The sequence below is a fragment of the Pseudodesulfovibrio sp. genome (assembly GCF_028692895.1).
Classification (GTDB): Bacteria; Desulfobacterota; Desulfovibrionia; order Desulfovibrionales; family Desulfovibrionaceae; genus Pseudodesulfovibrio.
In genome coordinates this window covers 1-56,195 of sequence record NZ_JAQUWN010000010.1, presented here as the reverse complement: position 1 = coordinate 56,195, position 56,195 = coordinate 1, and the positions used below count along the sequence as shown (strand labels likewise).

General features: G+C 66.6%; 49 protein-coding genes and 1 pseudogene (1 of these 50 running past the window's edge). 19 read left to right on the top strand and 31 right to left on the bottom strand.

Annotation, left to right across the window (positions count from 1 at the left end; all coding sequences use genetic code 11):
- The 3 genes in view from dsrJ to dsrP are tightly spaced (at most 11 nt apart) and all read left to right on the top strand, a layout consistent with a single transcriptional unit that may run on beyond the window.
- Positions 1–177, top strand: the end of a protein-coding gene (gene dsrJ / locus PHP91_RS04245) for a sulfate reduction electron transfer complex DsrMKJOP subunit DsrJ (RefSeq protein ID WP_300137382.1). Its footprint begins 207 nt before the window's first position; only the last 177 of its 384 coding nucleotides appear in the window; the start codon falls outside the window, past its left edge; it ends in the stop codon at positions 175–177.
- The gene (dsrO, locus tag PHP91_RS04240; RefSeq protein WP_300137334.1) at positions 177–947 is read left to right on the top strand and encodes a sulfate reduction electron transfer complex DsrMKJOP subunit DsrO; all 771 of its coding nucleotides are present in this window, start codon (positions 177–179) and stop codon (positions 945–947) included. The genes dsrJ and dsrO overlap by 1 nt, the downstream gene beginning before the upstream one ends.
- Positions 948–958: 11 nt before the next feature.
- Entirely contained in the window at positions 959–2,176 is a 1,218-nt protein-coding gene (dsrP, locus tag PHP91_RS04235; protein ID WP_300137331.1) for a sulfate reduction electron transfer complex DsrMKJOP subunit DsrP, read from the top strand.
- 843 nt (positions 2,177–3,019) lie between these two features.
- Here the strand turns inward: dsrP and PHP91_RS04230 are convergent.
- The 3 genes from PHP91_RS04230 to PHP91_RS04220 form a co-directional block, all read right to left on the bottom strand.
- On the bottom strand, positions 3,020–3,322 hold the full coding sequence (locus tag PHP91_RS04230; RefSeq protein ID WP_300137329.1) for a hypothetical protein: 303 nt from the start codon (positions 3,320–3,322) through the stop codon (positions 3,020–3,022).
- A gap of 61 nt (positions 3,323–3,383) precedes the next feature.
- Entirely contained in the window at positions 3,384–4,199 is an 816-nt protein-coding gene (locus tag PHP91_RS04225; RefSeq protein ID WP_300137326.1) for an RHS repeat-associated core domain-containing protein, read from the bottom strand.
- Positions 4,200–4,294: 95 nt separating this feature from the next.
- Positions 4,295–4,816: an AAA family ATPase gene (locus tag PHP91_RS04220; RefSeq protein ID WP_300137323.1), complete on the bottom strand. Its 522-nt coding sequence runs from the start codon at positions 4,814–4,816 to the stop codon at positions 4,295–4,297.
- A 257-nt stretch (positions 4,817–5,073) separates the two neighbouring features.
- Here PHP91_RS04220 and PHP91_RS04215 point away from each other — a divergent pair, with 257 nt between their 5' ends.
- The 4 genes from PHP91_RS04215 (at position 5,074) to PHP91_RS04200 (ending at position 11,105) form a co-directional block, all read left to right on the top strand.
- The gene (locus PHP91_RS04215) at positions 5,074–6,699 is read left to right on the top strand and encodes an FmdE family protein (RefSeq protein ID WP_300137320.1); all 1,626 of its coding nucleotides are present in this window, start codon (positions 5,074–5,076) and stop codon (positions 6,697–6,699) included.
- Positions 6,700–6,928: 229 nt separating this feature from the next.
- Positions 6,929–7,765, top strand: a complete 837-nt coding sequence (locus tag PHP91_RS04210) for a LytTR family DNA-binding domain-containing protein (protein WP_300137317.1) — start codon at positions 6,929–6,931, stop codon at positions 7,763–7,765.
- A gap of 28 nt (positions 7,766–7,793) precedes the next feature.
- Positions 7,794–9,527: a LytS/YhcK type 5TM receptor domain-containing protein gene (locus PHP91_RS04205; RefSeq protein ID WP_300137314.1), complete on the top strand. Its 1,734-nt coding sequence runs from the start codon at positions 7,794–7,796 to the stop codon at positions 9,525–9,527.
- Between the two features lie 147 nt (positions 9,528–9,674).
- Entirely contained in the window at positions 9,675–11,105 is a 1,431-nt protein-coding gene (locus tag PHP91_RS04200) for a carbon starvation CstA family protein (protein WP_300137311.1), read from the top strand.
- A gap of 91 nt (positions 11,106–11,196) precedes the next feature.
- Here the strand turns inward: PHP91_RS04200 and zupT are convergent, their stop codons facing one another.
- A complete protein-coding gene (gene zupT, locus PHP91_RS04195; RefSeq protein WP_300137308.1) occupies positions 11,197–12,027 on the bottom strand; it encodes a zinc transporter ZupT in 831 nt (276 codons plus the stop codon).
- Between the two features lie 93 nt (positions 12,028–12,120).
- Positions 12,121–12,705: a hypothetical protein gene (locus PHP91_RS04190; RefSeq protein ID WP_300137305.1), complete on the bottom strand. Its 585-nt coding sequence runs from the start codon at positions 12,703–12,705 to the stop codon at positions 12,121–12,123.
- Positions 12,706–12,935: 230 nt separating this feature from the next.
- Between PHP91_RS04190 and PHP91_RS04185 the strand changes: the two genes are divergently transcribed.
- From PHP91_RS04185 to PHP91_RS04165, 5 genes are all read left to right on the top strand, one after another.
- Positions 12,936–13,958, top strand: coding sequence for a tRNA-dihydrouridine synthase family protein (locus PHP91_RS04185; RefSeq protein ID WP_300137379.1), 1,023 nt, complete (start codon positions 12,936–12,938; stop codon positions 13,956–13,958).
- A 62-nt stretch (positions 13,959–14,020) separates the two neighbouring features.
- Positions 14,021–14,653 carry a cyclase family protein gene (locus PHP91_RS04180; protein WP_300137302.1) on the top strand — a complete coding sequence of 211 codons (633 nt, stop codon included), beginning with the start codon at positions 14,021–14,023 and terminating at the stop codon, positions 14,651–14,653.
- A gap of 538 nt (positions 14,654–15,191) precedes the next feature.
- Positions 15,192–16,073: a DMT family transporter gene (locus tag PHP91_RS04175; RefSeq protein WP_300137299.1), complete on the top strand. Its 882-nt coding sequence runs from the start codon at positions 15,192–15,194 to the stop codon at positions 16,071–16,073.
- Between the two features lie 20 nt (positions 16,074–16,093).
- The gene (locus PHP91_RS04170) at positions 16,094–16,309 is read left to right on the top strand and encodes a SlyX family protein (RefSeq protein ID WP_300137297.1); all 216 of its coding nucleotides are present in this window, start codon (positions 16,094–16,096) and stop codon (positions 16,307–16,309) included.
- A 20-nt stretch (positions 16,310–16,329) separates the two neighbouring features.
- A complete protein-coding gene (locus PHP91_RS04165; RefSeq protein WP_300137294.1) occupies positions 16,330–16,839 on the top strand; it encodes a cupin domain-containing protein in 510 nt (169 codons plus the stop codon).
- On the opposite strand, the gene PHP91_RS04160 is transcribed toward PHP91_RS04165, so the two are convergent.
- The 11 genes from PHP91_RS04160 to PHP91_RS04110 all read right to left on the bottom strand — a co-directional run bounded on the left by PHP91_RS04160 (position 16,836) and on the right by PHP91_RS04110 (position 31,842).
- Positions 16,836–17,705, bottom strand: coding sequence for a hypothetical protein (locus PHP91_RS04160; protein ID WP_300137291.1), 870 nt, complete (start codon positions 17,703–17,705; stop codon positions 16,836–16,838). The two genes, PHP91_RS04165 and PHP91_RS04160, sit on opposite strands and share 4 nt — an antisense overlap.
- Positions 17,706–18,083: 378 nt before the next feature.
- Entirely contained in the window at positions 18,084–18,521 is a 438-nt protein-coding gene (locus tag PHP91_RS04155; RefSeq protein WP_300137288.1) for a tail fiber assembly protein, read from the bottom strand.
- Positions 18,522–18,532: 11 nt separating this feature from the next.
- Positions 18,533–20,518: a discoidin domain-containing protein gene (locus PHP91_RS04150; protein WP_300137285.1), complete on the bottom strand. Its 1,986-nt coding sequence runs from the start codon at positions 20,516–20,518 to the stop codon at positions 18,533–18,535.
- Between the two features lie 2 nt (positions 20,519–20,520).
- A complete protein-coding gene (locus PHP91_RS04145; RefSeq protein WP_300137282.1) occupies positions 20,521–21,513 on the bottom strand; it encodes a phage tail fiber protein in 993 nt (330 codons plus the stop codon).
- Positions 21,514–21,515: 2 nt separating this feature from the next.
- On the bottom strand, positions 21,516–21,989 hold the full coding sequence (locus tag PHP91_RS04140) for a hypothetical protein (RefSeq protein ID WP_300137279.1): 474 nt from the start codon (positions 21,987–21,989) through the stop codon (positions 21,516–21,518).
- Between the two features lie 26 nt (positions 21,990–22,015).
- Complete coding sequence (locus PHP91_RS04135) at positions 22,016–24,109, bottom strand: hypothetical protein (protein ID WP_300137276.1); 2,094 nt, start codon at positions 24,107–24,109, stop codon at positions 22,016–22,018.
- A gap of 436 nt (positions 24,110–24,545) precedes the next feature.
- Complete coding sequence (locus tag PHP91_RS04130; protein ID WP_300137273.1) at positions 24,546–24,800, bottom strand: hypothetical protein; 255 nt, start codon at positions 24,798–24,800, stop codon at positions 24,546–24,548.
- Between the two features lie 95 nt (positions 24,801–24,895).
- Positions 24,896–27,409 (bottom strand): EAL domain-containing protein, encoded by a 2,514-nt coding sequence (locus PHP91_RS04125; RefSeq protein ID WP_300137271.1) that lies wholly within the window; start codon positions 27,407–27,409, stop codon positions 24,896–24,898.
- Between the two features lie 89 nt (positions 27,410–27,498).
- Complete coding sequence (locus PHP91_RS04120) at positions 27,499–30,528, bottom strand: PAS domain S-box protein (protein WP_300137269.1); 3,030 nt, start codon at positions 30,526–30,528, stop codon at positions 27,499–27,501.
- A 64-nt stretch (positions 30,529–30,592) separates the two neighbouring features.
- A complete protein-coding gene (locus tag PHP91_RS04115) occupies positions 30,593–31,387 on the bottom strand; it encodes a GGDEF domain-containing protein (RefSeq protein ID WP_300137267.1) in 795 nt (264 codons plus the stop codon).
- Positions 31,384–31,842 carry a hypothetical protein gene (locus PHP91_RS04110; RefSeq protein WP_300137265.1) on the bottom strand — a complete coding sequence of 153 codons (459 nt, stop codon included), beginning with the start codon at positions 31,840–31,842 and terminating at the stop codon, positions 31,384–31,386. The genes PHP91_RS04115 and PHP91_RS04110 overlap by 4 nt, the downstream gene beginning before the upstream one ends.
- Positions 31,843–31,958: 116 nt before the next feature.
- Between PHP91_RS04110 and PHP91_RS04105 the strand changes: the two genes are divergently transcribed.
- Together PHP91_RS04105 and PHP91_RS04100 are read left to right on the top strand one after the other, a co-directional pair.
- Positions 31,959–32,432 carry a hypothetical protein gene (locus PHP91_RS04105; protein ID WP_300137263.1) on the top strand — a complete coding sequence of 158 codons (474 nt, stop codon included), beginning with the start codon at positions 31,959–31,961 and terminating at the stop codon, positions 32,430–32,432.
- A gap of 11 nt (positions 32,433–32,443) precedes the next feature.
- On the top strand, positions 32,444–33,007 hold the full coding sequence (locus PHP91_RS04100) for a hypothetical protein (RefSeq protein WP_300137261.1): 564 nt from the start codon (positions 32,444–32,446) through the stop codon (positions 33,005–33,007).
- A gap of 647 nt (positions 33,008–33,654) precedes the next feature.
- Here the strand turns inward: PHP91_RS04100 and PHP91_RS04095 are convergent.
- The 3 genes from PHP91_RS04095 to PHP91_RS04085 form a co-directional block, all read right to left on the bottom strand.
- Complete coding sequence (locus tag PHP91_RS04095) at positions 33,655–34,542, bottom strand: carbohydrate kinase (protein WP_300137259.1); 888 nt, start codon at positions 34,540–34,542, stop codon at positions 33,655–33,657.
- Between the two features lie 3 nt (positions 34,543–34,545).
- Entirely contained in the window at positions 34,546–35,898 is a 1,353-nt protein-coding gene (locus tag PHP91_RS04090; protein ID WP_300137257.1) for a tetratricopeptide repeat protein, read from the bottom strand.
- Between the two features lie 153 nt (positions 35,899–36,051).
- On the bottom strand, positions 36,052–37,671 hold the full coding sequence (locus tag PHP91_RS04085) for a flagellar hook-basal body complex protein (protein ID WP_300137255.1): 1,620 nt from the start codon (positions 37,669–37,671) through the stop codon (positions 36,052–36,054).
- Positions 37,672–37,974: 303 nt separating this feature from the next.
- Here PHP91_RS04085 and PHP91_RS04080 point away from each other — a divergent pair, with 303 nt between their 5' ends.
- A complete protein-coding gene (locus PHP91_RS04080; RefSeq protein WP_300137253.1) occupies positions 37,975–38,580 on the top strand; it encodes an OmpH family outer membrane protein in 606 nt (201 codons plus the stop codon).
- Between the two features lie 91 nt (positions 38,581–38,671).
- Here the strand turns inward: PHP91_RS04080 and PHP91_RS04075 are convergent, their stop codons facing one another.
- The 3 genes from PHP91_RS04075 to PHP91_RS04065 form a co-directional block, all read right to left on the bottom strand.
- The gene (locus PHP91_RS04075; protein ID WP_300137251.1) at positions 38,672–39,019 is read right to left on the bottom strand and encodes an Hpt domain-containing protein; all 348 of its coding nucleotides are present in this window, start codon (positions 39,017–39,019) and stop codon (positions 38,672–38,674) included.
- Between the two features lie 69 nt (positions 39,020–39,088).
- The gene (locus PHP91_RS04070) at positions 39,089–40,231 is read right to left on the bottom strand and encodes a glycosyltransferase (RefSeq protein ID WP_300137249.1); all 1,143 of its coding nucleotides are present in this window, start codon (positions 40,229–40,231) and stop codon (positions 39,089–39,091) included.
- A gap of 59 nt (positions 40,232–40,290) precedes the next feature.
- Positions 40,291–41,544 carry a hypothetical protein gene (locus PHP91_RS04065; protein ID WP_300137247.1) on the bottom strand — a complete coding sequence of 418 codons (1,254 nt, stop codon included), beginning with the start codon at positions 41,542–41,544 and terminating at the stop codon, positions 40,291–40,293.
- Between the two features lie 297 nt (positions 41,545–41,841).
- Between PHP91_RS04065 and PHP91_RS04060 the strand changes: the two genes are divergently transcribed.
- Entirely contained in the window at positions 41,842–42,336 is a 495-nt protein-coding gene (locus PHP91_RS04060) for a hypothetical protein (RefSeq protein WP_300137245.1), read from the top strand.
- Between the two features lie 130 nt (positions 42,337–42,466).
- Here PHP91_RS04060 and PHP91_RS04055 read toward each other — a convergent pair whose 3' ends face one another.
- The 3 genes from PHP91_RS04055 to PHP91_RS04045 form a co-directional block, all read right to left on the bottom strand.
- A complete protein-coding gene (locus tag PHP91_RS04055) occupies positions 42,467–43,273 on the bottom strand; it encodes a nitroreductase family protein (protein ID WP_300137242.1) in 807 nt (268 codons plus the stop codon).
- A 68-nt stretch (positions 43,274–43,341) separates the two neighbouring features.
- Complete coding sequence (locus tag PHP91_RS04050) at positions 43,342–45,270, bottom strand: ATP-binding protein (RefSeq protein ID WP_300137237.1); 1,929 nt, start codon at positions 45,268–45,270, stop codon at positions 43,342–43,344.
- Between the two features lie 97 nt (positions 45,271–45,367).
- On the bottom strand, positions 45,368–46,075 hold the full coding sequence (locus PHP91_RS04045) for a transporter substrate-binding domain-containing protein (protein WP_300137234.1): 708 nt from the start codon (positions 46,073–46,075) through the stop codon (positions 45,368–45,370).
- A 120-nt stretch (positions 46,076–46,195) separates the two neighbouring features.
- Here PHP91_RS04045 and PHP91_RS04040 point away from each other — a divergent pair, with 120 nt between their 5' ends.
- On the top strand, positions 46,196–47,650 hold the full coding sequence (locus tag PHP91_RS04040) for a DUF1007 family protein (protein WP_300137230.1): 1,455 nt from the start codon (positions 46,196–46,198) through the stop codon (positions 47,648–47,650).
- A 178-nt stretch (positions 47,651–47,828) separates the two neighbouring features.
- On the opposite strand, the gene PHP91_RS04035 is transcribed toward PHP91_RS04040, so the two are convergent.
- The 3 genes and pseudogenes from PHP91_RS04035 to PHP91_RS04025 form a co-directional block, all read right to left on the bottom strand.
- The gene (locus PHP91_RS04035; RefSeq protein ID WP_300137227.1) at positions 47,829–48,197 is read right to left on the bottom strand and encodes a response regulator; all 369 of its coding nucleotides are present in this window, start codon (positions 48,195–48,197) and stop codon (positions 47,829–47,831) included.
- A 31-nt stretch (positions 48,198–48,228) separates the two neighbouring features.
- Positions 48,229–50,622, bottom strand: coding sequence for a PAS domain-containing hybrid sensor histidine kinase/response regulator (locus PHP91_RS04030; RefSeq protein ID WP_300137224.1), 2,394 nt, complete (start codon positions 50,620–50,622; stop codon positions 48,229–48,231).
- Between the two features lie 73 nt (positions 50,623–50,695).
- Positions 50,696–50,878 (bottom strand): annotated as a pseudogene (locus tag PHP91_RS04025) (methyl-accepting chemotaxis protein); the annotation flags it as partial.
- Positions 50,879–51,098: 220 nt separating this feature from the next.
- Between PHP91_RS04025 and PHP91_RS04020 the strand changes: the two are divergent.
- Complete coding sequence (locus PHP91_RS04020; RefSeq protein ID WP_300137221.1) at positions 51,099–51,968, top strand: radical SAM protein; 870 nt, start codon at positions 51,099–51,101, stop codon at positions 51,966–51,968.
- Between the two features lie 21 nt (positions 51,969–51,989).
- On the opposite strand, the gene PHP91_RS04015 is transcribed toward PHP91_RS04020, so the two are convergent.
- Positions 51,990–53,189, bottom strand: a complete 1,200-nt coding sequence (locus PHP91_RS04015; protein ID WP_300137218.1) for an amidohydrolase family protein — start codon at positions 53,187–53,189, stop codon at positions 51,990–51,992.
- Between the two features lie 59 nt (positions 53,190–53,248).
- Complete coding sequence (locus PHP91_RS04010) at positions 53,249–54,514, bottom strand: HDOD domain-containing protein (RefSeq protein ID WP_300137215.1); 1,266 nt, start codon at positions 54,512–54,514, stop codon at positions 53,249–53,251.
- A gap of 213 nt (positions 54,515–54,727) precedes the next feature.
- Here PHP91_RS04010 and PHP91_RS04005 point away from each other — a divergent pair, with 213 nt between their 5' ends.
- A complete protein-coding gene (locus PHP91_RS04005; RefSeq protein ID WP_300137212.1) occupies positions 54,728–55,531 on the top strand; it encodes a 2-amino-3,7-dideoxy-D-threo-hept-6-ulosonate synthase in 804 nt (267 codons plus the stop codon).
- A 263-nt stretch (positions 55,532–55,794) separates the two neighbouring features.
- On the opposite strand, the gene PHP91_RS04000 is transcribed toward PHP91_RS04005, so the two are convergent.
- The coding region (locus PHP91_RS04000) for an IS110 family transposase (RefSeq protein WP_300137209.1) at positions 55,795–56,195 on the bottom strand (401 nt) is incomplete at its 5' end.

The following is a 56,195-nucleotide window of genomic DNA, read 5'->3' as shown; positions in this document are numbered from 1 at the left end:
CGCGACGGCAAGCGCATCTATACGAACCACGCTGGCAAGCAGTTCACCATCAGCCTGCAGAACACCTGCATGAAGTGTCACACCAACAAGGCTGAATTCTGCGACAAGTGCCACAACGACGCCGGTGTCAGTCCCTATTGCTGGGATTGCCACGTCCAGCCGGAGGGTTTGAAATAATGAAGAACAGCAGAAGAACCTTCATCAAGCTTGCCAGCCTCGCCGCCGCCACCCTCGCCGTCGCCCCCAAAGCCATGGCGTCCAGCGGCGGGCACGAGCCGGTCTCCGTCAACCCCAAGGCCGTCCACGCCAAGCAGTGGGCCATGGTCATCGACACCACCAAGCTGCACACGGCCGAAGCCATCGAAAAGCTGGCCGCCCTCTGCCATGCCGATCACAACGTGCCCACGGTCCAGAGCAAGAAGGAAATCAAGTGGCTGTGGAACGACACCTACGCCCACACCTTCCCGGAGCAGGAAAACCCGCACCTGGCGGAGGAAGTGCACCACCGCGCCTACGCGCTGCTGTGCAACCACTGCGAGAACCCGTCCTGCGTGCGCGTCTGCCCGACCAAGGCCACCTTCAAGCGGCCCGACGGCATCGTCGCCATGGACTATCACCGCTGCATCGGCTGCCGGTACTGCATGGCCGCCTGCCCCTTCGGCTCCCGGTCCTTCAACTGGGAAGAGCCGCGCAAGAACCTGGACCTGACCAAGCTGAACCCCGAGTTCCCCACCCGGATGCGCGGCGTGGTCGAGAAGTGCAACTTCTGCGTGGAGCGCCTTGCCGTCGGCAAGATGCCCATCTGCGCGGAAGCCTCGGAAGGCGCCATCGTCTTCGGCGATCTCTATGATCCCGAGTCCCCGGTGCGGAAGGTCCTTCGCGAGAAGTTCACCATCCGCAGGAAGCCGTCCGTCGGCACCGAGCCCTGCGTCTACTACGTCATTTAGGAGGAATCAGAATGCTTGAATTAGCTCTCAAAGGTTCCAAGAGATACTACGGCTGGATCGCATTCCTCCTGGTCCTGATCGGCATCGGGTCCATGGCGTGGATCGACCAGCTGCGGAACGGCCTGGTCATCACCGGCATGAGCCGCGACGTGTCCTGGGGCTTTTACATCTCCCAGTTCACCTACCTGGTCGGTCTGGCCGCCTCCGGCGTCATGATCGTGCTGCCCAACTACTTCCACTCCTACAAGACCAACAAGCACATGGTCATCTTCGGCGAGTTCATGGCCATCGCGGCCTGCATCATGTGCCTGTTCTTCATCGTGGTGGACATTGGTCAGCCGCAGCGGATGATGAACATGATCTTCCATCCCACGCCGAACTCCATTCTGTTCTGGGATATGATCGTGCTCAACGGCTACCTGTTCCTCAACCTGATCGTGGGCTGGAACTGCCTCCAGGCGGACCGCGTGCGCCTGCCGCACCCGCACTGGCTCAAGCCGTTCATCTACGTGTCCATCATCTGGGCGTTCTCCATCCACACCGTGACCGCGTTCCTGTACCAGGGACTGCCCGGCCGCCACTACTGGCTCACCGCCATCCTGGCCGCCCGCTTCCTGGCCAGCGCGTTCTGTTCCGGACCGGCCATCCTGGTGCTGGTGCTCCTCGTCACCGAGAAGTTCACCACCTTCAAGATGCCCAGGAACGCCCTGAAGACCCTGGTGAAGATCATCGCGTACGCCATGTGCATCAACATGTTCTTCTTCGCCTTGGAGATCTTCACCTCCTTCTATTCCAACATCCCGGGTCACATGCACCCGATCACGTACCTGTTCGAGCACGCCAGCGCCGGGCTGGTCACCCTGATGTGGACCTTCATCGCCTTTGCGGCGATCGCCATCACCCTGCTGGTGACGCCGAAGTTCCGCAACAACCTGAAGCTGCTGCCCTGGACCCTGGCCATCCTGGTCATCGCGACCTGGATCGACAAGGGCCTCGGCCTGCTCATCGGCGGTTTCAACCCGACCCCGTTCGAGACCATCACCCCGTACTGGCCCACCGGCAAGGAGCTCCTGGTCTCCATGATGATCTACGCCACCGGCGCCCTGGTCGTGACGATCCTCTTCAAGATCGCCACCGACGTGAAGAAGGAGATGGGCCATTCCCAGGCCCTGCCCTGCGGCTGCTCCACCGAGGACCACTGCGACTGCGCCCCGGCCGAAGCCGAGTAGCGCGCCGCATACAAGACAGCCTGGCCACAACGTCACCTCGCTAGGTAAAGGCTGATACAGGGCCGCTCCCGCATGGGGGCGGCCCTTTTTCATGGTCGGGCGAACGGCCGGGCCAGGCTTGGCGAAAGGACGGGGCGGGGGAGGCGCGGGATACGGGGAAGCGTTTGGGGTTGCGACACTTGGGAGTCGCCGGGGGGTAGTGTGTTCAATGATAGCCTCCCGCCATTGTAAGGCCAGCGGCTTGCTCCTTTCCCTCAGTCTTTCCTGCGTCGCGCTTTCCCGACTCCATGAATGAAAGACATGCCGCCGACCAGTAGCATAAGGCTGCCCACAACCCTCGGGTATGGAACAGGGACTCCGTGATGGTACAATTCCCCATCGATCACTACGAGGAGACCTATGGTGATGAAAAGAAGTCCGAAGGCGATGGGTTGTAGACTGTCCAGCTTCATTTGTCTCACTCAAGTTTTGTTGCAGAGCTTCCGGGCCGAATCCGCCTTGTGCCCAAGGATTCGTTGAGCGGGCCTTGAAACCTGCGGTTCCCCCAATGTCAGGCTTGGGGAACCGCGTTTTGTCATTTCAACGAGTCCGCCAGGAAGCCCGCAAGGACAATCGCCGCCTGCGACGCCAGGTCGCCGACAAGACAGGATATCCCTCCCATCCGTCGGACTATTTGTCCGATTGTCATCTCGATTTGTATCTTTGAGAATCCTTCTGCCCTGATTTTACAGCTTCTGCGGCCTTGCCGACCTCTGTTTGAGCGGTGCGCCCGCTTTTCATGCCGGATAGACCCTGGAAGGACCAGGGCGAGCACCCATGAGTCCCTTTCTCAGGTTAGCCGCATTACAGGAAATGGGAGATAATCCATCCAAGATAAATCAAAATCGATGCGCCAAACAACCATGGGCCGAGCGCCCATTTGCGGATATGCATCGAAAGTATTCCGAAAGACAAAAAGGGAATCAGGTTGAGGGCCCCTACGGCCAGGTCTGCCCCGAACCAATTCGCACCGGACGCCTCGAAATCGAAATAGTACACGATAAACGGATTGAAGACATAGGCCAATGGCAGATTCACATGCAACAGGGCGTAAGACAAACAACTGGATATGACTCCAAAAAGCAAGGCTATTGCAATGTGTCTCATGTCGTTCCTCGAGTCCGGGAATTGGCAGGAGAGGACCTGGCCCTCTCCTGCCGATACGGTGTTACTTGTGCATTTCCCCGAGGCGTTTGAAATAAACCTTTGGACTCACCCAGTCTGTATCCTTTGGGGTTTTAACACCGCCCACCTCAAGGATAGTGTCTGCGGCATTCACGCAGTCGTCATCGCCCCGGTCATACTTGACACTCGTGCTTTTCTTGGCAAGCCGCTGATACTCTTTCATGAATGCTTCTTGCTCCGGGGTTGTGTCAATCCGCATTGAAGCTGAGGGTGTATCCTCTTCTTCCCGATATTCGCCTTCCCCATTGAAGGCATCGTTTTTCCCGTTCTTTGGGTACTTGCCAACGGCTTTGCCTCCTCCAGGGGCAACGGAGACATGCCCAAGATTGCCGTCATAATAGTAAACATCTGTAAATAACCCTAGCGGGTCCGCGCCGTTGACCGGATCATCGAAGCAGTAACCATACCAATCCGGGTCCCCGCCCTTGTCGCCGAGCGGGTCCGGCGCGGTCCACCTGTCGGTGAAGGTGTCGTAGTCCCGCCAGCCGAAGCGGACGAAGCCCAGGTCCCGGTCGTGCAACCCTCCGGCGAAGCCGATGGGGATGCGGAAGCCGGGGTTGCTGTCCTCAATGACCCCGCCGAAGGGGTCGTACAGGACCTCCTTTATCACGTCGCCGTCACGGTCGGCAACCACCCGCAGGGAGCCTACCTGGTCGTAGAAGAGGAAGGCCACGGCTCCATCGTCGCGCTGCATGGCGTAGGGCGTGCGCTCGCCGTCGCGGTAGGCGAAGCGGTAGCCGGACTCGCCGTCGTGGAAACAGTCCAGGCGCAGGAGGTCCAGCCAGCGGTAGGCTTCCACGGGCTGGCCGTTGCGGTACTTTATCGCGCGTATTGACAGGGTGCCGTGGCGCGGAGGGAAGCGGCGGGGGAGGGGGACGCTGGCGGCGGGCCCTCTCAGGACTCCCGCAGCCCAAGGGCGGCGAGCAGTTCCGCGAAGCTCTGGTCCGCGCTCCGGGAGGCCGTGTCGATGCGCACGGCCTGGCCGTCGGCCCAGGGAGCGTACTCGCGCCGGAGCACGTCCTCCCAGGTGGGCGGGACCAGGCCTGGCACGTCGGCATGCCTTGATTCGAGCCGGGCGCGGTGCTCGGCCGGGTCCGAGCAGCGGATTTCGATGTTGACCCGGTCGGCCCCGGCGCGGTCGGCCACCTCGTTCCACTCCGCGCGGGTGAGCGGGATGGGGTTGCAGGAGTCGGCCACCACGCCGACGCCGTTGGCGAGGTTGTCGGCGGCGATCCGGTAGGCGAGGCGGTATCCCTCGCCCTCGACCTTGCAGCCGCACAGGTCGCGCAGGGCCTGCTCGATGGTGTCGATGCGCAGGTGGCAGGCCCCGACATGGGCGCAGAGCCGCCGGGCCAGGGTGGTCTTGCCCGATCCGGGGAGGCCGGAGAAGATGTGGAGGACGGGTCGGTTCGGCATGGGGCTCCTTGCCCGGCGCGTGTGCGGGCGGCGTCGGCGGGTTCGGCCCCAGTCTATGGAAGGCGGGGCGGAAAGGGAAGGCGCGGTCCGGCCTGCGGATAGACTGTATTGTCGCGGCCCCGCTCCGGCCGACACCTTTGTGCCAAAACCGGAATAATTCGCTTTGCATTGCCTAAACGTCACGCGCGTGGCATAAACCGTGACTCCGGCGCGGCGGTGCGCTCCTCTGATCTCCACTTTTTCGACGCGAGGCGGATATGAACATCGGGAAATACACGTTCGAGGAATTCAAGGCCATCGCCAAGGCCTTTCACGGCTATCCGGCCCCCGGCCTGCTCATCGGCGGCTACATGGTGGAGGCGGCCAAGGCGCGCATCCCCGAGGGCACCCTGTTCGAGGCCCTGGTGGAGTCGGGCAAGTGCCTGCCGGACGCGGTGCAGCTCCTGACCCTGTGCTCCACGGGCAACAACTGGATGAAGGTCAAGCTGCTGGGCCGCTACGCGGTGTCGCTCTACGACAAGTTCACGGGCAAGGGCGTGCGCGTGGCCGTCGACGCCAAGAAGCTCGACGCCTGGCCCGAGATCCGGGGCTGGTTCCTCAAGGAGAAGCCCAAGGCCGAGCAGGACACGGACAAGCTCTTCGACGAGATCGAACGGGCGGGGGACACCATCTGCTCCATCCGCGCCATCGTGGTGGACAGGAAATACCTGGGCCACGGCCACATGACCTCCATCGACATCTGCCCAATATGCGGCGAGGCGTATCCCGGCTCGGACGGCTCCATCTGCCGCGGCTGCCAGGGCGAGGACCCCTTTGTCTCCATGGAGGGCGCGACCTGCCTGGACGACGCGCCGCCGTTGCACGCCGTGCCCGTGGAGATGGCCGTGGGCCGCAAGGCGGCCCACGACATGACCGGCATCGTGCCCGGCGAGTCCAAGGGCCCGGTCACCAAGGCGGGCGACACCCTGGACGTGGGCGACGTCTGCCGCTTGCAGCGCATCGGCAAGTTCCACGTCTACACCGAGGACCAACTGCCCGGTGACGAGTGGGTGCACGAGAACGACGCGGTCAAGGCGTTCGCCAAGCGCATGGCGGGCGAGGGCATCAGCTACGACCCGAACCCCGGCGAGGGCAAGATCAATTTCTTCGCGTCCCGTCCCGGCCTCCTGACCATCGACCTGGAGGCCCTGGCGCGCTTCAATCTCTCGCCCGACGTCATGCTGGCCACCCGGCACGACGCCTCGGTCATGCCCGAGGGCAAGGGCGTGGGCGGCACCCGCGCCATTCCGCTCTACATCTCGCGCGACCGGTTCAGCCGGGCCCTGGCGGCCCTGGGCGACGGTCCGGTCCTGGAGGTCCTGCCCATGCGCAAGGCCAGGGTGGGCATCCTGGCCACGGGCACCGAGGTGTTCCAGGGCATCATCGACGACAAGTTCATCCCGATCATCTCGTCCAAGGTGCTGAACCTGGGCTGCGAGGTGGGCAAAACCGACATCGCGCCCGACGACCGCGCGGTCATCACCAAGGCCGTGACCGGCATGCTGGACGCGGGCTGCGACCTGATCGTGACCACGGCGGGCATGTCCGTGGACCCGGACGACGTGACCCGCGCGGGCCTGGTGGACGCGGGCCTGCGGGACGACCTGTTCGGCGTGCCCATGCTGCCCGGCACCATGACCCTGGTGGGCCGCATCGGCAAGGCCCAGATCATCGGCGTCCCGGCCTGCGCCCTGTTCTACAAGACCACGTCCTTCGACGTGCTGCTGCCCCGGCTTCTGGCCGGGCGCAGGATCACGCGCGGGGAGATCGCCCGCCTGGGCGAGGGCGGTTTCTGCATGACCTGCAAGGCCTGCTCGTTCCCCAAGTGTCCGTTCGGGAAGTAACCCGCCGGGATATATGGAAGCCAAAGGCCCCGGAGCGCGAGTTCCGGGGCCTTTTCGCTCCCGGCGCACCCGGCCGGGGCTTGACGCGCACGGCGCGGGAGTGCCATGCAGAAGCCGTCCGGCGTGCGCGGGGGTGCTGGTTGACATTCCCGAAGCCGGGCATACGTTTGCTCATCCCTGACCGGCCGATCGGTCAATAACCGGCAACCAGCGAGGACCGAACCGTCCCATGACCGCTTTTCCCCAAGGCGATCCAGCCGCTTTCGGCGACGGCGCGCCGCGCATGATCCGCACCGTCATCGTGGACGACGAGCCGCCCGCCCTGGACGAGCTGGCCTGGCTGCTCTCCCGGTTTCCGGACATCGAGGTGGTGGCCAAGGCCGAGAGCGGGGACGAGGCCGTGGAGCTCATCGGCCGGATGCGGCCGGACCTGGTCTTCCTGGACATCGAGATGCCGGACAAGAACGGGTTCCAGGTTCTGCGCGAGCTCATGGTCCGGGGCCGGCCGCCCCTGGTGGTCTTCGCCACGGCCTTTGACGAGCACGCCATCCGCGCCTTCGAGCAGAACACCGTGGATTACATCCTCAAGCCCATCTCGCTGGAGCGCATCGGCAAGACCATCGAGCGGGTGCGCGACCTGCTGGCCCGGCCTTCGGGCCGGGAGGCGAGCGAGCGGCTGGAGAGCCTGCTGGCCAAGGTCGGGCTGGTGCCCGAGGGCGGGGCCGGAATCGTGCGCATCCCGGTGGAGGACACGGGCCGCAACGTGCTGCTCTCGCCCAAGGAAATTCTGCTCTTCAGCCATCAGGACCGGCGTGTTGTGGCCCACACCGCGGAGTCCGTGTACCCGTGCAGCCCGGAATTGTCCCTGGACCGGCTGGAGGAGCGGCTTGCGGGCTTCAACTTTTTCCGGGCCAACCGGGCCGAGCTGATAAACCTCAAGTTCGTGCGCAGCTACGCCCCATGGCACAGCGGCAAATACGTCGTCACCATGCGCCACCGCGAGGCCATGGAGATCGCCCTGAGCAAGAGCCGGGTGCGGGATTTCAAGGCCGCCCTGGGCATCTGACCCCGGACTGCGGAGGGAGCGGGAAACCGTGCATACCGAATACATCATCCTCGTTCTGGCCGAGCGCCTCGGCCTGATCATCGCGGCGGTCTTCCTGCTGCTGACCTTCACGCCGGTGGAGCGGATGGGAATCGAGCCCTCGTTCAGCAAGTACCGGACCCCGCTTTTGACCCTGTTCTTCGGCCTGTTCGGCATCCTCGGGACCTACACCGGCAACTCGGTCTTCCAGTCCGTGGCCAACCTGCGGGCCATGGCGGTCATTACCGGCGGCCTGTTCGGCGGGCCGGTGGTGGGCATCGGGGCCGGGCTCATCGCAGGCGGCCACCGCATCCTCTTCGACCTGCACGGGTTCAGCGCCTACCCCTGCGGCCTGGCGACCTTCACCGAAGGGCTGGCGGCCGGGCTGATCGCCTGGCGCTACGGCCGCCGGGCCCTGAGCTGGAAGGTGGCCGCGCCTCTGGCCCTGGTGGGCGAGTCCCTGCACATGGGGCTGGTCCTCCTGCTCTCCCGGCCGTTTCCCGAGGCCGTTGAGCTGGTCAAGCTCATCGCCCCGCCCATGATCTCGGTCAACACCCTCGCCGTGGTCATCATGGTCGAGCTCATCAACGTCTTCTTCCAGAGCCGGGAAAGGCGCGACTCCCTCCAGGCGCAGCAGATCCTGGACATCGCCAACCTGACCGTCAGCCACCTGCGCGCCGGGCTGGACCAGAACTCGGCCCAGCAGACAGCGCTCATCATCCACGAGCGGGTCCACATGGCCGCCGTGGCCGTCACCGACACGCGCAACGTCCTGGCCCACGTGGGCGCGGGCAGCGACCACCACCTGCCCGGCCTGCCCATCCACACCCAGGCTACGCGCCAGGTTCTGGAGACCGGCAAGCCCCGGTTCATCACCAAGCGCTCGTCCATCGGCTGCGACGTGCCCGACTGCCCCAACACCAGCGCCATCATCGTGCCCCTGACCAAGGCCGGGCAGATCGTGGGCACCCTCAAGTTTTACGGCAGCAACGACTCCCCGCTCAATGCGACCCTCTTCGAGCTGTGCAAGGGGCTGGGCAAGCTCTTCTCCACCCAGCTCGAGCTGGAGGACCTGCGCATCAAGGAGCGGATGCTGGCCCATGCGGAGATCCGCCGCCTTCAGGCCCAGATCAATCCCCACTTCCTGTTCAACTCCCTGAACACCATCGGCTCGTTCTGCCGCACCAATGCGGAAAAGGCGCGCGAGCTGCTCCTCGACCTCTCGTTCTACATGCGCAAGAGTCTCGACTCCAGCCGGGGGTTCATCCCCCTGTCCGACGAGCTGGAGCAGGTCCGCTCCTACCTGGCCATCGAGCAGGCGCGGTTCGGCCACCGCATCGACGTGCACCTGGACATCGAGGGCGGCTGCGCGGACTGGCCCATCCCGCCGCTGATCATCCAGCCGCTGGTGGAGAACAGCATCAAGCACGGCATCCTGGGCAGCAAGTCCGGCGGTTCGGTGGAGGTCCGCGCCACCCTGGCGGGCGACCGGCTCCACATCCGCGTCACGGACAACGGCCGGGGCATGGACAAGGCCCAGGTCCACGCCCTGCTGGACAAGAACGGCCCGACCGGCCGGCCCGGGCTGGACACCTGCCGGGCGGGCATCGGCATCCGCAACTGCGCCTCCCGCCTGGAGCAGATCTATGGGCCCGACTGCCAGCTCGACATCGACAGCACCCCCGGCAAGGGCACGCGCATCAGCTTCAGCATCCCCCGAACTCCCCTGAGCGCGGCGGCCTAACTCCCTCTCCCTTTTTCATCCGCCCATCCGGTCAACTCAGCCGGGAAAACGGGCAGTTCGGACCGGGCCGGTTGTTCGCGCCGGCCCGGCGGGCGTATGCACGCATCAAAGATACAGCGGTTATCTAATCTTTGGAGGTTGTCGCATATGCTGCTATTTCTGTCCTGTGTAGCCCTGCTCATCGCGGGGTACGTGATTTACGGAACCATCGTGGAAAAGATCTTCGGCATCCAGCCGGAGCGTCAGACCCCTGCCTACGCCCTGGAGGACGGAGTCGACTACACCCCGATGCCCAAGTGGAAGCTCATCTTCATCCAGGTGCTCGACATCGCGGGCATCGGCCCCATCTTCGGCCCCATCCTGGGCGCGCTCTACGGCCCCCAGGCCCTGATCTGGATCGTGATCGGCTGCATCTTCGCCGGCGCGGTCCACGACTACTTTTCCGGCATGCTCTCCGTGCGCAACAACGGCGCCAGCATCCCCGAGGTCGTGGGCGAGTACATGGGCATGTCCGCCCGCCAGGTCATGCGAATCTTCTCCTTCGTGCTGCTCATGCTGGTGGGCGTGGTCTTCGTCCTCAGCCCGGCCAAGCTGCTGCACGGCCTGACCCCGGGCATCGCCACCGGCTGGTACGTGGCGGCCATCTTCGCCTACTACTTCCTGGCCACCATCCTGCCCATCGACAAGATCATCGGCCGGTTCTACCCCCTGCTCGGCGCGCTCCTGCTGGCTATGACCACGGCCCTGTTCGTGGCCCTGTTCGTCAGCCCGCACGCCGTGCTGCCCAACCTGGACTTCGCGGTCAACACCCATCCGGCGGGCAAGCCCATCTGGCCCCTGCTCTTCATCACCATCTCCTGCTCGGCCCTGTCCGGCTTCCACTCCACCCAGTCCCCGCTGATGGCCCGCTGCGTCAAGAACGAGCGTGAGGGCCGCTCCGTGTTCTACGGCGCCATGATCATCGAGGGCGTCATCGGCCTGATCTGGTGCACCCTGGGCATGTCCTTCTACGAGAACCCCGCCGCGCTCCAGGCCGTGATCTCCGCCGGTTCCCCGGCCGCCGTGGTCGCGGAAGTGTCCAACGGCCTGCTCGGGCCCATCGGCGGCGCCCTGGCCATCCTGGCCGTCATCGTCCTGCCCATCACCAGCGGCGACACCGCCTTCCGGTCCACCCGCCTGATCGTGGCCGAAACCTTCAAGATGAAGCAGACCAAGAGCTCCTCCCGCCTGCTCATCGCCATCCCGCTGTTCGCGTTGGGCTACGTGATCTCCACGCAGAACTTCTCCACGATCTGGCGGTACTTCGGATTCTCCAACCAGGCCCTGGCGGCCCTGGTCCTGTGGACCTCGGCCGTGTATCTGGCCCAGCGCGCCAAGCTGCACTGGATCGCCACCATCCCGGCCACCTTCATGACCGCCGTGTGCGCGACCTTCATCCTGAACGCCAAGATCGGCTTCAACCTGGACTACGAGGTCTCCGTCATCGGGGGCCTGGTCTTCGCCGCCGCCGCCTTCGCCATCTTCATGGTGAAGTACGGCCTGCGCAAGGCCGCCAGCCCGGTCACTGACAACGCCTAGACAACACCCTGCAATCCGCAGCCCACCCCATGCCGAGAGGCCCGGAAGGTTTTCCTTCCGGGCCTCTCCGTCTTTTGGCGTCGGCCGTGCTCTACAGGAAAAACAGGAGCGACAGGGCCATGACGGCCATGCCCGAGATCAGCCCGTAGATGGAGAGGTGGTGCTCGCCGTACTCCTCGGCCGCCGGCAGCAGCTCGTCGAAGGAGATGAAGACCATGATCCCGGCCACGCCCGCGAAGAGCACTCCGAAGAGGGTGGGCGAGAAGAAGGGCATCAGCACGAGGTAGCCGATGAGCGCGCCCAGCGGCTCGGCCAGGCCGGAGAGGAAGGAGTAGGTGAAGGCCTTTTTGCGGTCCCCGGTGGCGTAGAAGAGCGGGATGGACACGGCGATGCCCTCGGGGATGTTGTGGATGGCGATGGCCACGGCGATGGCCACGCCCAGCGCCGGGTCGGTCAGGGCGGCGGTGAAGGTGGCGAGGCCCTCGGGGAAATTGTGGATGGCGATGGCCAGGGCCGCGAGCACGCCTGTCCGCCTGAGCTTGTCGAAGTCGTGGGTCTCGTCTCTGGGCAGGTTTTCCTTCCCCGCGTCGATCTCCTCGATGGAGTGCATCTCGTGGGGGTTCTCGTAGCTCGGCACCAGCTTGTCGATGATCGCGATGAGGGCGATGCCGCCGAAGAAAGAGAGCACCGCCGTCCATTGGCCCGCGACCTTGCCCAGGGCTTCGGTCAGGACCTCGTTCGACTTGACCATGATCTCCATGAACGAGACGTAGATCATCACCCCGGCGGAGAAGCCCAGCGCCAGGGAAAGGAAGCGGGTGTTGGTCCGCTTGGTGAAGAAGGCCAGGGCCGAGCCGATGCCGGTGGAGAGCCCGGCCAGCAGGGTCAGGCCGAAGGCTGTGAGCAGGGTGGAGGTGTCCATATGGGGGATATACCGCGATTCCGGGCCTTGCGCCAGAGGCGCGCGGCCCGGAATCGCGGAGCCGGGGAGCCGGGCGGAATGCGTCGCCCGCCGTCAGTTGCCGGAGGTCCGGGCCCGGAGCCAGTTGGTCGGGGTCACGGACTCGGGCACGCCCTCGCGGGCGTCCACCCCGCGCGCCTCGGCCAGCTTCTTCTGGTACAGCTCCCAGTACGCCTGGGCCAGAGAGGTGGACCCGGACAGGGGATAGGCCAGGGTGGCGGCCAGCCGCGCGGACAGGGCCTCGCCCAGCAGGGCGTCGTATCTGGCGGGGTCGGTCTCCCGCCGGACGTAGGAGATGAAGATGGGCGCGTCCTCGTCGCACAGGATGACGCCGCCCTGGATTTCCCAGTCCTCGATCAGGGTCCCGTCCGGGGCCACGATGCGGATGATGCGCAGGAAGTCCGTGGGCAGGGCGTACTGGAACTCCCACTTCCAGAGCGGCGCGGCCGCGGCGGCGGCCAGCTCTGCCTGGGCCATGGCGCAGTTCCAGGGGTGGGCGCGCAGCACCGCGTCGCGCACGGCGGGCCAGCGGTGGTTGCACAGCCCGGCCGCCTTGCCGCCGTCGGTGAGCGACATGATGGCGTCCTCGCCCAGGTCGAGCAGGGCGTTGTTGCAGATTTCGATGATGCTTGATGCCATGGTGATACCTCGTCTGTCGGTTGTCCCGGCGTGAACCGGGCGACCATAGCACGGGTTTTCGGCTGCGGGGAAAACGGTCGCGCGAGGGGGCAAAACGGGTAAAAAAAGCGCAACTCGGCGGCTTGACAGGGGGGCGCGGACAGGGTTGAACTGCGCCCATGCAAACGCCCGACTCCATGCCGTCCGCCCCCTCCGCCGCGACTTCGGCCTTGGCCGCCGTCACGGACCCGATGGCGCGCCTGGCCGGGCTCCTGGCCCGCCCCGTGGCCGTGGGCGGCCGGACCGTGGCCAACCGGCTCTGGCTCGCGCCCATGGCCGGGCTGAGCCATGTGGCCTTTCGCGAGGTCCTGGACGGGTTCGGCGGCTGCGGCCTGCTCTTCACCGAGATGTGCGGGGCCCGGGCCGTGCCCACGGAAAACCCGCGCATGTCCGCCCTGTTCACCTGGCGCGAGGAGGAGCTGCCCCGCCTGGTCTGCCAGATCGCGGGGGCCGACCCGCGAGAGATGGCCCTGGCCGCCCGCCGGGTGGAGGACGAGGGGTTCTTCGGCGTGGACATAAACATGGGCTGCTCGGTCTCCGGCATCGTCAAGAAGGGCGCGGGCGCGGCCCTGCTGCGGGACCCGGACGCGGCCCTGGCCGTGGTCCAGGCCGTGCGCGCCGAGGTGGACGTCCCGCTCTTCGTCAAGTTCCGCACGGGCTGGACGCCCGAGGTGGACCCGGCCGTGGCCCTGGCCCGACGGCTGGAGGACGCAGGGGCGGACTGCCTTGTCTTCCATCCCCGCGTGGCCCCGGACAGGCGGACTCGCCCGCCGGTCCGGGCGCACATCCGGGCCGTGGCCGAGGCCGTGTCCATCCCGGTCCTGGGCAACGGCGACGTGGTCCTGCCCCAGGACTGCCTGGACATGCTCGACGAGACCGGGTGCGACGGCGTGTCCGTGGGCCGCATGGCCATCGCACGGCCCTGGCTCTTCGCCGAGTGGACGGCAGGGTTCCGGCCCGGCGAGACCGTGTTCCGGGACTACGCCCTGGCCCTGGCCGATGCTCTGGAGCGGCGATTCGACCCCATCCGCGCCCTCAAGCGGTTCAAGTCCTTCACCATCTACTTCGCGGCAAACTTCACCTTCGGCCACGACCTCCAGTCCAAGTTCCTGGCCTGCCATTCCATGGACGCCGTGCGCGAGGCGGCCCGGACCCACCTGCGCCCCGGCCTGCCCCTGGTCCGGCGGCCCAACCTGGCCATGTACAACACATGATTTAATCAATACGATGATATTTCAAATAGATGTAGAGACTGAAAAATAATCGTGAGGAACCAATGCGCGTCATAGACCTGACCCACGTCATCCGCACCGGCATGCACGTCTATCCGGGCGACGAGCCCGTGACCGTGCGCCGCGACCGGTTCGTCCACCGGGACGGCTACGCCTGCACCACCCTGCATCTGGGCGCCCACAGCGGCACACACCTGGACCTTCCGGCCCACCTGGACGCGGACGCGCCCGGCCTGGACTGGTTGGGCCCGGACAACTTCGTGGGCTGGGGCGCGGTGGCGGACTGCTCGGGCGTGGCCGGGCGACCCATCGACCAGGCGGATCTGGCCGGGCTCTCCGCCATGGAGGGATTGGATTTCGTCCTGATCCGCACCGGCTGGGAGACGCGCTGGGGCACGGAGGGATATTTCGCGGGCCATCCGGCGCTCTCGGAACTGGCCTGCCGCTATCTCGGCGGCCTGGGGCTCAAGGGGGTCGGCCTGGACGCGCCCTCGCCCGACGGTCCGGGCCCGGACCTGCCGTGCCACCGGACCCTCTTCGCCCACGACCTGGTCATCGTGGAAAACCTGTGCAACCTGTCCGAGCTCCCGGAGCGGGATTTCCTGTTCTCCTGCCTGCCCCTGCGCATCGCGGACGGCGAGGGCTGTCCGGTCCGCGCCGTGGGCATCGCCTTCTAGCGGGCCGTCGGCAAGCGGCCGCCCGACGCGCCGGATGAAGGGCGGACGGACCTTCGGCGGCGCGCGTTCCAGTTGTCGGCGGCGCGAGGCGGGCGAACCGTGGGGAAGGGATTGCGGTTGCGGGCCCTCTCGCGGATCACGAGAGCCCGCAACGCGCGAAAAGCGGGGGTACGCCCACCATATGAAGCGTGCGGAAGGATCGCCGCAGGTGGTGAAGCCGTCGCCGGGCTTTCTGCGCACGGCGTCCAGCTCCTCAACGGTGAAATGGCATTCCCCTTTTGGGGACATGACGGTCCTCCTCGTCGGCAACGGCGGGGTATGGCCTTGCAGCAGGAGCACCGACGCGCCCGGAGCCGGGCTCGGACAATAGCCGATTTTTCAGTTTGGGATTGAGCAGGCAATCAAGTATTCGCCTCGGCAGGAGCCGGCGGCGACGTGGGGGGCGAGCCATCGCCTCGGCCGTTCGCCTCCATCGGAAAATCAGGGTGGCGCAAAGCCCGGTTCGCGATTATACCTGCCGTTCAAGCGGAGGTTGTCCATGCAGCAAAAGACCGGCATCTATCTTCTCCTGATCGTCTCCATGGCCCTGTGGGGCGGCACCTGGGTGGCGGGCCGTGTCGTCGCCCAGTCCATGCACCCCATGTCGGCCGCGACCCTGCGTTTCATCGTGGCCTCGCTGGGCCTGTCGCTCATGGTCTGGCGGTCCGAGGGGCGGCTGCCGCGCCTGCGGCGCGACCAGGTCCTGCCTGCCCTCTTCCTCGGGTTCACCGGGGTCTTCGCCTACAGCTTTTTCTTCTTCACCGGGCTTCAGACCACGCCCGCCGGGCGGGCCGCGCTCATCGTGGCCTGCATCCCTGTCTGCATCGCCATCATCGCCGCCGTGTTCCTGGGCGAGCGGTTCGGGCCGGTGCGTGCGGTGGGGGCGCTGCTGTCCCTGGCCGGGGTCTCCGTGGTCATCGCCGGGGGCAACCCCCTGGCCCTGCTGGCGGGCGGGATGCACCGGGGCGACCTGATGATCCTGGGCTGCGTGGCCAGTTGGACGGCCTACACCCTGGGCGGCCGGGCGGCCATGCGCCGGATGCCCCCGCTCACGGCCGTGACCTGGTCGTGCATCACCGGCACGGTCATGCTCCTGCCCGTGTCCCTGACCCACGGGCTGGCGGCCGACGTGGCCAACGCCCGGCTCCTGGACTGGGGGTGCATTTTCTTCCTCGGCGCACTGGCGACAAGCCTGGCCTACTTCTGGTACTATGAGGCCATCGCGATCATCGGCGCGTCCCGTGCGGGCATCTTCATCAACACGGTGCCGGTCTTCGCGGTGCTCATGGGATTTTTTCTGCTGGGCGAGCCCATCCACCTGTCGCTCCTGACGGGCGGGACCATGGTCGTCCTCGGCGTGTACCTGACCAACCGGCCCTGAACGGGCCAGGGGGAAGCGAGATGAATGTGGAGGAACGCGTGGAGCGGCTGGAGAGCCTGGTTACGCTCCAGGACCGGACCATCGAGCGGCTGAGCGACGCCATCTTCGAGCAGCAGCAACAGCTCCAGGACATGGAGAAAAAGCTGGAGCGGATGGCGGGCAAGGTCCGGGAGATGGACGAGTTGGTGGGACAGAACAGCGGGCCGGACGCGCCGCCGCCCCATTACGGTCGTTAGGTCGACCGAACGGAGGGATCATGAAGATCACGGCACGCGAGATCATCGACATCCTGGGGCTGACGCCCCATCCCGAGGAGGGCGGCTTCTTTTCGGAGACGCACCGCTCGGCGGAGATCCTGGAGGCCAACGTCCTGCCGCTGCGCTACGGCTCGCCGCGCCGTCACTCCACGGCCATTTATTACCTGCTCACGCCCGAGACATACTCGCACCTGCACCGGCTCGAAACCGATGAGGTGTTTCATTTCTACCTGGGCGACCCGTGCGAGATGCTCCGTCTGCACCCGGACGGCCGGGGCGAGACCGTGCCGCTCGGCCAGGACCTGGCCTCGGGCCAGCGGCCGCAGGTGGTGGTTCCGCGCGGGGTCTGGCAAGGTATGCGCCTGGTCCCGGGCGGGACGTTCGCGCTCATGGGCTGCACCGTGGCCCCGGGTTTCGAGTACGAGGACTACGCCCACGGCTCGCGGGCCGAACTGCTTGAGCGCTACCCCGACTTCGCGGAGCTCATCCGCCTGTTGACCAGGGGTTAATCGGCAGGTCCTGCGGGGGCGGTCCACAGAGGCAGTGTGATCGGATCGGCTCGTTGGTACCGGAATGAAACAGTGCCTTCATCGAGGTCGACGGCGCCCATCCGTCTGCTGTTCCACATCCGGACCCATCGCCGGTAATGGTGCATGTATAGGCCGTTCCCGTCCATCTGCTTGAAGTAGGCGAAGCAGGGGGCATCGGCGACGTGCTGGTCGGGCGGGTATTGTTGCACCCACACGCAATCGCTTACGAAGAGCGCTTTCCAGAAAGGGGCCTCCTGGTACATCTTGATTCGAATGCACGCGGCCGCGAAGTGCTGATCGCGAAGGTAGGCGAGCGTCTTGTGGATTTCTTCTCGGTAGGCGTCGGGAGTTGTGTTCAACTGCTCGGCCCTGCGCGCAACCCCTTCGCTGAACGGATAGGCGAGAATGACGCGAACCGTTCCCTTGCACGAGCGCACCGAGTCGTGAAGCGGAGAATCCTTGGCGACGAAAGTGTTGTAGCCCGTGGCGCCCACAATGATGATGTCGGTTGACTCCATCCCCTTGTTGCGCAGCAACTGGTTGCTTTGTTCACGTGAGCTCTCGTCCGCGTGCATGTTGCAATAGAAAAGTCCGATGGCCTCGGCATTGCGGCCGTTTCTGTGCAGTAGCCTAGCGTGCTGGATGAAGCGCAGCAAGATGGGGGCCGAGATGGAGATGATTATGGAGTAGACATCATAATGCGTGTAGAATTCTTGGCCAAAAGCCAGGATCAGATCGCCCAGTGATGTGACGGAGGTGAAGAGGACCTGAAGCCCCTTGAGAATGGCCCACGCCAGGAAGGCCGCGAAGATATCATTGAACAGGCTGTGAGATCGTTTTTGCATATAGATAATACGATTTATTCGGATATAAGAAAAGCCAACGCAACGTCGTTGGCTTTCCCTTTGGTTACATATTGCTCGGGTAGGTGAAGGTTTTCCTCTCCCGCCGTTTTGTCATGATTCGTGGGGCGACAAGGGTGTCCCACACGTATGCCACTGCAACCGCGCCTGAGATGACCAAGCCGGCTTCAGCCACGTATGCCATGGAGTCCTCCTGTAGATTTCATGCTGCTTTCATGCCTGACGTCTGGGCTCGCGCCCGGTGCAAGCATGGTTTTCCACATTTGGGAGGCTTAGTTTTAGCTATTCCCATATGCGTTGTCAACAATCATCGATAAAATATCCATCCATTGATATGCTGGAATTGCCCGTGCGGCCCCCTTATTCCGTCTCCGGCCGCGTCGGCCACTCCACGGCCGTCGGGAATCCCGCCTGCTGCGGCACGTCGCGCAGGGCCTGGCGATAGGACTGCCACAGGACCTGGGCCGTCTCGTCGAGCACCGAGTCCGCGAGCTGGGTCCAGTCGGACGCGGCCAGGAGCCGGTCGCGCCCGGCGCGGGCCGCATCGGCCAGGGCCGTAGTCCGGGCCTCCTCGTCCACAACCGCAGTGACGACCGTCTCGCGGTAGATCAGATCCTCGCCCTTGGCCCACGCCGTTTCGTAGGTGGTGTAAGGCTCGCGCACGGCCGGGACGGCCTCGTTGTAGCCGAGCCCGTCCCACTGCTCGCGGGTCAGGTCGGCGAAGGTGCGCCAGCAGCCGTCCAGGACGGCCTTGGCCGGGGGATTGGTCTTGAACGTTTCATCAGGGTATCTGAACATGATGTCCTCCTTTAATATGCGTTGGTGTATTTGGTCGCGGCCTCGATGACGGCCAGGCCGACGATGCGATTGCCGGACGCGCCATTGGCCGGGGCGTTGTCTGTCGCCACCTTGAATCCGGTCGACGTGAACATGAGCGGGGCCCCGGTCCCGGTGTGTTCGCTGGCGTTGATGTTCGGATACAGCCAGTTATACACGGGGTTGCTGGGATTTGTGGCTGCCGCCTTGAACCCCCAATAGGCAGACGCGCTTCCGGAGTCCTTCAGGAACGGAATGACAAGCGGCTTGCCGCCCAGGTCCACGGTGGGGCCATTACTTGAGGCGTTGCCAATGTAGCTGAACGCGCGGAACACGTCGGAGTCCGTGAAGAGGTAGGCGACATAATCCCCGCTCGCGAAGTGCGGCCCGCCCACGGTGAAGGTTGTCGAGGTGGTCGCCCAGATGCCTGACGCGGAACCAGCCGCGTTGGTGCTGTTGAGGAGCAGGTAGGCGCCCCCGCCCAGTGCGGAGTGGAACACCGCCCAATTGCCGGAGTCGTCCAGGCGCTTGATGAGGGCGAATGTCACGGCCTTGCCAAGCCCGTGGTCGAGCACTGAGTCCACCCCGACGACGTGGGTGAACGTGTGGATGGCGAAACCCTGGCCTGACCCGGCCTTGAGGCAAAGGTCTATGTAGCTAAAACCGGAGGCGTTTACGCTAGTGCTTTGTCCGACGTCGTATCCGTCGGTATTGAATGCAGTCAGTATATACGGAGAGGTTCCTTGTGCAGCGGGCCAATTGGTGTAAATCTGTTTATTGACTCCACGCACAGCGTCAGTGACGAACCAATCAATCGACTGACCGCGACTTTTCATGTCCACAAAGTCCGGCTGGAAATCCAGACTGGTGACGCTCGCCCCTGCACCTGTTCCCTGTCGCAGCACGATGTCGGCAACGGTGGACGACCGCCATACTGTCGGGTTGGGCAACGCAGTCCATGTGGATACGCCGCCGTTGTGAGTGGGGGTATCGTCCGTCTGCGTGCCGGTGACGGTCCAGTCGTTGCCGTTTCCGCTTGCGTCAGCGCCCAGGTCGGCGGCGTTGGAAAAGTCCAATAAGCAGCCGCCGAATCCGTAGGTCTGCGAGGATGCTGCATACCCGCTGAATTCCGCCAAAGATACTACGGGCCCCGAGTATACGGCGGTGGCTACCAGGCGGTATTGGGCATAGTCGGCTGGAGAGGACAGTGTAAAGTTTCTCTTTTGTCCTGCGGAACTCCAGTCGATCCCGGTGCGAGTGTCGATAACGTCCCATGTCGAGCCGTCGTTGGAACCCTGAATCGTGAAGTCCCTGGGCGTTTCATATTGCGCATACGTATCGTTGTCGTTGCGCGCGGTGATGGAGTACCCGTCGATGGTTTTGGCCGCCGGGAGAAGATAGCCGATCACACCGGAGCTGTCCGACGCCCAGCGCGTGGAGGCGTTCATGTCAAACGCGTTCCCGGCGGAGAAGTCACCCATGTTCGCACCGAACGCCGTGCCGCCGGTGAACTGCGGTGTCTCGACCTGGGTGAACGATGCAAGCGCGGGCTTCCTGGGAACCCACAAGCCCGTCACGCGCTCGGACAGCTCCATGAAATCAGCGTAGGTGTACCCGCCGTTCCCGTCGACCACGACCAGCCGCGAGAAGTAGCCGTAATAGCTTCCGGCATAGTAGGTCAGCACGTTCTGAATGAACTCGGCATAGGTGGCCCCGACGCTGCCGCCGTACGCCGCGAGCTGGGTACCCTGCTTCCAGACAGTAACGGTCGACCCAACCTTGCGGATGGTGATGAGGTAGTGGCCCGTCATGTCGTTGAGCGGCGCGATGGTCGCCGCCGTGGGCTTCCAGCCGAAATGGACCGTGCAGTCGGTCGCTGCGGTCCCGGTCGAGGCCATGGCCGATTCGACGAGCGCCGACCAGCCGATGGGCGCCGGCCAGACCCGAGCCGAGCCGCTTCCTTCCTTTGGCGTCAGCATGGCTAGGCCTCCATGTTCTGCAAGGCCACGATGGTCTTGCGGGCGTTGAACCGCTCGACGACGATCCGGATTTCCCCGGCCGCGGAGTCCGGGTCGGCCAGGTTGCCGTCGGTCTTGTAGGACGCGGCCAGGGACAGCCCGTTCCCGCCGGGATAGACGTGGAACACGTAGGTCCCGTCATAGGGCAGGGTCACGTCGCTGAAGATGCTGGCGGCGGTCAGGGACCAGGACACATGATTGCGGTTCACGGCGAGGGCGGACAGGTCAGCGCCGGTGTGGGCCTGGGCCTGGTCGCCGAACACGGCCATGAGCAGCGCGGCCTCCTCGGCCTTGAGGATGGCGGTGTCGGCCGGTTCCGCGCCCATGGCGGCGCGCGCCTCCCCGGGCGTGGCGGCTCCGGCCACCAGGCGGCCGGTGGTCCCGAAGCCCAGGTTGGCCAGGGCCTGGGCCGATTCGGTCGCGCCGGTGCCGCCCTGGCTCACGGCCAGGGGCAGGGCGATCTCGCCCAGGGCGGCCAGGTCGAGGTTGGACAGGTCGTCGCCGCCGCCGTTCCAGCCGAGGACCCTGCCCGGCGCGGGATCGGGCAACTGCACGCCAGAGACGGCGGACGAGACGCGGAAGGTGATGGTCCGGTCCAGCCGCTCGGCCAGGGCCTGGCAGATCATGGTCAGCTTGTCCAGGGCCCCCTCGTGGGTGCTGGCCGGAAAGGCGTCGTTCTCCACGTAGTCCACCTCCTGGACCGGGGCCGGGTCGCGCCGGATGACCAGGGTCTCGCCCGTGGCCGGGGGGGTGGTCAGGGTGCAGGTCCCGCCGCCTGACTCGCCCGCGCCGGAGAGTTGGTAGTCGGTGCCGAGGGTGAGCACGCGCTCCCCGTCCGCGCCCGAGAGCACGACCTCCAGGTCCTGGTTGGCGATGAAGGGGAAGGGGATGGCGAAGGCCGTGGTGGAGCCGTTGCCCGCGTATAGCGTCTTGCTGATGGTCGATGCGATGGTCATGATTATCCTCCGTATTTGTAGAGCTTGGAGCCCAGGGACAGGGTGGAGCGGTTGGCCGAAGCGCCGTTGCCGATACGCGTCAGGTTGGCCCGGTTGCGGCCCTGGTTCAGGGCTCCCTGGGCCTCCCGGTCGCCTCGGAAGAGGATGTCGTCCTCCTCCTGTCCGTCCTTGAGCCGTTCGCTCTGGTTGATGATCCGCTTGGAGCCGCTCATGGCCAGGCCGCTCGCGCCCCAGGACGCGTGGTTGGCGGCGCGGCGGTGCTCGGCCTTGTCGCGGTAGTCGGCGGCGGCTTCCTGGGCCTGTCTCCGCCGGGCGGCGGCTTCGCCCAGGGCGTCCTGTTCGGTGAGCCCGGCCTGGGCTTCCGCCAGGTCCGAGCCGTCGGAGCCGCCGCTCCCGTCGTTGACCATGTCCATGAAGTCCCTGGTCAGGTTGAGGCCCTGCTTGAGCGCGGCGGCCCCCTGTTGGTCCATTCCCATGATGTTCCTCCGTGGGAGTTGAAAGGTTATTCGTTGATGACGAGGGTGGGGACGATGAGCAGCACGGTCATGGGCAGAGGTTGGTCCTGCACCACGGTGAGAATGCCGTCCCGGTCCCATCCCCGGGGAAAGTTGACGATCTTGTCGCCGGTCCAGGCCCCGGCCGAACGGCCCATGGGCGTGGCCGACGAGCGGAAGCAGACGGTCTCCAGGGTGTCCGCGTCCGGGCCTACCTTGCCGCCCAGGGTGTCGTGAAAGCGCACGGCCACCTTGGTGATCCGCTTCTGCTTGGTCTGGGCAGTGCCGCGCGCGCTGCCCGCCTCCAGCCGCATGGGCTGGAGCCGGGAGACGTAGGGCAGCCCGGCGTGGACCACGGACGCGGGCCGGTCCAGGGTGATGGAGCCGTCCTCGGCCACCACCCTGTCGGTCTGGACCGCGCCGTCGGCCAGCACGGCCACGGTGCGCCCGGCCAGGTGGACCAGGCCGTGGATCGTGGACGACGGGGCGCCTCGGTAGGTCAGGCCGCTGTCCACGAAGAAGGCCTCGTCGATGTCGCCGTCGAAGTTGGCCTCCAGGTATTCGATGTAGCGGCGCTCCTCGCCCATGACCTCGCGCCGGACCACGGTCCACAGCTCGTCGCGCATGGACTGGGCCGAGAAGACCGAGGCCACGCCCTCCACCACGCCGTCCGTGACCACGCGCGACCACGCGGCCACTTCCTGGTCCGGTTCGTAGGTCAGGGTCGCCACCGCGCCGTCGGAGCGCAGGCAGTAGAGGATGGCGTCCGGCTCCTGGACCCAGGCCAACTGGACCAGCCCGGGCGCGGTGATGTGCTCGGAGAGGATGGTCAGGTCGCGGGAGACGTAGGCGTCGGACTCCAGGCGGTAGGACATTTCGCGGACTTTGCGCCCGGCCCGCTGGATGTAGAGGGTGGCGAAGCCCACGGCCTCGGGCCGGGTGGTGGACGCCCCGCAGGTGCCTTCCTGGTTGGCCTTGATGGAAGCCGGGGTCACGGCGTCGCCCAGCGAGCCGCAGATGGTCCACTCGCCGCCCGCCGTGCCCACCCACAGCTTGGTGCGCGGCTCCAGGAACTCGATGCCGTTGGCCTGGCGGCCGGACAGCGTGACCTCGATGGCGTCGTCGTCCAGGGGGTCCTCCCCGGCCGGTCCGTCGGTGCGGTCGCCGGGCTCGAAGCACTCCCAGCAGTCCTCGTTGAGCGCGCCCTCGCCGTCCCAGATGGCCTCGATGCCTGCGGCCCCCGGCGAGGTCTCGAAGGTGAGGGTCAGGTCCGCGCCCGAGGCCGAATAGTTCTTGTCGCCCTTGTAGCGGTAGTAGCGGGTCGTGCCGTCCGGATGCTGGCCGCGCAGGCCGTCCGCGGCCTCGAACCCGTCGCCGTCCAGGATGACCAGGGTGTCGCCCGCCGCGCCGTCGCGCATCTCCCCGGAGCCGTTGACGATCTCGCGGTCGCGCCAGCCGTCGAACGGCACCTCGCGGGTGCGCAGGCGAAAGTCGGTCATCTCCCCGGTGCGCGAGAACCAGAGCGTCCCCGGTCGGTCCGGCGTGGCCGCCAGCACCAGCCGCTGCTCGAAGAAGCAGACCGCCGACGGGTAGTTGCCCTCGGTCCAGGCCTCGGGCGGGCTGACGAATTCCATCTCCTCCAGGGTCCAGTCGTCGTGGTCCACGCGCGTCAGCTTGCGCACCGGGTGGTCCGGGTGGACCAGGATCAGCACCTCGGCCGACTGGGCGTAGCGCAGCTTTTCGAACTGGTCGGCCGTGTAGGGGATGTCCCGCCGGTATTCCTCGCCGTCCGAGAGGACCACGCCGTGGTTCGTGAACACGCGCATCCGGCCCTGGCCCGTCCCGTCCTCGCCCAGCTCCAGCACGTAGGTCTGGCTGGCGTTGAACTCGAAGGGGATCAGCAGCACCGGCCGGGCCGGGTTCATGGCCTCGGCCACGAAACGCAGTCCGGAGCGGCGGATGGCCCCGCCGTGCGGATGGACCAGGAAGTTCTCCAGCACGCGGCAGCCGTTGAAGTACTTGGACAGGTCGGTCCTGCCCTCCAGGCGGGGACTGATTTCCCCGGCGGTGAAGTTGGTGAGCGATGGGGTGGCGATGCTCATGGCGCCTCCTTGCGAATCCGGGCTCGCCCGGGCATGTGGCGCAGTGTAGACCCGGTTTTTGGCCCGGGATGAAAACGGGTAAAATCGGGGCCCCAGCGGGTAAAAAAAGCATAACTTTACGTGTTGACAGGGTCCCGGAAAGGGCTCGGCCCCGCCCGTCCGGCAGAGGGACGGGGCGGGGCCTGGAAAATCAGCGGGTTGGGAGATATCCCGCCCCGGCTATCCGGCGTGGGAAAAGCGGCTCCGGGCAAGATCGGAAACGAAAGGGGGCAAAACGGGTAAAATCGGCATGACTCGGCAGGGAGGGGCGGAGGCGCGGGGCGGGATGCCTCTCCTCACGGGCGCGACGGGCGGGGCCGAAAAAGCGCGAACGCCCGCATCCCCGCCTGTGGGGCGGGATGCGGGCGTTCGGGCGCGTCCGTTTGGCCGGGCCGGGTCAGTTGGCTGCGGCGTGTCGTGCGGAGGCGTCGCTTTTTTCTTTGCCCAGCCGGATGACCTGCGTGGTGAAGGAGGTCTCGCCCGGTTTGCAGGCGGGGCAGCCCTCGGACATGATCACGCAACGTTCGTCCAGGGTGGTGGGGTCGATTCCGGCCATCTTGAGAAGTTTCGACGTCAGACCGCGCCGCCAGATGATGGGCTGGCCGCACAGGCTGCATTCCACGTACAGGAGTTCGGGATCGAAGTTCTTCATGAATCAAAGTGTAAGCATCCACGGGGAGGATGACAAGGGCCGGGAGTTATAAGTTCCCGGCCCGGGGTTATCGTTGCGGCCCCGGAGGGGGGGCGCTAGGCGTCTTTCGCGTCTTCGGCCTTGCCGGCGGCCGCAGCCTCGCTGCAGTCCCGGCGGACGCGGGCCATGCGCTCCTTGGGCGTCTCGCCGTCGTCCGCCAGGCGGGACCGCATGAGGCGCAGGGCCTCGTCCTTGCCCAGGGGCCGGTGGAAGTAGAAGCCCTGGACGCTCTCGCACTGGAGGTCGATGAGGGAGCAGACCTGGTCCGGCTCCTCCACGCCCTCGGCCACCACCTCCAGGTCCAGGGAGTGGGCCAGGGCTATGACCGCCTTGACGATTTCCATGTTTTCCGGGTCGGTCTTCATGCGCGAGATGAAGGAGCGGTCCACCTTGAGGGTGTCCACGGGCAGTTGCTGGAGCTGGGACAGGGAGGAGTAGCCCGTGCCGAAGTCGTCGATGGAGAAGCGGATGCCGAGCTTGCGCAGCCGGTTGAGGATGCGCACCGCCGACTCGGGGTGGTCCATGATGGCGGACTCGGTGATTTCGAGCTTGAGGGCTTCGGGGGGCAGTCCGTGGCGCTTCAGGGTGTCGAGGACGACGCGGTCCAGCTCCATGCGGGCGAACTGCTTGCTCGACAGGTTGACCGACATGTAGACGTCCTCGGCCCCGGAGGTCTCCCGTCGCCATTCGGCCAGGGTCTTGAGGGCGTTGTCGAGGACCCATTCGCCCAGTTGGATGATGAGGCCGGACTCCTCGGCCAGGGGGATGAACTCGGTGGGCGGCACGGTCCCGCGCACGGGGTGCGACCAGCGCGCCAGGGCCTCGAAGCCCATCAGGTCCTCGCCCGCGAGGTCCATGATGGGCTGGTATTCGATGAAGAAGTGGCCGTTGTCCAGGCCGGAGCGCATGTCGTTTTCCAGCGAGAGCTGGGCCACGGCGTTTTCCAGCATCCGTTCGGTGAAGACCTTGAACCGGTTGCGGCCCGCCTCCTTGGCCTGGTGCATGGCGATGTTGGCGTTCTGGAGCACGTCGGCCGGGCGGACGTCGCCCAGGGGAGAGAGGACGATGCCGAAGCTGGCCGAGGTCTGGACCTCGTTGACCCCGAAGGCGAAGGGCTTGGTCAGGGCCAGGCGGATGCGCTTGATGATGCGGATGGCCTCGCCGGGGGTGCCCAGCTCGTCCAGGAGCAGGACGAACTCGTCGCCGCCGAAGCGGGACACGGTGTCCAGGCTGCGGACGTGTTCGGTCAGCCGGCGGGCCGTCTCGCAGAGGACCATGTCGCCGAAGCGGTGGCCCAGGGAGTCGTTGATGACCTTGAACCGGTCGAGGTCCAGGAAGATGACGGCGAAGAAGTAGCGCGGGCGGCGGGCGGCCCGGTGCATGGCCTGGCCGATGCGGTCCAGGCACAGGGTGCGGTTGGCCAGGCCGGTCAGGGGATCGTGCAGGGCCTGGTGACGGAGCTGCTCCTCCATCTTTTTGCGGCCGGTGATGTCGCGCATGCTGCATCGGATGCCCAGGGGCTTCATGCCGATGCCTGAGACCGAGCGGCCGACCACGTTGATCCAGCGGACCTCGCCGTCGCGGTTGCGGATGCGGAAGTCGAGGAAGTCGCCTTTTTCACAATTGGCGTCCTGCATGAAGCGGTCCCAGGCGGGCTGGTCGTCGGCGATGATGATGTCGCGCGCCAGCGCCGGATTCTCGAAGAAGGCTTCGGGCGGCCGGCCGGTAAGCCGTTCGCAGGAGGGCGAGCAGTAGAGCACGCCGCCGCTCACGCCGATCCAGAGCTCCCAGTCGTAGGCGAAGTCCGCGATGGTCCGGTATCGCTCCTCGCCCTCGCGCAGGGCCAGGACGAGCTTTTCGCGCTGGGACTGGACCCTGACCCGCCGCTCTTCGGTCAGGGCGGTCTGGCGCAGGACGTAGAACTGCAGGGCGGAGATGACCAGGAGGACGACCATGAAGATGGCGGCCAGCTTGTAGCGGTAGCCGTCGATTTCCTTGACCACGTCGTCCACGTAGATGCCGGTGCCCACGATCCAGCCCCAGGGCTTGAACTCGCGCACGTAGGACATCTTGTGGGAGATGCGTTCGGGGTGGTCCTTCCACTGCCAGTAGTAGTTCACGAACCCGCCGCCCTTTTCGGCAGCGATCTGCACGAATTCCTTGAAGATCTCCTTGCCAGACTGGTCGCGGTAGCTTGAGAGGTCCTTGCCCTCCAGGTCGGCCCGGTAGGGGTGCATGATCATGCGCGGGGAGGTGTCGTTGATCCAGAAATAGTCCTTGCCTTCCGGGCCGTAGCGCAGGGAGCGGATCATCTCCCTGGCCGAGCGACGGGCCTCCTGCGGGGCGAGGGCCCCGGACCGGACCTCGCGGTCGAGGTGCTCCAGGGACCGGATGACCGCGCCGGTCAGCTCGAAGATCGTCTGCTTCTTGTAGTTCATGAAGGCCGACTGCAGGGAGGGCAGCAGGTACAGGAAGATGGACCCGGCCAGCAGCAGGATCATGAGCGTGGTCGGCAGCAGGATCCGAAACGGCGTGTGCCGGAGCAGGGATTTGAGACGGCGCGTGGTCATGGCGTAAGCGTCGGCCCGCAACGGCGGGTCGATTCCCCCTTTGATGGCACGTTATCCTGCAATGTTAAAAAAGTGAAGAGTGTAGGCGGTCAGGAGGTGAATACGCGGTTGCGCCCGTTTTCCTTGGCCTGGTAAAGGGCCACGTCGGCCTCCTTGAGCAGGCCGTCCACCGAAGAGGTGGTCCCGCCCATGACGGCCACGCCGAGGGATACGGTGATGCGCAGCTCGCCCGCGTTGGTGCGCAGGATGGCGTTCTCCACGGCCGCGCGCAGCCGTTCGGCCACGTCCAGCGCGGACTGGCGGGAGGTCTCGGGCAGGAGGACGCCGAACTCCTCGCCGCCCAGCCGCCCCAGGATGTCGGCCTCGCGCAGGGCTCCCACCGCGATCCCGGCCAGGGAGCTCAGGACCTGGTCGCCCACGTCGTGGCCGTAGGTGTCGTTGACGCGCTTGAAGTGGTCGATGTCCATCATGAACATGGCCAGGGCGCGGTTGTAGCGGCGGCTGCGGGCGAATTCGGCCGTGGCCAGCTCCATGAACCAGCGCCGGTTGTTCAGGCCGGTCAGGGCGTCGGTGGTGGCCAGCTCGCGGAGCTTGGTCTCGGTGGCCTTGCGCTCGGTGATGTCGCGGATGGTGGCCACGGCGAACCAGCGGTCGTTCAGCCGGAACCCGGCCACGGAGAGCTCCAGCGGGATGCGCCGTCCCGCCTTGTTCATGCCCTCCACCTCGCTGATGTCGCCCACGGCCGAGCGCTTGCCGGACATGGACAGGGGCGGCAGCCCGGTGCCGCCCTCCATCGTGCGGTCGAGCGGGGAGATGAGCGAGTGGACCTCCCGGCCCAGCGCTTCGTCCTCGCGGTAGCCGAAGAGTTTTTCCGCCGCATGGTTCCAGAAGGATATCCGGCCCAGGTTGTCGGTCATGACGATGGCGTCGTAGGCGGACTCGGCCAGGGCGCGCAGCTTGCGTTCGCTGGCCTTGATGTCCTCCTGCTGCTGCTTGCTCTCGGTGATGTTCATGGCCGCGCCCCGGTAGCCCCTGAACGCCCCCTCGTCGAAGTAGGGCACGCCGCTGATGCGCAGCCAGATCAGGGAGCCGTCCTTGGTCTGGGTCTGCATCTCCACGTTGCAGAACTGCCGGTGGCCGCCCATGACCTGGGCCTGCCAGATGCGGAAGTCGGACTGGAACGCCGCAGGCAGGATCATCTCCATGGGCCGCCCCAGCAGCTCCTCGGGCGTGTAGCCCAGGACAAAGGCCGAGTCGTCGGTGACGAAGGTGAAGTTCATGTCGGCGTCGGTCTCCCAGATGAACTCGCCCACCGCCTCGCTGATGTCGCGGAAACGCTGCTCCGACTGGCGCAGGGCGGCCTGGGCCTGGTATTGCTCCGTCACGTCGCGGGCGAAGATGGCGATGTTCTCCACCCCCCGGAGCTCGCCCAGGACGGGATAGGCGTTGACCAGGATGCGCCGCTCGCGGCTCAGGATCTCGAACTCCGTGGACTCCCCGGTGGAGACCACCCAGTTGATGGCGTTGCGGTAGAGGTCGCCCGCCCCTTCGTCGATCAGCTTGAACAGGGGCTGGCCCACGGCGCGCGCGCCTTCGCCGCACAGCCGCTTGGAGCCGATCTCGTTGATGGCCAGGATGGTCCCGGCGCGGTCGATGAGCAGGGCGCTTTCCGTGGGGGCGTTGAGCAGGGCGCGGGCCGTCTCCTCGCTGCGCTTGAGGGCGGTCTCCCGCTGCTTGCGGCGGGTGATGTCGCGCATGAATCCCACGGTGTAGGTTTGGCCGAGGTGCTTGAACCGCGAAGTGGAGAGCTCCACCGGCAGGGGAGCGCCCTCCTTGTTGTGCGCCTCGAACTCCGTGACCCTGGGGCCGGATTCCGACGTCGCGTCGGCCATGGTCGACAGGGGCGCGGGCGTGAGGAATTCGCTGAGCGGCCGGTTGAGCGCCTCCCTGGAGTCGTAGCCGAACAGGGTCTTGCCCGCCGGGTTCCAATAGGTGACCCGGTCCTTTTCGTCGACCAGGACGATGGCGTCCCGCGAGGAGCGGGTGATGGCCAGCGTCCGTTCCTCGCTCTCGCGAATCCGCGCCTCGGCCTCGAACTCGCGCATCCGGAAATTGATGAAGTGCCACAGCCCCAGGCCAAGGGCCACCATGCCCACGGCGGTCAGCAGGAGGAACAGGTTGCGCCAGGGCAGGGCCAGTTCCTCCGGGGACACCAGGGTGATGATCCGCCACCCCTTGTCGCCGGGGTCGGATATCTCCACGCCGCGCGGGACGATGGAGTTGGGCGTGATCCTGACCGTGTCGTAGGTGAACAGCCCGTTTCGCGTCCGGACCTGTCCCTGGGAGCTGCCCAAGATCTGCGCCCAGGCCTCGGGAAACCGCTTCTCCATGGTCGCGTTGATGTGTTCGAGCAGGTGGCCCCAGGCGTCCTCGGCCGCGGGAGCGATGAACCAGTGGCCGGTGGTGTTGCAGAACATGGTCGAGGCCTCGGGCGTGGAGGCGAGCTGCGTCACCTGGGCGAGGAGGGTGGAGGCGTCGAGGTTGAGCACCACCACGCCGAGCCGGTCGCCGTCGTGGCCGATGACCGGGCTGGCGATGCGCAGGGTGGGCCGCAGGGGCGTCTCCAGCTTGCCGTGCTCCACGTTGAGGTCGAGCTCCGAGATGTAGACATCGTCGGGAGCGCCCCGCATGGCCTCCTTGAAATAGTAGCGGTCCGACTTGTCCTGCAGGGCCTGGTCGGGCGTCAGCTCCGGGCCGTTCTGGTACTGGTCCACCCGGATGATCTCCATGCCCGCGCCGTTCAGGTAGCGGGCCTGAAAATAGGAGGGGCGGCTGGCCGAAAAGTCGGCAAAGACGTTCTTCAGTTCGGCAAAGTCAACTCCGCCCCGGCGCTCCAGGGCGTGCGCCGTGGCCCGGGCGAGGAAGCGGGTGTCCGCCAGCCGGGTGACCACGCTGTCGGTCACGAAGCGGGACGCCTGGCCGACCATGGCGATCTGGCGCTGGGATATCTCCTCCACGTGCGACTGCGTCCGGCTGAGGATGAACCACGCCGCGATGAGGACTATCCCCAGGGACAGCGGTCCGAAAACTTTGATGAATTCCTTGGTTGTATTCGTCATGCGTCACCGGCCGCCAGGGGCGGAGGTTCGATTGTCCGCTCGGGCCGACGCCCTTTGGCAAACGTCAGTTGCGGGAGACCATCACCCGGTTCTTGCCCTGGGCCTTGGCCCCGGTGAGGGCCGACTGGATGCGGTGGACGAACGTCTCCGTCGAGTCGTCCTCGCGGCCCTGGACCACGCCCAGGGAGAGCGTCATGCGAATCTTGCCGCCGAAAAGCTTGTGGCCCACGATCCTGCGCAGCTTCTCGGCCACGATGGCCGCCTTGTCCAGGTCGGTGTGCGGGGCCAGGATGATGAACTTGCCGCCGCGCCAGCGGAACACGTAGTCCGTGCTCCTGAGCTTGGCGCTCACGAACTGGGCCAGGCTGGCCAGCAGCCGGTCGCCCGTGCGGTATCCGTGGGCTTCGTTCAGGGCCTTGAAGTCGTCGATGTCGAACATGATGCCCGACAGGGTGGAGTGGTAGCGGCGGACGTTCTCCAGCTCGCGCTCGGCCACGGCCTCGAACTTGTGGCGGTTGTAGACCTTGGTCAGGTCGTCGAGGATGGTCAGCTTGTCCAGTTGCTGGTTCATCTCCTCCATGGTCGCGTCCTCGCGCCCGAGCATGGCCACAAACCGGGTGAAGACCAAAAGCGCCTGGGCCGCCAGGATGAAAAAACCGGCCACCATGAGGAGGTAGACGAACTTCATCATGGCCCCCGGCTCCTCGGGCGGGGTGATCAGCAGGGTGTAGATGACCCCGAAATTGGCGCAGAACAGGGCGGCGAGGGCGGCCAGGCTGAGGACGTAGAACAGCTTGTACTTCGTCCTGAGCCGCTGCGCGGGCCGCTTGCCGTGATCCGCCTGCGCCGCGCCGCTCACTCGAAGGCCCCTTCATAGGTGTAGTACAGGGCCCCGCTCCCGGCGTCGTCGTCATAGTCCAACTCCACCGAGAACTCGGGCCACATCCAGCCGTAACGCTGGCCCACGCCTCGGCCGGGACCGTACATGGCCATCAGCCGCTCCTTGATGAGGAAGTGGTTGGCCCGGCCGGAAAAGGAGACGCCCACCCTGTACAGCCGGTCCTTGCGGAAATAATAGGCCACGGAGTTGATCTCCGCGTCCCCGAAGGCTCGGCGCTCGTCCTTGCGAAAATAGGTGTCGTCAAAGCCCGCCTTGTTCACGGCCAGTAGGCCGGGAATCTTCTCAAGGGGCGTGCCCCACTTGAGTCCCCGGAAGCCGTCAGGCGCGGGAGCGGTCGTATAGTCCCCTGCCGAAGCGGCCGCGACGAGCAGCAGCATAACGGTCAGGGACAGGAGGATTCGAAGCGTTGCCATGTGTGGTGTCCCTTGTGCGAACGGTACGATATTCAACTCCGATATTGTACGGAATTGCGCCGTAAAATCAAGACGCGGATTGTCAGGCCGGGGCGGTCCGTGCTAAAGAGGGCATCATGCAACGAAAATCCCCCCGCACCCTCGTCGCGGGCGTCCTGCTCGCCGCCGCGCTCCTCGCCGCCGGATGCTCCCAGGCTCCGTCCGACGCCGAAAAAAGGCTGGCCGCCCTGGAAGCCGAAGTCAAGGCCCTGCGCGACGAGGCCCGGACGCGTGAAAAGGCCATGCGCGAGGAAATGGCCATGGTCCGCACCAACCTGGCCTCCATCCGCACCATCCTGGAACTGGACAGGGGCCGCGCCGCCGCCCCCGACAAACCCGGCGACACGCCCAAGCCCGACACCGCCAGCCCCGACGCCTCCGGGCCGTCCGATGAGCTGGACCGCGAACTCGACGCCAAAGCCAAAGGCTTCGTCAAGGAGAACCTCGACCGCCTGCTCGTCATCACCCGCAAACTCCTCGACAAAATGGAACGCGAACTCGATAAACAGGAAGAAACCGCGCCGCCCAAACCCAAAGGCGACGAAATCTGACGGAAAACATCATGCAGAACATGCCCAAATATCTCACTCCCCTGCTTCCCCTCCTGCTCCTTCTCGGACTGCTCCCCGCCTGCGCCGGCGGCAATGCGGTCAAACTCACCTACGCCTTGGGGCCAACCCCCGCTCCCTGCCGCTCCAAAGCCGTCATCTACAAGTTCGAAGACCAACGGCCCGGCTCCCGCCTCGGCCGCGACTCCTCGGGCCGTACCATCGAATCCCTCTCCAACGTGCCCGACTGGGTAGGCTGGGCCCTCTTCGATGAACTCCGGTCCGCTGGCTGCGACGTCAAATACCGCACCTCCACCCTGCCCGAAGACAATACCCCCGTCGTCACCGGCGAAGTGCTCGAACTCGGCCTCAACCAGACCGGCGCCACCACCTGGAAAGGCAACATCACCGTCCGCATCCTCGTCAAACGCGACGGCAAAATCGTCCACTCCGAAAAACTCGCCAGCGAAGTCGAGAACGTCGTCCTCCCCGGCTACGGCACCCAGTCCGACCTCCTCGCCGAAACATTGCGCACCCTCATGACCGAAGTCGTCCCCGCTGTCTGCAAGCAACTGTAGAAGGGGAAGAATGCCTCCGGCGGCCCTTCCGGGGGACCACTTCGTGGAGACCAGGGCGCTGCCCTGGACCCGCCAAAGGCCACGCCTTTGGAATCCATTCTCCGCTTTCGCGGGGGCATAGCTTGGCAGAGCGACTCATGCGCGGGGGCGGACTGCCCGCTCGCCCCCGCCGTGCCGGTTAACGGCTGGGGCCGAAGGGAACGGGCGGAGCGACGTGCTGCTTACCGGGACACTCCCCGCCGTCCCCTTCGGCCCCAGCCGGGGTGTTTTTTGAAGACAAAGAAAAGGCCATTCTTCAAATCAAGAAATTTGCCTCTCTCAATGTTCCAAACGCCGTAACGACAAGCTTTTCACGTCTGCACCGAGCGGTTCACACGGCGTGGGCTGGTGTCCGCGAAGATTCGAACGGCCCGTTTTCGTCCCGGAGGGCGAAAGCGGGCCGTTCGAGTCTTCGCGGACGTCGCACAGCCGCGCCCGCCGGTCTCCCCGCCAACAACTCCCAAACTCCCAAGCTACTCGCCCGCGCAGCGGAGATGGGGGTGCAGGGGCTTCGTCCCTGCCGGGTCCAGGGCGGCGCCCTGGTCGCGCCGAAGGCGGCCCCCGCCGGATAGGCGGCCGCCGGAGGCATCTCCCGCCCGAGCCGCCGCCTATCCCTGCGCGTCGATGCGCAGTTCGCGCGGCATGTCGGGCATGGCGCCGGGCATGGCGCAGACGTTGGCGGCGACGTTGGCGGCGTAGCGGTTGATCTGGTCGGTGGATTGGCCGTGCAGGTAGGCGAGGGCCATGGCGGCGGTGAAGGCGTCGCCCGCGCCGATGGTGTCGGCGACGGGGGTGGGTTGTCCGGGCAGGTCGGAGGCGTTTTGGGGGGAGAGGACGAGGCTGCCGTGGGGGCCCCGGGTGAGGACGGCGAGTTTGAGGTCATAGCGGTGGAGGAGGGTTTCCATGGCGGCGCGGGGGTTTTGGGGCAGGCAGAAGAGGGTGGTGAGGGTGTCGAGTTCGGCGTCGTTGAGTTTGAGGACGTCGGCGAGGGCGAGGGAGGTGCGGAGGGTGGCGCTGTCCCAGAAGTGCTGGCGCAGGTTGGCGTCGAAGATTTTGAGGGCCTGGGGGGCGTGCCGGAGCACGGTGCGGACGGCCTGTCGGGAGGCGGGGGAGCGTTGGGCGAGGGTGCCGAAGCAGATGATGTCGGCCCGTGCGGCGAGGAGGAGGTCGTCGGGGGTGGGGGCGAGGAAGTCCCAGGCCACGTTGTCGGGGAAGGTGTAGGTGGCCACGCCTTCGGGGTCGAGTTTGGCCAGGACGGTGCCGGTGGGGTGGTCCGGATCGAGGGAGAGGTGTCGGGTGGAGACGTTTTTGGCCAGGAGGGCGTCGAGGGTCTGTCGGCCGAGTTTGTCGTCGCCGATGCGTGAGAGGGGGACGCCGGTTCCGCCGAGGGCGTTGACGTGGTAGGCGAAGTTGGCGGGCGCGCCGCCCAGGGTGGAGCGGTCGGGCAGGACGTCCCAGAGGATTTCGCCGAGGCCGATGGCGGTGAGGTCGGGCATGGGTTAGTCGGCTCGCTGGACGATGCGTTGCAGCCGGGCTTCGGCCATGGCGCGGAGGTGGTCGTTTTCGGGCCTGCCGCCGGTGGTTTCGAGCAGGTGGAGGTAGTTGTCGAGGGCGGCTTCCATGAGCGGGTGGGTGGGGCCGAGGGCGGCGTCGTATATGCCCAGGCCGCGTTCGTAGAGGGGGGCGGCCTGGTGCGGGCGGCCCGCGCGGTCCAGGAGCAGGGCGAGGTTGCAGAGGGACTGGGCGGTTTCCGGGTGGTCGGGGCCGAAGATTTTTTCGCGGATGGCGAGGCTTTCGCGGAAGCGGGCTTCGGCGGTTTCGGGGTCGCCGGTGCGTTCGAGGAGCAGGGCCACGGTATTCAGGTCGGCGGCGGTTTCCGGGTGATCGTCGCCGTAGAGGGCCCGGTTGATTTCCAGGGCGCGTTCGGCCAGGCGCAGGGCTTCGTCCGGGCGGTCGGCGGCCTCGCAGAGCAGGGCGTAGTTGGCCAGGCAGGAGGCGATGGCCGGGTGTCCCTCGCCGTGGGCCAGGGCGAGGACGCGCAGGCAGTCCTTGAAGGCGGCCTCGGCGTCGGCCAGGCGGCCCAGGGTCTGGCGGATGACGCCCAGGCTGTTCAGGACGGGCGCGGTGACGTGGTTGTCCTCGGTGAAGATGCGCTGTTGCAGGGCGAGACAGGAGGCGAAGGCGCGTTCGGCGCGTTCGGGCTCTCCGGCGGCCCAGAGCACGGTGCCGAGGCCTTCGAGGTCGGCGCAGACGTCGGGGTGTTCGGCCCCTTTGAGGTCCACGTCCACGGCCAGGGCGGCGTCGAGGAGGGCGGCGGCCTCGCGGTGGCGGCCCTGGTAGTGCAGGGCGAACCCGGTCTGGTGCAGGACGCGGCCCGCTGCCTCGGAGCGCAGCCCGGCGGTTTCCACCAGGTCGCGGCAGGCCAGGACGTGCGGCAGAAGCCACTCGTAGACGGGCCATTGCCCGGCGTCGACGTCGGGCAGGACCAGGTTGAGGGCGTAGGCGGCGCGTCCGGCCCAGGTGGCGCGGTCGTCGTCGGCGAGGGTGTCGAGCACGGCCCGGCGGACGTCGTCGGGCAGGGTGAAGGACTGGGCGTCGGCGTCGGACTCGGCCAGGCCCCGGGTGATGAGCGGCTCCATGACGGCGGTGGCCGCGAAGAAGGCGGCGGCCGGGTTGGCCAGGGACGGGTTGTGCAGGGTGCCTTCCATGCCCAGGGCGAAGTCGTAGGGCAGGGGGGCGGAGGCGAGCATGGCGGCCATGAAGAGGGCTTCGGCCCCTCCGGCGGCCTCGGCCTCCACCTCGCGGACGGCGGCCAGGATGTCCTGGGCATTGCGGTGTTCGGTGCCGGTCACGGGCGTTCTCCTTGTTCGGCGGGCATATTCAGTGTTTCCTAGCCGTTTTGGCCGGGCAATTCAAGGCGGCCGAGCGGGCCGGGGCGGACGGCGGGCGTAAAAAAGCCGCCGCCGGGCGGGCCCGGCGGCGGCGAGGGTGCGTTGTCGGCGCGGCTAGCGCTTGACGTTGATGGTGGTGTTGAGCAGGGAGTCGGCCGTGGTGATGAGCTTGGAGTTGGCCTGGAATCCGCGTTGGGTGATAATCATGTTGGCGAACTCCTCGGCCATGTCCACGTTGCTTTCCTCCAGGGTGTTCTGCTGGATGGTGCCACGGCCGCTTTCTCCGGCCCGGCCGTCCACGGCCGCGCCCGAGGCGTCGGTGGCCAGGAAGTTGTTGCTGCCGTCCCGCCTCAGCCCCCAGTCGCTGTTGAAGGTGTACAGCGAGATGTAATAGAGGTCCTCGGTCTGGCCGTTGGAGAAGTGGCCCGCGAGCACGCCCTCGCGGCTGACGCTCAGGGATTCCATGTAACCCCAGGAGTAGCCGTCCTGGTTCTGGTAGATGGTGGCCGAGCCCGAGTCGTAGCTGGTGGTCAGGTTCACGTCCCGGTTGATGTCGTTCATGGCCTGCAGGTTGCCCGGATTGATGCCGACGGTCGCGGCCGAACCCGCGCCGGACTTCCAGGAGGACGAGCCGGAGTCGAGGCCGAAGTCGTAGCTGATGGTCCGGGTATCGCCGATGGCGGAGCCGTTGCTTCCGTATGTGTAGGAGAATTCGGGCAGGCCGTCGGTGCTGAACGGGGACGGTTCCCAGGAACCCAGACTCTTGCCCGACGCGCCGCTGGTGGTGTTCAGGCTGAAGGCGGACACGTTCACCAACTGGCCCAGGCCGTCGAAGGTCATGACGCCCAGTCCGGCCAGCCCGGCTGCGGAGGTGCCGAAGGCGGCCGATCCGTCCGAGCCCGGGGGCATGGCCACGAGGTATTCCCAGTAGGTGTATCCCGGCGTGGCGTTGGACATGGCCGTGGAGGCCACGGGGTCGAAATACACGGTCAGGTCGTGGGGGTTGCCGTCCTCGTCGTAGACCTCCAGGCTGGAGGAATAGGCGGGCAGCGAGCCGCCGAAGACGGCGCTCGCGTTGCTCTGCGTGCCGTCGTAGGCCGAGAGCATGGCGAAGAACGGGTTGTCCGTGCTGGTGAAGTGGTCCGCGGCCAGGGCGTCGAGGTTGGTGATCATTTCGAGGCCGCTGGTGGGCAGGGGGTCGGACCGGACCACGCGCACTTCCTCGCCGTCCACGACGATGTCGTCGTATGGGAGTTGGATGTCGGACACGGTGGTGTCGATGTCGCCGGTCTCGCGGTCCACTTTGTAGCCCTGGAGCCGGTAGTCGCTGGGGTCCACCAGGTAGGCGTCGTTGTTGAAGTGGAAGGCCCCGGCCCGGGTGTAGTGGGAGGCTCCGGCGGACACGGTGGAGTTGACGTTGCGCACGCCGTAGAACCCGTTGCCGGTGATGGCGATGTCGGTGACCGTGTCGGTCTCGCTGAGCCCGCCCTCCAGGAAGATGTTGCGGATCTGCGAGATGCCCACGCCTTTGCCGATCTGGCTGATGCTGGTGGCCCCGCCCTGGTAGCGCGACCCGCCGGTCGCCATGGTCGTGCTCATGAGGTCGCCGAATTGGACGTCGGCCTTCTTGAACCCGATGGTGCTGACGTTGGCGAGGTTGTTGCCCACAACCTGCATGCAGTCCCCATGGGCTATGAGCCCGGTGGCTCCGGTGTAAAGCGTGCTGAAACTCATACTTCCTCCGATCCGGCCTCGGCCGGATTCGTGCGGGAATCGCCGGGGGACCCATTCCCCGGAAAAAACTTCCCGAATCCTTCTCGTCCTCGACGGAAGCAAAGGACATGCCAATTGTTAAGAAACATAAATTCAACGTGTTGGAACATAAGTATCGGGGAAATGGCTGCCGCCTCGGCCGGAGCGCGGGCGCGCGGGCCTGTGCAGACCTTGTATTTCCTTGCCATGGCGATTCCGTGAGGATAATGTGGCCCGACTCAATGTTCGGAAAACCAACCGAAAACCATTAACGGAGATCGTGACATGAAACGGACCTTTGCCCTGTTGGGCGGCGCCCTCCTGGCCCTTACGCTGCTTGTCGGCTGCAACCAGTCGTCCACCGGCGTGACCATCGGCGTGGTGGATGAAGCGGCCGCCTTCAAGGACAACAAGGCCGCGGCCAAGGCCATGAAGTACCTTCAGGACCTGGGTGCTCCCCTGCAGAAGAAGGCGGAGGAGGCCTACAAGGCCATGCAGCAGGAACAGAACGAGGCCAACGTGGCCGCCTACAAGAAGGCCATGGGCGAACTGCAGATGGTCATGAACGGCGAACAGCAGCGCGTGGTCGCCCTGATTGACGCCAAGTTCAACCAGGTGCTGGAGACCTACCGCAAGGAGAAGGGCCTGACCCTGATCCTGAGCAAGCAGGGCGTCATCGCGGCCGACAAGACCGTGGACATCACGGCCGACATCGTGGCCGCCATGGACAAGGCCGACATCGACCTGACCCCGCCCCAGGCTCCCGCCGCCCCGGCCGCCGAGGCCGCTCCGGCTGCGCCCGCACCCGAGCAGGCGGCTGCGCCCGCCGCGCCCGCCCCCGAGCAGGAGGCCGCGCCCGCCGCTCCCGCCGAGACCAAGAAGGCCGAATAGCCCGCCGAAACCGGCAATGCAAAGGGCCCGCCCATTCGGACGGGCCCTTTTTTTGCGTCTGGCCTCTGGCGTCATGCGCCGGGCCGGGCGCCTAGTCCTGGTTCATGAATTCACGAATCTCCGCATGTGCGGCGGCCAGCAGGTCGGTGAACCGGCCATATTGATCCCTGGCCAGGCTCAGGTTGCCCTCCCTGGCGGAGTGCTCCATGCCGAGGGCGAGCTCCACCAGAGGCTCGGCGCGGACGACTCCGCACATGCCCTTGAGGGAGTGGGCGCGGGAAGAGGCGGTTGCGCCGTCCCCTTCCGCCAGGGCCCGCCCCAGTTGCTCGTATCGCTCCGGGCTGTCCTCCATGAAGGCGGCCAGCAGCTCCAGGCCAAGTTCCCGGTCGTCGGCCAGGCTGTGCAGAAATGCCTGGGAATTGAAAATGGATAGCGTCATTTTCCCCCCTATTCCAATGGGACATGTCCCCTTAGCCGTATCAGGAGCCCGCCTGTGAGGAAAGGATTATCACGGCCTTATACGAAGGGATTCATAAAAAACCGCAAATTTTGCGACGATTGCGGGGAGGGAATAGTCTTTTTTGATACGTTCGCGCGCGTAGCGGCCGAGTTCGCGAATCGACGGCCCGTCGGCGAGCATACCGGCCAGGGCCTCGGCCAGGGCGGCGGGGTCCTCGGGCGGGGCCACCCGGCCCGTCCCGTCCACCAGGACGGCGCTGTCGCCCACGTCGGTCACCACATTGGGCACGCCGCAGGCCATGGACTCGCCCACCGCGTTGGGGAACGACTCGCCCAGGGACGAGGAGACGTGGACGTCCATGGTGGCCATGAGCCGGGGTACGTCGTTTCGTTCGCCCAGCAGGTGCACCCGGTCGCCGTCCAGGCCCGAGCGGCTCAGCCAGCGGGCCAGGGCCGCGTTGGCGTCGTCCACCCCCCGGCCCACGAGCACGAAATGGGCCCCTGCGAGCCGGGAGTCGGCCAGGGCCGCCGCCTCGACGAAGGTGTCGTGCCCCTTCATGGGATCGAACCGGGCCACGTGGCCGACCACGGGAGCGTCCTGCGGGATGCCCAGCTCCCCGCGCACGGCCCGCCGGGCCTCCGGGTCGGGCCGGAAGCGGGCGGTGTCGAACCCGTTGGGGATGACCTCGAACCGCCGGGCGCGATAGCCCAGTCCCTCGTGGAAGCGGCGGGCCTCCGACGAATTGGTCAGCACCGCGTCGGGCAGGCGCGACAGGGCGGCGCAGGCCTTGAGCGTCAGGGCCGTCATCCGGGGATACTGGTCCAAGGCCATGTATGAGCAGCGCAGGTTCCAGGCCAGGGCCGGGCGCGGGCCGAAGGGAAAGGCCAGGCGCAGGGCCGCCAGGCCGATCAGATCCGCATGATAGAGCCATGTCTGCACCACATCGGGCCGGAAGGCGCGCAGGAGTCGCGCAAGCCGCCACAGGCCGAGGGGAGAGGGCCTGCCCCGGCGCATGCCCAGGGCGTCCACCCCGATGCCCGCCTCGCGCAGCCGCTCGCCCACCGGGCCGGGCTCGATCAGCGAGACCACCCGGCAGGGAAACCGGGCCGGGTCCATGCCCGTGGCCAGGCGCAGGAGCATGGTCTCCGCGCCGCCCACGTCGAGGTCCGTGATAACGTGCAGTATCTTCATGGCGTTGGTCGAGGAACTAGCATCATCCCCGCAAAAAGACCATAGCGCCGGGCTCGCGGTCAGGCGCAGCCGCAGGCGTCCTCGGCCTGCCGCCATCCGCCGTCGGCGAACTGGAGCAGAATCTCGCGCAGCACGCCCGTGCGGCAGTTCTGGAGGCACAGGGTGTTGGGCTGGCGGGTGAAGGCGGCGGCCACCTTGCGGGAACGGGGCAGCCGCGCCCGGACCCATACGTTGTCCGACGGGCGTACGGATTCGATGCGGGCATAGGCCGCCTCCTGATGGCAGGAGCCCTGGCCCGGCGCGGTGACCACCGTGGGCCGGTCCAGGCGCAGGGTTTCGCCCTTGCCCAAAAACTGGAGTCGGGAATCGCTCAGGAACAGCGCGCCGCCCCCCGCGTCCCCATACTGGAAGACCAGCCCGCGCCCGGTCTGGCCCAGCTCCATGGCCTGGCTGAATATGCTCTCGGGCCCCACCGTGTGCTCCAGGCCGGTCAAAGGCTCGCACTCCAGGCCGTTCATGCAGCGCAGGGGGTGGCGGGCCACCAGGTTGCCGGTCAGGCGGTTCACGGGACGGAAATAGCGTCGCCGCGCTTCGCTCCGCTCGGCCAAGGCCCGGGTCATGCCCGTCAGGATCATGGCCTGGAGCGCGCAGGCCGAGCCGCCCGCCTCCTCCTGGCCGGAGTCGAAACGCGCCAGGAGCAGCCTGCCGCACAATACCGCCAGGTCCACATCGTCCAGCGTCCCGAACAGCGTGTCGGACAGGGCCGGCGCCCGTTCCCCCAACTCCGGATCGCTCTTCAGCAGCAGGCCGATGAGCCGCAGAAAATACCGGCCGGGCCCCTGCCCGTATTTCTCGGGAAAAACATCGACCCACGTTCCACGGCTGGCGGCCATGACCAGGGCGAACAGGGCCGCCACGCTGAGCATCCGGCGGTTGACCGCGCTGTCTATGGTGGGCCAGACAGCCCCCCGCCGCCCGGAGTGCAATACCCGCCGCGTCGCGGCCACGTCCAGCCAGCCCGAAAGGTCGCCGTTGAAACGCAAGGCCAGGTCCGGCAGCACGGCCAGCCCCTCGGGCAACCATATCTCGCCCGCCGGCGGCCCGGACTGGATGGCGTCCATCAACCCGCCCATGGCCAGCGGGGCCGCCGACGTGCAGACCATGGCCCGCAACTTGCGCACCCCGCGTTCCTGCAACATCTCCGGCAGGCCGCAGCCGAAACCGCCGCCGTCCACCAGATACACCCCGCGCGGGCTCCTGAGCAGGTAGGACTCGCCCTCACGAACCGGCATCACCCTGAATTCCGTCATCATTCTTGCCGCCCGCGCCTCCCCAGGCCTGGCCTGACCGACCCGCCGCAACCAAATGATCGTTTGCCGCCGCGAACCGAATTTGAATAAATATCGCCTATGGGAAATGTACCGGAAAATCGGTGGGGTGGGGATAGCCCAGCCTGACATCCGCGTTGCGAGCATAGCGCAATAATCATGTCAAATCAACTCGTTGTGCTCGCTTTTCGACCCCGGTTCCGGCGGCTGTGCAAGGCGTTGACAAGATCATTTCACCCCATTATATGCGACCGACCAAACGTCACAGGAGATGTGAGAACCATGAAAAGTGTCCTCAGCTACACCCTGACGCCTGTGCTTAGCGCGCTTCTTGTCATTCTGGCTGTAGTTGTTATCGTCAAGCAGCAGGAGATCGACTCCCTGCACCACAAACTGGTACTGACCGAGCAGACCGCCGAGGCCCGCAAGGGCATGATCGAGGAAGTCCGGCTGCTCCAGAAGGCCCTGACCAATTCGCCCGTGCGGACGGTCACGGTCACCGCATACAACCCCACCACCGACCAGTGCGACGACGACCCGCTCATCGCGGCGTCCAATCGCCGGGTCCGCCAGGGCACCATCGCCGTGTCCCGCGACCTCTTCGACCAGGGCTGGGTCTTCGGCCGCAAAGTCCGCATCGAAGGGCTCGGCATCTTCGAGATCAATGACCTCATGAACAAACGCTTCACCAAGCGCATCGACATCTTCATGTGGGATGAGGCCAAGGCCCGCGAGTTCGGCAAAAAGAACATCCGCGCCGCCCTCCTCGCCATCTGATCCCGAATCGACAACAACCCCAGCGGGCGCGACTCCTCGGAGCCGCGCCCGTTGCCGTTTGACGGCGAAGCTGCGGCCGGGCGTGCGTGTGAATGCCTCCGGCGGCCCCCGCCGGCATTCCCTGGCCCGGCTAATCCAGCCAGCGGACGGTGACGTCTCTGCGGCGGGGGATGCGGGCGTAGCGGAATTTGGGGTAGCCGAGCATGAGTGCCGCGTAGACGCCGTGACCTTCGGGGATGCCGAGTCGTTCGCGCAGGGCCTGGCAGCCTTCGGCGGCTTCCATGAGGAATCCGGCCCAGCAGGCGCCGATGCCGCGCGCGTGGGCGGCGAGTTCGAGGTAGGCGGCGGCGAGGGCGCAGTCTTCGGCGGGGTTGAAGCCGTCTTCGGCGGCGTAGGCCACGGCGACGTGGGGGGCGTTGTGGCAGACCTTGTCGACGCCTTTTTTCCAGTTTTTGATGACGCCGGGGAAGACGTTGTTGATGGACATGTAGTGGACGACGTGGCTGACGAGTTCCTGGGTGGTTTCGGCCGAGCGGGTGACGATCCAGCGGGCGGGCTGGCCGTTTTTGGCGCTGGGTGCGAAGGCGGCGACGCCGAGGAGTTCGAGCAGGATTTGCTCGGGGATGGTCTTGTCGCGGTAGGTGCGGATGGAGCGCCTGGAGCGCAGGAACTGGTCGGCCTGTTCGGGTGTGACGTGCTGGTCGCGGATCATGGCCCGGCACTGTTCGGGCGAAAGGGCGTCGGTGACGGGCGGCATGTCGGGCAGGGCGAGGGCGCCGGTGGGGCAGACGGCCACGCAGTGTCCGCAGGCGATGCAGGTTTTTTTGGCGGCGGGCCGAAGCTTGGGGAAGCCTTCGGGGTCGTCCACGATGAGGTCGTAGGGGCATTCGGCGGCGCAGGCGCCGCACCGTTTGCATTTTTCCTTGTCGGCGAACATGGGTGTTTTTCTCCGCTACGGTTGCGCCCCGTCGGCGGGGCGGTTTTCCGTGGCCGGACGGGACCGGCCTAGTTGGCGGCGGGCAGGGTGAAGATGAAGGTGGAGCCCTCGCCCAGTTGGGATTCGACCCAGATGCGGCCGCCGTAGTGCTCGATGATTTCGCGGCAGATGGTCAGGCCCAGGCCGGTGCCTTTGGGCTTGTTTTCCATGGTGTCGCTGCGGGTCTGGTGGAATTTCTCGAAGATTTGGGACTGGTCGTCGGCGTGGATGCCGAGGCCGGTGTCGGCCACTTCCACGCGCACCTGTCCGAAGCGGGGGAAGGCGCGCACGGTGACGTGTCCTTCCTCGGTGAATTTGGCGGCGTTGTTCAGCAGGTTGATGAGGACCTGCTGGATGCGGTCCGGGTCGGCGATGATGGCGGGCAGGTCGGCGTCGATTTCGGTGGCCAGGTCCACCTTGGGATTTTGGGCGAACATGCCGGTGACGGAGTGCACGGCCACGTCCACGGCGTCGGCCACGTCGAGCCGTTCGTCGCGCCAGCCCATGCTGCCGGACTCGATCTTGTTCAGGTCGAGGACGTCGTTGATGAGCCGGGTGAGGCGTTCGCCCTCGTGGCTGATGATGGTCAGGTTTTCGCGGATGCGTTCGCCTTTCTTGACCAGGACGGGCTTGTCGCTGCCGAGCGGCATGAAGTTCTTGGTGAACTCCTTGTTGATGAGCTTGGCGAAGCCGAGGATGGAGGTGAGCGGGGTGCGCAGTTCGTGTGACACGGAGGAGAGGAAGGCGGACTTCATCTCGTCGAGTTCGCGCAGGCGCTGGTTTGCCTCTTCCAGTTCGCGGGCCTTGTTGACGAGGTCCTCGGTCCGTTCGCGCACCAGTTGCTCCAGGTGCCTGTTCAGGTCGGCCAGGTCCTGTTCGGCCTGTTTGCGTTCGGTGATGTCCTCCAGGATGCCCTCGATGAAGATGAGCTTGCCGGACTCCGCGCCGTGGATGGCGCGGGCGTTGAGGGAGCCCCAGATGGTCTTGCCGTCGCGGCGGTAGTATTCTGCCTCGAACCCCTTGACCTCGCCGCGTTCGCGGACGTGGTCGTAGAAGCGCTGCATGGCGTCGGGGTTGACCATGATGCGCGAGCCCAGGGAGCGGACGTTGGACAGGAACTCGTCCAGGGACTCGTAGCCGAAGATGCGGGCCATGGCGGGGTTGGCGCGGCGCAGCACGCCGTCGGGCGTGGCCTGGAAGATGCCTTCGATGGCGTTTTCGAAGATGCCCCGGTATTTCTCCTCGGCTTCCTGAAGGGTCTTGTTCATGGCCTGGAGTTTCTTTTCGCGCGCCTCGATCTCGGCGGACATGCGCCGGAACCGTTTGGCGATCTCCAGGAGTTCGGCGTGGTGCACCTCGCCGAAGTCGTAGGAGAAGTCGCCCTTGGCCACGCGGGCGATGCCCTGCTGGAAGACGTGCAGCGGCTTGTTCAGGAAGACGCGCAGGAGCAGGCCGGTGATGGCCAGGATGACGGAGATGGCCACGACGATGAGCAGGGAGGAGACCAGGAGCTGTTCGTCCAGCCGTTTCTTTTCGCGCGCCAGGGTGAAGTCGATCTCGGCCCGGCCGATGGTGCGCCCCTCGAAGACGATGGGCCGCACCTTGCTGAAGTCCGCCTTGGTGCCGGAGAATTTTTCGTGGGCGAAGACGACCTCGTTGCGCGAGCCGTAGATGCGGATGCCCTGGACCATGTCGTCGTGGGTGTAGACCGAGCCGATGAGCCGGGCGTTGTCGTAGTCCAGGTTCCAGATGGGCACGGCCAGGATTTCGGCCACGCTGGCGATGGTGTCCTCGCCCTTTTCCTCGGCTGTGGCCCACATCTCCTCGGACTGCTGCCAGTAGATGTAGGCGCCCATCGCCGTGGCCACGATCAGGACGATGACCACAAGACTGGAGGTCAGGTCGCGCGAGATGGACCGGGTCGTGAAAAACGGGCGTTTGGGCTTGTCGGTGTTCATCTGTCCTTTACCGGGTGCGGAAAATCGGGACGAAACTGTCGCATGGCTATCCCTGGATTCATTTAATTACACAAGTCGGTTCCCGGTGTCACCATAGTTATTGAAGGTGCCTGGAAGCTTCGGCGTCGAGGGCTCCGCTGCGGACGAGGTGGAGCAGGGCGTCGCTCAGCCGGTTGCGCTGGGCCGCGCCGCTTTTGGCCAGCAGCAGGCAGGGGGAGTAGGCGGCCAGGGTGATGGGCTTGCCCAGGGCGCGCGCGGGATAGCGGTTCTTTTGCAGCCGGGCCAGGACCACCCGCTCCCAGCCCAGGACCGCGTCGGCCCGTCCGGCCAGGGCGAGGCGGATGGCGTCGCCGGTGTTTTGCGCGGGCAGGGGCGTTGCGCCCAGTTGTCGGGCCGTGCGCAGGAGCGAGGCGTCGGTCCGGGCCAGGGACAGGGTCTTGGCCCCCAGGTCGCGCGGGGAGCGCAGGACCGTGGTGGCGCGCGGCAGCACCACCAGCTTCAGGTGCAAGGCCGGGCCCAGGTTGGAGGCCCCGGCGGCCCGCGCCAGCGAGGCGTCGGCCAGGGCCGCGCCCGCCGCGCCATTGGCCAGGGCCTGGCCGATGCCCGCCGTCGGCATCTGGATCACCTGCGGGGTCAGGCCCGCCTTGCGGAGCAGCAGGCGCGCCAGGTCGGCCAGCAGGGCCGGGGAGGGGCAGGCGTCGGAGGGCACGGCGATGGTGAACTGTCCGGCCGGGGCCGGGATAGCCGGGAAGGCCAGGAAGGCCAGGAGGGCGCACAGGAGGAGGGCGGTCCGCGATCGGAGCATGGTTCCCCTTTTGTTGGCGGTTCTCTGAACCGCCATGATACGGCCAAACCGGAGAATTGACAACGCCGGGGGTCCCGGCCCCTTGCCTTGCGCGCCGGAGTCATCTAACAGGCGTCGATGATGCGCGCGCCGATCCGAATCCTGCTCCCCGCCCTGCTGGCGCTGCTCCTCTGGGCGGCCCCGGCCCACGCCCATCCCCACGTCTACGTGGACGTCTCCCTGACCTTCGAGCTCGACGGGACCGGCCTGGCCGCCCTGTGCGAGGACTGGCTCTTCGACGACCTCTTCACCAACGCCATCCTGGCCGAGCTGGGTCTGGACCCGGCCGCTCTGGCCACCCCGGAGGGCCAGGCCGCCATCAAGGCCGGGGCCTTCGACAACCTGGCCAACTTCGGGTATTTCACCTTTCTCGAAAACGGGGGAGGGCGGCTGCCGGTCGGCCAAGTGCGCGATTTCCGGGCGTCCCTCAGGGAGGGGCGGCTGGCCTACGCCTTCACCGTGCCCGTCCACCTGTCCTCGGCGGAGATGCGCGGCTTCCGCGCCGCCGTGTTCGACCGGGAATACTACACCGACATGCTGCTCCTGGAGGACCGCATCGCCATCGCCGGACCGGGGGCGGAGCGCGCCGGCTTCTCCATCCGCCCGGCCAAGGACCGGACCTACTGGCAGTTCATCGTGCCCCAGGCCGTGCACCTCTCGGTGAGGGGGCCCGGCGGCGGGACCTCGCCCCTGCTGACCGGCGGGGAAGAACCGGCCGTCCCGGCCGGGACGCTTTCGCTCCTCGAACGGGCCATGAACCTGGTGCGCCAGGCCCAGAAGGCGCTCACCCTCAAGCTCAACGGCTTCGGCCTGGGCATCCGCTCCGCGCCCCTCGGCCCGGCCCTGTGGTGGTTCCTGGCCTTCTCCTTCCTCTACGGCATCGTCCACGCCGTGGGACCGGGGCACGGCAAGGCCGTGGTCTGCTCCTATTTCCTGAGCCGCCCCGGCTCGTTTTTTTCGGGCGCGCTCATGGGCAACGCCATCACCTTCGTGCACATGAGCTCGGCGGCCGTGGCCGTGGCCCTGGCCTACGCCCTGTTCTCCACGGGAATGGGCGGGGTCACCGAGGCATCCCTCGCCCTCCAGCCCGTCAGCTACGCTCTGGTCGCGCTGGTCGGCCTCTTCCTCCTGCTCAACACCGCGCGCGGGCTGTGGCGGGGCGGCCTGCTGGCCGAACCCGGCTGTTCCGCTCCCGCCGGGGCGGCCGCGCCCGAAAGCCTCCGCCAGATTCTGCTCGTCTCCCTGGTCACCGGCTTGGCGCCCTGCCCCGGCGCGGCCGTGATCCTCGCCTTCGCCGTGGGCCAGCAGATCCTTTGGGCCGGGCTCCTGGCCGTGGTGGCCATGGCCGCGGGCATGGGCGTCACCACGACTCTCTTCGCCTGGGGCGCGGTGGCCGCCCGGTCCGCCACCCTGCGGCTCTCCTCGGCCAATCGTCGGGTCTTCAACTGGCTGTACGGCGCCCTCGCCCTGTGCGGCGGCTTGGCCATCACCCTCATCGGGACGGCCCTGTTCATGAGCAGTTCGGTCTGGCACTAGGGGGGGGGCTCGCCGACCCGCCTGCGCCGCACGGGCGAAAAGACGCGGAAGGGCGATCCCCGCCGGGCGGAGGGAGTGCGCGCCACGAAAGCCTTGGGAGGCGGAGGAAAAGGGGAGAGGGGAGCCTTTTTCAAAAAGGTTCCCCTCTCCCCTTCTCTCCCGGCCGCCGGAAGTCCGTCTAATCCGCCAGGGCGTCCTTGACGGTTTCGACGAGTTTTCGGGTGTCGATGGGCTTGGTGAAGGTTTCGACCACGTCGAAGACCTTGGCCAGTTCGACGATGGCTTCGGGGTTGAAGGCCTCGCCGCCGGAGATGGCGATGAACTTGTGGTTGCGTTCGGACTTGATCAGTTCGCCCATGACCTGGAGGCCGCCCTTCTTGGGCAGGAAGATGTCCACTATGGACAGGTCGACGGGTTTTTCGCGGCAGATTCGGATGGCTTCCTCGCCGTCCGCCGCCTCGACCACGTTGTAGCCTTCCGCCTCCAGCACGGATTTGATCAGCTCCCGGATGATGGGCGCGTCGTCCACCACGAGTATGGTCTTCATGGGTAAGCTCCTTTGTCGGCTTGCTTCGACGTCAGGCTTGCGGTTTCTTCCTGAGGAACTCTAGCGCTTCACGCAATTCGAGTTCAAGGATTTTCAATTTATTATCACATGACGGCCCGTCCTTCTGGCCGCAGAAGAACTCCAACTGCTCGGCGCGGGAGCCGACGCGGTTCGCGCCGATGGTCCGGGCCGCGCCCTTGATGGCGTGGGCCAGGCGTTTGGCCTCGGCGAAATCCTTCCCGGCCAGGCCTTGGCGGACGCCCTCCAGGTCCACGGGCGCGTCGCGCACGAAGAACTCGTCCATGCGGCCCAGCAGGTCGCTCCGGCCGCCGAGGCGGTCCAGCGCGCCTTCGCGGTCGAAGGCCGCGCCGTTCACCTTGGGGACCCGCTCCTCGGCCTCGGGCGCGGAGCGGCCCTCCATGACGCGGGAAATGGCGGCGTAGAAGGCGTCCATGCTCATGGGCTTGGCGATGTAGTCGTTCATGCCCGCGTCCAGGAAACGCTCCCGGTCGCCCTTGAGGGCGTGGGCGGTGATGGCCACGATGGGCAGGCTCGGGTTCAGGGCGCCCGAGTTGGGGTCGCGGATGGCGCGGGTGGCGGTGATGCCGTCCATGACGGGCATCTGCACGTCCATGAGCGCCAGGTCGAAGCGCTGTTCCCGGACCGCCTCCAGGGCCTGCGCGCCGTTCTCCACGGTGGTGACGTCGTGCCCGTGCTGTTCGAGCAGGGTCTTGGCCAGGAAGCGGTTGAGGGCGTTGTCGTCCGCCAGCAGGACCTGCAGGCGGCCCAGGGCCGGGGGCGGGGCATAGGCAGCGGGCTTGGGCAGGGCGGCCGGGTCGCCGAGGGCGAAGCGGGCGGTGAAGGAAAAGGTGGAGCCCTCGCCCTCGATGGAGGCGAGGCGCATGTGGCCGTGCATCAGCTCCACCAGCAGCTTGCAGATGGCCAGGCCCAGGCCGGTGCCGCCGTGCTTGCGGGTGATGGTCTCGTCGGCCTGGAGGAAGGATTCGAACACGGCGTGCTGCTTGTCGGCCGGGATGCCGATGCCGGTGTCGGCCACGGCGAAATCCAGGGCGGCCTCGCCTTCCCCGGTCCCCGGTTCCCCGGCGTTGGTCACCGACACGGTGATGCCGCCCCGCTCCGTGAACTTGACCGCGTTGGAGATGAGGTTGATGAGCACCTGCTTGAGCCGGGAGGGGTCGCCCAGCAGCACGTCCGGGACCGCGTCGTCCACGGCCAGGTCGAAGGCCAGGCTCTTGGCCGAGGTCTGGAGCCGGTGGATGTCCATGACCGATTCGAGGACCTGGCGCAGGTCGAAGTGGAGGGATTCCAGGGAGAGCTTGCGCGCCTCGATCTTGGAGAAGTCGAGGATGTCGTTGATGACCGTGAGCAGGGACTCGCCCGCTTCCATGATCCGGTGCAGGTAGCGCTCGCGCTTGGGCTCGTCCTTTTCCAGGAGGGCGAGCTCGGCCATGCCGAGCACCGCATTGAGCGGGGTGCGGATCTCGTGGCTCATGTTGGCCAGGAAGTTGGACTTGGCCCGGGTGGCGGCGTCGGCCTTCTTCATGGCCGAGACCAGGCGCATGGACTTGCTGGTCAGCTCGTTGTTGGCCCGCTCCAGTTCGCGGGTGCGCTGGCGGACGCGGTCCTCCATCTTGTCGTGGGCCTTTTGCAGGGCGTCCTCGGCCTTCTTGCGGGCCGTGATGTCGATGCCGAGCACCATGATCATCCGCTCCCCGGCCGCGTCGGTCATGGGGCTGCATTGCAGGTGGAAGGTCCGGCCCTGGGCGTCGGTCCAGTCCCACTCCATGGCCCGGTCCTCCTGCATGGCGGCCATGGGCGGGCAGCCGGCGCAGTCCTCGTCACGGCAGTGCAGGACATCCTTGCAGGGCAGGTCGCCGGGGCGGCCGAAATAGCGGCGGAAATAGCGGTTGGCGTACCGGATGGTGTGGTCCGGGTAGAGGTGGTAGACGATGCCCGGCAGGGACTCCATGAAGAAGATCTGGCGCTGCTGCTCGCGGCGCAGCCACTGGTCCGTGCGGCGCAGGTCCGTGAGGTCGGCCGTGGAGACCGCGAGCCGGGCCACCCCGCCCCAGGGATCGGGCACGGGCACGATGGCGTGGGCCAGGATGCGCTCGTTCACCTCCTCCTCGAAGCGCACGAGCCGGGAGCGCATGATGGCCTGGGCGAGCTTTTCCCGATGCTCGGCTGCCGATTCCTCGGGCAGCAGGTCGAAGAGGTTGACCTGCTCCAGCTCCTTGCCCCGCTTGCGGCCGAACCGCCTGGCCGCGACGTCGTTGGCGGCCAGGATGTGGCCCCCGACGTCCACCACCAGGGCCGATGAGGCCGAAGCCTCGATCAGCGCGGCGGCCGTCCCGTCCAGGGAGACGTAGGACGTCGGCGCGGCGGGTTTTCCGTTGTTCTTCATGTTCGCTTCCCGATCCTCGGTTCTTCGGGCTCCGGATGGCCTGCCGTGTTTCCTTGGCGGCGGATTGCTCCCCCGAGGCCACGGCCGGGACGACGTTGCCCCGGGTGGCGCCCTGGATCGCCTGAATGTTCTCGCCCACCTCGCGCGTGGCGTCCATGGTTTTTTCCGCCAGCTTGCGGACCTCGTTCTCCGCCACGGCGAACCCCCTGCCCGCGCCGTCCGCCCTGGCCGCCCCGATGGCCGCGTTCAGGGCCAGAGGCCGGGCGGCCACGAGAAAGGCGATGAAACGGCTTTGCACGGAATTCAGGGCCGTGCGCGTCTCCTCGGCAACGGCTTCAAAGGCGGCCCCGGACCGGCGGAACAGGGGCCGGTGGATACTCTCCTGTTAGGAAGCCGCCGCCATCCGGTCAATTAGAATCGCGCCGGACCGCTCCCTTGGCGGTTCCCAGGACGGCCCGCTCCTGCTACCAAGGGACATGGACCACCGGGGAACCATCATCCGCCCGCCCAGCGAGGCCGACAGCATCCTGCTCCAGGTCACCCTGGGCTGCTCCCACAACCGCTGCGCCTTCTGCGGCGCGTACCTGGACAAGCCCTTCGCCATCAAGGACCCGGCCGCCGTCCGCCGGGACCTCGACTTCGCCTCCGCGCACTGCGCCCGCCAGCGCCGCCTCTTCCTCTGCGACGGCGACGCCCTGGTCCTGCCCCAATCCCGGCTTCTCGCCCTCCTCGCCGACATCCGCGCCCGACTCCCCTGGGTCACCCGCGTCGGCTCCTACGCCCGCGCCGCCGGCCTGGCCCGCAAATCCGACGCCGACCTGGCCGCCCTGCGCGACGCAGGCCTCGGCATCGTCTACATGGGCCTCGAATCCGGCGACGACGCCGTCCTCTCCTCCATGAACAAGGGCGAGACCGCCGCCCTCATCGTCGAGCAGGGCCGCCGCGCCCGAGCCGCCGGAATCAAGCTCAACGTCACCATCCTCAACGGCCTGGGCGGCGTCGCCGGCTCCCTCGCCCACGCCCGCGCCACCGCCGACGCCCTGAGCGCCATGCAGCCCGACCAGATCGCCGCACTCTCCCTCATGCTCATTCCCGGCACCCCCCTCCACGCCCGCCACCGACAAGGCGGCTTCACGCTTCCCGACAGCCTCGGCATCCTTCGCGAACTGCGCGAAATGATCGCCCATCTCGACCTGCCGCGCGCCCTCTTCCTCGCCAACCACGCCTCCAACTACCTGCCTCTCAAGGTCCGCCTGCCCTCCGGCAAGGCCAGCGCCCTCGAACAGCTCGACCAGGCCATCGCCGGGCTCACGCCGCTGAGGCCGGAAGGGATGCGGCGGCTGTAGGCCGGAGGCATTCCCCGCTTCTTATCCCCGGACGACCACCCCGTCCTTCATCACGAGCACCGGGTCGGCCAGGGTGTCGAGGGCTTCCAAGGGGTTGGCGCGGGTGACGAGGAGGTCGGCCTGGGCGCCGGGTTCGATGACGCCCCGGTTAGCCAGTCCGCAGGCGTGGGCGCTGCCGGAGGTGGCGGCCTGGAGGACGGCGCGGGTGGGGAGTCCGGCGTCGTGGAGCAGGTGGAGTTCGGCGAGGGGCATGCCCGCGTCGGTGCGTCGGTAGGGAAAGTCGTTGCCCACGGCGATCTGGCCGCCGAGGGCATGGAAGGCGGCGGTGGGGATGGTCTGGCAGGGGCCGCGCCAGAGGGAGCGGGAGAGGACGTCAAGGGTGGGGGCGAGGGTGACGCGGTTGCGGGCCATGCGTTCGAGCAGGGCGAGGTAGTGGGGTGCGGGGGCGGTTTCGTCCGGGATGAGGACGGGCTGGGGGCCGGACGGGGTGATGTGGCGGTGGGGGACGTGGTCCACGACGTCGACGCCCGCGTCGAGGGCGGGGGCGAGTCCGCCGAGGTCTTCGACGTGGCAGCGGACGGTGAGGCCGAGTTTGCGGGCCTGGTCGGCGGCGGCAGCGGCGGTGGCGGTGTCGAGCAGGGGCCAGGGGGTGGGGTAGGGGCCGGGTTCGAAGGCGAGCTTTATCATGGTTGCGCCGTGGTCGGCGAGGAAGCGGACGTGTCGGCGGGCCTGCCGGGGCGAGGTGGTGGGCAGACCGTGTTCCGGGCTGTGGACGGGCAGGGGGTAGCCGCCGGGCGGGCAGAGCATGGGCCCGGCGCAGGCGGCGGTGGCGGTCTGGCCGGTGGGGGACCGGGCGAGTTCGCGCAGGGCGGCGAGGGGCGAAGCCGCGTCGCCGATGGAGGTGACGCCGTGGACGAGGTGGCGGGCGCGGCGGTCGTCGTCGGCGTGGACGCGGTGGACGTGGCAGTTGATGACGCCGGGCAGGATGTGGCCGGTGCGGAAGAGGACCGGGGTGTCCGGGGGCAGGGCGGCGGCCGGAAGCACGGCCTGGATGCGGGCGCCGGAGACGAGCACGGCGTGGTCGGGCAGGGGGGTGAGGCCGGGGCCCGCGAGGACGGTGCCGACCAGGGCGCGGGGCGAGGACGCCGCCAGCGCGGGGCGCGGCAGGGCCAGGGCGGCGCAGGCGGCCAGAAAGGCGCGGCGGGACAGGGTTTCGGCCATGAAGCCGACGGTACGGGATATGGACGGGCCGGGCAAGGCCGGGCGCAGTCGTCCCTGGGCTACTGGACGGTTTCCCGGTCCGTTTCCCCGTGCATGGAGAAGAAGGAGTCGGCCCAGGAGAAGGCGTGCTGGTAGCTGACGGCCACGGTGCCGGGCAGGAGGTTCAGTTCCTTGGCCAGTGTGCCCACGGCGTCCCAGTCCGAGCTCTCGATGGCCTTGGCCAGGGCGATCCAGGAGGTGTAGCGGTTGTTCTGTCCGCACAGGGCGGCCTTGATGGCGTCATCCACGGGCAGTTGTTTGACCACGTCCTTCATCTCCATGTCGAACAGGGCGTCGAGCAGGGAGAAGAGGCCGAGCATGAAGAGCTTGTCCGACTCCTCCTCGTAGCCCCCGCCCAGGGCGGCGGTTTCGAAGAGCTTGGCCCGGTGGGCCGAGAGGTAGGCGAGCTCCATGGTCTTTTCCGACGGGGTCATGTCCGTGAGGATGATGAGCCTGAGCCAGTTGCGGATGGGTTTCCAGCCCGCCAGGACCACGGCCTGCCGGATGGAGGTGATGGTGGAGGCGAAGCTGAAGTTGGCGGAGTTGAGGAAATTGAGCAGCCGGTAGCTGATGGTCACGTCCGCCTCGATGGCCGGGGCCAGGGCGTCGAAGTCGGGCTCGTCCTTTTCGATGATTTCGAAGAGCTTGAGCCGCGTCACTTCGGAGGAGGAAATCTTGCGTCCGGACTGGACCTGCGGGCGCTGGAAGAAGAAGCCGTGGAAGAGGTGGAACCCGGCGTCGCGGGCCATGGCCAGGATGTCGGCGGTTTCCACCCGTTTGGCGATGAAGCGGGCCGAGCCGCTTTTCTTGCCCCGGGAGACGATGCGGGAGAGGTCGTCGGGGGCCTTGCCGTCCATGTCCACGACGAAGTAGTCGGCCAGTTCGGCCAGGTGTTCGCCGCCTTCGCGGCCCTCGAAGTTGTTGACGGCCACTTCGTAGCCCTGGTTGCGGAATTCGGCCAGGGCGGTGAGGGTGGCGGTGTCGGCCTCGGCCGTCTCCTCCACGATGATGACCACGTTGGGCCAGGGCACGGCCAGGGGGGTGTCGCGCTTGATGTCGTCGGGGGTGAAGTGGATCATCAGGCGGCCCTTGGCCCCGGCGATGCCGCCGCACAGGGGCAGGTTGGCCACCAGGGTCATGGTCGCTTCGGAGTTGTCGGCGATGACGGCGTGATCCGCGTTCTGGCTGTCGCGGAACAGGAGCATGTACCCCCAGGTGCCGTTGTTCCGGTCGAACACGGGCTGCCGGGCGATGAATATGTTTTCGTATGCTATGTCTTCGCTCATGGGTGCTCGCTCCGGGCGTCCGCCCGCTTGTTTCCTGTTTCCATGTTCTGGCGCGCAAGTCAATAAAAGGAACGGTTGCGGCGCGTCAAGCTTCGGTTGCACCCGCCGGGCGGGGCGGATTCCCCTTTTCTCTTGGGCGCGAGTGTATTATGTCATGGCGCAATGGAGCGACAACAAGCCGAAACGGCGCGGAACCAGCACAGGGGTGACACGATGCACATAGGAAAAGCCATTCGCCTGGAGAGAATCTTCAACCGCAACACCGGGCGCACCATCATCGTGCCCATGGACCACGGCGTGACCGTGGGGCCCATCGCAGGGCTGGAGAAGATGCGCGACACCGTCACCGACCTGGTGGCGGGCGGGGCCAACGCGGGGTTGGTGCACAAGGGCCAGGTCAAGCTCGGCCACCGCATGCAGGGCCGGGACTTCGGCTGCATCGTCCATCTTTCGGCCGGGACCTGCCTTTCGCCGTACCCCAACGTCAAGCGGCTGGTGACCACGGTGGAGGAGGCCATCCGCCTGGGCGCGGACGCCGTGAGCGTGCACATCAACCTGGGCGACGAGACCGAGGGCCAGATGCTGGCCGACCTGGGAGCCGTGGCCGCGTCGGCGGGCGAGTGGGGCATGCCCCTGCTCGCCATGATCTATGCGCGCGGGGCCAAGATCCCGGACGAGTTCGCCCCGGACGTGGTGGCCCACTGCGCCCGCGTGGGCGCGGAGCTCGGCGCGGACGTGGTCAAGGTCAACTACACCGGCGACCCGGAGTCCTTCGCCAAGGTCGTGGAGTGCGCCTGCGTGCCCGTGGTCATCGCGGGCGGGGCCAAGATGGACTCCACGCGCGACTTCCTGAACATGGTCCGCGCCTCCCTGGACGCGGGCGGGGCGGGCCTTTCCGTGGGCCGCAACGTCTTCCAGCACCACAACCGGACCCGGCTGGTCCAGGTCCTCAACCGCGTGGTTCACGAGAACATGAGCGTGGACGCGGCCTTGGAAGGGCACGAGGACATCCTGTAGCTTTCCGGCAGCGCGCCGATGCAAAGCCCCCGCCCGGAGCGCCGGTCGGGGGCTTTCCTTATGCGGCCCCATGTCAATCCCTCCCATTTGCCCTGTCTTCGACTGTTCACAGGCCAGACTCTACCCTCACCATTGCGGCTAATAGAGTGTATTCCTTTTCTTATTCGTGCTCTGCGGCACCAAGTACCGATTCGGTACGGTAGTTGTTTTGGATCGCCATTTTTGTTCGTAGTCGATGCTACCTAAGGCCCCCCGCGATCCGTTCAGGCCGTTGCCGGTGGCAAGCTGGGCTTCCACAGCAATGCGGCCAGCTTTCGAGCCAGCGCGGTGATCGCCTTTTGCGGCACGCCGTGTCGGCTCAAAATCCGATTGTAGAACTCCCGCGCCCATTCGTCTCTTTGCTTCCAGCCCCAGGCCGCTTCCACGAGCAGGCTTCGCAAGCGACGTTGCCCCACCGGTCGGATAAACGACTTTCCCTTTCCGCCACCGCTTTGCCGGATCACCGGGGCCAGGCCGAGATAGGCCGTCACCTCCTCGCTGCGGTTGAAACGCTCCGGGCGGTATATTTCAGCGGCAAATGCGGTCGCGACCACCTCGCCGACGCCAGGAACGGACCTCATGGCGGCGATGCGTCGCGCCTCGTCTTGTTCCTTGGCGTGCAGGC

What these genes read in the sequence shown, in the direction of transcription:
- PHP91_RS04035 (WP_300137227.1), bottom strand. Translation starts at nt 48,197, where the DNA reads ATGAAGACCATACTCGTGGTGGACGACGCGCCCATCATCCGGGAGCTG.
- PHP91_RS04100 (WP_300137261.1), top strand. Translation starts at nt 32,444, where the DNA reads ATGCAGAACATGCCCAAATATCTCACTCCCCTGCTTCCCCTCCTGCTC.
- PHP91_RS04185 (WP_300137379.1), top strand. Translation starts at nt 12,936, where the DNA reads ATGGCGCGCCTGGCCGGGCTCCTGGCCCGCCCCGTGGCCGTGGGCGGC.
- PHP91_RS04210 (WP_300137317.1), top strand. Translation starts at nt 6,929, where the DNA reads ATGACCGCTTTTCCCCAAGGCGATCCAGCCGCTTTCGGCGACGGCGCG.
- PHP91_RS04095 (WP_300137259.1), bottom strand. Translation starts at nt 34,542, where the DNA reads ATGCCCGACCTCACCGCCATCGGCCTCGGCGAAATCCTCTGGGACGTC.
- PHP91_RS04010 (WP_300137215.1), bottom strand. Translation starts at nt 54,514, where the DNA reads ATGAGCGAAGACATAGCATACGAAAACATATTCATCGCCCGGCAGCCC.
- PHP91_RS04130 (WP_300137273.1), bottom strand. Translation starts at nt 24,800, where the DNA reads ATGAAGAACTTCGATCCCGAACTCCTGTACGTGGAATGCAGCCTGTGC.
- PHP91_RS04065 (WP_300137247.1), bottom strand. Translation starts at nt 41,544, where the DNA reads ATGATGACGGAATTCAGGGTGATGCCGGTTCGTGAGGGCGAGTCCTAC.
- PHP91_RS04165 (WP_300137294.1), top strand. Translation starts at nt 16,330, where the DNA reads ATGAAGATCACGGCACGCGAGATCATCGACATCCTGGGGCTGACGCCC.
- PHP91_RS04015 (WP_300137218.1), bottom strand. Translation starts at nt 53,189, where the DNA reads ATGGCCGAAACCCTGTCCCGCCGCGCCTTTCTGGCCGCCTGCGCCGCC.
- dsrP (WP_300137331.1), top strand. Translation starts at nt 959, where the DNA reads ATGCTTGAATTAGCTCTCAAAGGTTCCAAGAGATACTACGGCTGGATC.
- PHP91_RS04055 (WP_300137242.1), bottom strand. Translation starts at nt 43,273, where the DNA reads ATGTTCGCCGACAAGGAAAAATGCAAACGGTGCGGCGCCTGCGCCGCC.
- PHP91_RS04120 (WP_300137269.1), bottom strand. Translation starts at nt 30,528, where the DNA reads ATGACGAATACAACCAAGGAATTCATCAAAGTTTTCGGACCGCTGTCC.
- zupT (WP_300137308.1), bottom strand. Translation starts at nt 12,027, where the DNA reads ATGGACACCTCCACCCTGCTCACAGCCTTCGGCCTGACCCTGCTGGCC.
- PHP91_RS04190 (WP_300137305.1), bottom strand. Translation starts at nt 12,705, where the DNA reads ATGGCATCAAGCATCATCGAAATCTGCAACAACGCCCTGCTCGACCTG.
- PHP91_RS04085 (WP_300137255.1), bottom strand. Translation starts at nt 37,671, where the DNA reads ATGAGTTTCAGCACGCTTTACACCGGAGCCACCGGGCTCATAGCCCAT.
- PHP91_RS04070 (WP_300137249.1), bottom strand. Translation starts at nt 40,231, where the DNA reads ATGAAGATACTGCACGTTATCACGGACCTCGACGTGGGCGGCGCGGAG.
- PHP91_RS04060 (WP_300137245.1), top strand. Translation starts at nt 41,842, where the DNA reads ATGAAAAGTGTCCTCAGCTACACCCTGACGCCTGTGCTTAGCGCGCTT.
- PHP91_RS04180 (WP_300137302.1), top strand. Translation starts at nt 14,021, where the DNA reads ATGCGCGTCATAGACCTGACCCACGTCATCCGCACCGGCATGCACGTC.
- PHP91_RS04170 (WP_300137297.1), top strand. Translation starts at nt 16,094, where the DNA reads ATGAATGTGGAGGAACGCGTGGAGCGGCTGGAGAGCCTGGTTACGCTC.
- PHP91_RS04080 (WP_300137253.1), top strand. Translation starts at nt 37,975, where the DNA reads ATGAAACGGACCTTTGCCCTGTTGGGCGGCGCCCTCCTGGCCCTTACG.
- PHP91_RS04220 (WP_300137323.1), bottom strand. Translation starts at nt 4,816, where the DNA reads ATGCCGAACCGACCCGTCCTCCACATCTTCTCCGGCCTCCCCGGATCG.
- PHP91_RS04125 (WP_300137271.1), bottom strand. Translation starts at nt 27,409, where the DNA reads ATGACCACGCGCCGTCTCAAATCCCTGCTCCGGCACACGCCGTTTCGG.
- PHP91_RS04200 (WP_300137311.1), top strand. Translation starts at nt 9,675, where the DNA reads ATGCTGCTATTTCTGTCCTGTGTAGCCCTGCTCATCGCGGGGTACGTG.
- PHP91_RS04135 (WP_300137276.1), bottom strand. Translation starts at nt 24,109, where the DNA reads ATGAGCATCGCCACCCCATCGCTCACCAACTTCACCGCCGGGGAAATC.
- dsrO (WP_300137334.1), top strand. Translation starts at nt 177, where the DNA reads ATGAAGAACAGCAGAAGAACCTTCATCAAGCTTGCCAGCCTCGCCGCC.
- PHP91_RS04075 (WP_300137251.1), bottom strand. Translation starts at nt 39,019, where the DNA reads ATGACGCTATCCATTTTCAATTCCCAGGCATTTCTGCACAGCCTGGCC.
- PHP91_RS04160 (WP_300137291.1), bottom strand. Translation starts at nt 17,705, where the DNA reads ATGCAAAAACGATCTCACAGCCTGTTCAATGATATCTTCGCGGCCTTC.
- PHP91_RS04105 (WP_300137263.1), top strand. Translation starts at nt 31,959, where the DNA reads ATGCAACGAAAATCCCCCCGCACCCTCGTCGCGGGCGTCCTGCTCGCC.
- PHP91_RS04140 (WP_300137279.1), bottom strand. Translation starts at nt 21,989, where the DNA reads ATGGGAATGGACCAACAGGGGGCCGCCGCGCTCAAGCAGGGCCTCAAC.
- PHP91_RS04045 (WP_300137234.1), bottom strand. Translation starts at nt 46,075, where the DNA reads ATGCTCCGATCGCGGACCGCCCTCCTCCTGTGCGCCCTCCTGGCCTTC.
- PHP91_RS04145 (WP_300137282.1), bottom strand. Translation starts at nt 21,513, where the DNA reads ATGACCATCGCATCGACCATCAGCAAGACGCTATACGCGGGCAACGGC.
- PHP91_RS04150 (WP_300137285.1), bottom strand. Translation starts at nt 20,518, where the DNA reads ATGCTGACGCCAAAGGAAGGAAGCGGCTCGGCTCGGGTCTGGCCGGCG.
- PHP91_RS04050 (WP_300137237.1), bottom strand. Translation starts at nt 45,270, where the DNA reads ATGAACACCGACAAGCCCAAACGCCCGTTTTTCACGACCCGGTCCATC.
- PHP91_RS04030 (WP_300137224.1), bottom strand. Translation starts at nt 50,622, where the DNA reads ATGAAGAACAACGGAAAACCCGCCGCGCCGACGTCCTACGTCTCCCTG.
- PHP91_RS04155 (WP_300137288.1), bottom strand. Translation starts at nt 18,521, where the DNA reads ATGTTCAGATACCCTGATGAAACGTTCAAGACCAATCCCCCGGCCAAG.
- PHP91_RS04040 (WP_300137230.1), top strand. Translation starts at nt 46,196, where the DNA reads ATGCGCGCGCCGATCCGAATCCTGCTCCCCGCCCTGCTGGCGCTGCTC.
- PHP91_RS04215 (WP_300137320.1), top strand. Translation starts at nt 5,074, where the DNA reads ATGAACATCGGGAAATACACGTTCGAGGAATTCAAGGCCATCGCCAAG.
- PHP91_RS04110 (WP_300137265.1), bottom strand. Translation starts at nt 31,842, where the DNA reads ATGGCAACGCTTCGAATCCTCCTGTCCCTGACCGTTATGCTGCTGCTC.
- PHP91_RS04230 (WP_300137329.1), bottom strand. Translation starts at nt 3,322, where the DNA reads ATGAGACACATTGCAATAGCCTTGCTTTTTGGAGTCATATCCAGTTGT.
- PHP91_RS04005 (WP_300137212.1), top strand. Translation starts at nt 54,728, where the DNA reads ATGCACATAGGAAAAGCCATTCGCCTGGAGAGAATCTTCAACCGCAAC.
- PHP91_RS04175 (WP_300137299.1), top strand. Translation starts at nt 15,192, where the DNA reads ATGCAGCAAAAGACCGGCATCTATCTTCTCCTGATCGTCTCCATGGCC.
- PHP91_RS04020 (WP_300137221.1), top strand. Translation starts at nt 51,099, where the DNA reads ATGGACCACCGGGGAACCATCATCCGCCCGCCCAGCGAGGCCGACAGC.